The following is a 56,927-nucleotide window of genomic DNA, read 5'->3' on the forward strand; positions in this document are numbered from 1 at the left end:
GTTTTGGCTTCATCACTCCAGATGATGGCGGCGAAGATTTGTTTGCTCATTTCTCCGCAATCAACATGAACGGTTTCAAGACCCTCAAAGAAGGTCAAAAAGTTCAATTCGAAGTCACGCAAGGCCCTAAAGGCAAGCAAGCTTCCAACATCCAAGCAGCCTAAGCATCGCCGGCCCTCAGATGTGAAAAACCCCGTTTTCGAACGGGGTTTTTTTTCGTCCGCAGGGCGCGCAGCGCCCTGCCCCTCCATTACATGTGCTCGATCATCACCTCGCCGAAACCGGAGCACGACACTTGCGTGGCGCCCTCCATCAGGCGGGCGAAATCGTAGGTGACGCGCTTCGAGGCGATCGACTTTTGCATCGAAGAAATGACCAGGTCGGCCGCTTCCAGCCAGCCCATGTGGCGCAGCATCATTTCCGCCGACAAAATCAAGGAACCGGGGTTCACGTAATCCTTGCCCGCGTATTTCGGCGCCGTGCCGTGCGTCGCTTCGAACATCGCGACGGAGTCCGACAGGTTGGCGCCCGGCGCGATGCCGATGCCGCCCACTTGCGCCGCCAGCGCGTCGGAAATATAATCGCCATTCAAATTCAGGGTGGCGATGACGCTGTATTCGGCCGGACGCAGCAAAATCTGTTGCAGGAACGCGTCAGCGATGGAATCCTTGACGATGATGTCACGGCCCGTCTTCGGATTCTTGAACTTGCACCATGGACCGCCATCGATCAACTCGGCGCCGAATTCCTTTTGCGCCAGCGCATACGCCCAGTCGCGGAAGCCGCCTTCCGTGTACTTCATGATGTTACCCTTGTGCACGATCGTCACGGATGGCTTGTCATTGTCGATCGCGTACTGGATGGCCTTGCGCACGAGGCGCTCCGTGCCTTCGATGGAGACAGGCTTGATGCCCAGGCCCGACGTGGCCGGGAAGCGGATCTTGGTCACGCCCATTTCATTGACGAGGAAATCCATCAATTTCTTGGCCTCGGGCGAGCCTTGCTGGTATTCGATGCCGGCGTAGATATCTTCCGAGTTTTCGCGGAAAATCACCATGTCCGTCTTTTCCGGCTCTTTCACGGGCGATGGCACGCCCGTGAAGTAGCGCACGGGGCGCAGGCAGACATACAGATCGAGCTGCTGGCGCAGGGCCACGTTCAGCGAACGGATGCCGCCGCCAACGGGCGTCGTCAACGGGCCCTTGATGGACACCACGTAATCTTTGAGTACTTCCAGTGTTTCTTCCGGCAGCCACACATCGGGGCCGTACACATTCGTCGATTTTTCGCCCGCGTAGATTTCCATCCAGCTGATCTTGCGCGCGCCGCCGTAGGCCTTGGCCACGGCAGCGTCGATCACCTTGATCATGACCGGGCTGATATCGATGCCCGTGCCATCGCCTTCAATAAAGGGAACGATGGGATTATCTGGTACATTCAGCGAAAAATCGGCGTTGACGGTGATTTTTTGGCCGTCAGCAGGTACAGTGATATGTTGATACATCGTGATCTCCGAAGTGGGACACACCGCTGGCGGGCAACACAGGCCGGCGACGCGCTCTGCGGTTGCAGAGTTTACAAAAACAAGTCCGAACAGGGCGGCAACAACGCACTTTAGCAGGGAAAGAACACCCGGGCCATCCGCATCACCAAAGAAGCGCACCGCCATAGTCTTCTATAAGACATAAGACTAACGTTTCACATTATGCACCAGTATCTTACAGGGCGCCACGCTTTTGCGGCGCCGACCAGCAGCCACCATCGTTTGCACCCATTTATCCAGCATGCCACTCATTCTCTTCAATAAACCATTCCAGGTCCTGTGCCAGTTTTCGCCGCAGGACGGCCGCACCACCCTGGCCGACCATCTCACCATCCCCGGCATCTATCCGGCCGGCCGGCTCGACGCCGACAGCGAAGGCTTGCTGCTGCTGACGGATGACGGCCGCCTGCAGCACGAGATCAGCCACCCGGACCGCAAGGAAGCGAAAACCTACCTGGTGCAGGTCGACGGCGTGCCCGATGCGGCCAGCCTCGCGCGCCTTCAGGCGCCGCTGGACCTGGGCGACTTCATTACCAAGCCGTGCAAGGGCGTGCGCATCGCCGAGCCGGACTGGCTGTGGCCCCGCAATCCACCGATCCGCGCGCGCGCCGACAAGCCGACCTCGTGGCTGGCGATCACATTGAAAGAAGGAAAAAACCGGCAAGTGCGGCGCATGACGGCGGCCGTCGGCCTGCCCACCCTGCGCCTGGTGCGCAGCGCCATCGGACCGTTCTCGCTGGCCAGCCATCCACTGATGCCGGGAGAATGGTGCGAAGTGCCGGCCGAGAACATTGGCAAAGCGTAAAAAGGCCAGGAAAAGACTGCTGCGGCGCTAAATTTTGCCAATAAGCATTATTTATTTTTAGATAATGCATTAAAATCATCTGACCTTAACATGACGGAAAAGGAAAGATGATGAAAAAAGTAATGTTAACCCTGACCACATCCCTGCTTGCCGGGGCCGCACTGGCCCAGTCGGGCGCCCAGGTGCACGCTTCCGCCGCGACCGATGCCACCAAGCCGCCACCGGCATCGGCAGCCAGCCACGCCTCGGCCGCCACCGACGCCAGCAAACCCGTGCCACCGGCATCGGCCTCCGTCAACGCATCGGCTGCAACCGATGCGCCGCGCCTGATTCCCCAGGCGCGCAAGACGAAGCAGCCAGCCGCTGAAGCGGGCAAGCCCGTGAAGTAAGCGCGGTTCCCGGGGTTACGACGGCGAGCATGTTGCTGTAACCCCACGCTTTCGGCGCGGCCAGGCAGCATGCTTGACCAGGCAGCCGCCAGCATGGCTTAATCGCCGCTTCGCAGCCACCGTCCCGCCCCATGAAAAATTCCCTTTGCCGTCTCAGCCTGTCCATCGCCCTGTTGTCTTGCACCAGCATGGCCCAGGCGCAAACCAGGAGCTTGCAACTGTCGGCCGGCATGCATTTGATCCAGGCGGAAGTGGCCGCCACGGAAGAGCAGCGCGAACAGGGCTTGATGTACCGCGAAAAGATGGCGGCCAATGCAGGCATGCTGTTTGTCTTTGGCAATCCGTCCACGCAATGCATGTGGATGAAAAACACGCCGCTGCCCCTGTCCGTGGCCTTTATCGACTCCAGCGGCAAGATAGTCAACATCGAAGACATGCAGCCGCACACGCTCGACAGCCATTGTTCCACGAAGACCGTGCCCGTGCGCTATGCGCTGGAAATGAATCTGGGCTGGTTCAAGCAAAAGAACATCAAGCCGGGCATGAGCATCGGCAACTTGCCGGCGGCGCGCTAGGGCGTGACGGCGGGCCGCTAGCGGACGCGGCCTTAAAAATCAGAATGAAGACGCGAAAAAACCCGCCAGAATGAATCTGCGGGTTTTTGCTTTTCAACCAGTGCCAGCGTACCGGCACAGGCAAGGCCACCGTGGTGGCTTGCCTGCTGGCGAATATTAAGCGGACAGTGCTTTCAAAGCAGCTGCCAGACGGCTCTTATGGCGAGCTGCCTTGTTTTTGTGGATGATCTTCTTGTCAGCGATACGGTCGATGGTCGACACGGATGCTTGGAAGATTGCAGCAGCTGCTGCCTTGTCGCCGCCCTGGATCGCTTTGCGAGCAGCTTTGATAGCCGTGCGCAAGGTCGAACGTTGGGACGAATTGTGTGCGTTTTGCTTAACTGCTTGACGAGCGCGTTTGCGCGCTTGTGCGGTATTTGCCATGGAATTTCCTAAAACAGGGTCAAAGTGCGTTTGCAAACATTAGTGTTTGCCAACCGGTGCGTTCTGTGCGTCTGCCGAACCATGTGTGCCAAACCAGTGCCTGTCAAACATTAGTGTCTGCGTAACAGAATTCTGTACAGCCTTCGATTATAGCGATATTTTCAAGCGGGGGCAAATCAAAAAACCGTGTGTCACGCCAAAAACACGTGAAAATGAGGCGGGCAAGGGCGAATCGGTGGCAATTGTTACCATATTTTAACCGTTTGCCAGTACCGCTCCCGGCTATAATCTGCCCCCATGAACTTGCTTAAAACCCTCGCCGCCATCTCCAGCATGACCATGCTGTCCCGTGTAACCGGATTATTGCGCGAAAGCCTGTTCGCGCGCGCCTTTGGCGCCGGCGCCTACACGGACGCCTTCATTGTTGCCTTCCGCATCCCCAACCTGTTGCGCCGATTGTTTGCCGAGGGAGCGTTCTCGCAAGCCTTCGTGCCGATCTTGTCTGAATACAAGAATCAGCACGGCCAGGAAGCGAGCAAGCAGCTGGCCGACCATGTGGCCACCACCCTCGTCTGGGCCACCCTGCTCGTGTCCGCCATCGGCATCGTCGGCGCGCCCTGGTTCGTGTATGTGATCGCCACGGGTCTCTCCAAGGACCCGGGCGCTTTTGACGCGGCCGTGTGGATGACGCGGTTGATGTTCCCCTATATTACTTGCATGTCGTTCGTGGCCCTGGCCGGCGGCATCTTGAATACCTGGCGCGAATTCAAGATTCCCGCGTTCACGCCGGTGCTGCTGAACCTGTCGTTCATCGCCGCCTCGCTGTTCCTCGCGCCCTATTTGAAACAGCCGATCTACGCCATGGCCATTGCCGTGTTCGCAGGCGGCCTGCTGCAAGTGGCGATCCAGATTCCCGCGCTGATCAAGATCGGCATGCTGCCGCGCCTGTCGATCAATCCCGCCATCGGCCTGTCCGACGGCGGCGTGCGCCGCGTGCTGAAGAAGATGGGGCCGGCCGTGTTCGCCGTCTCGGCAGCGCAGATCAGCCTGATGATCAACACCAGCATCGCGTCGCGCCTGGCAGAAGGCAGCATTTCCTGGCTGTCGTATGCGGACCGCCTGATGGAGTTTCCCACCGCCATGCTGGGCGTGGCCCTGGGCACCATCTTGCTGCCCAGCCTGTCGAAGGCGAACGTGGATGGCGACAAGACGGAATACTCGGCCCTGCTGGACTGGGGCTTGCGTTTGACCTTCCTGCTGGCCCTACCCGCCGCCGTGGGCATGGCGACCCTGGCCACGCCGCTGATCGCCACGCTCTTCCATTACGGGAAGTTCACGGCCGAATCCGTGACCATGTCGACGCAACCGCTCGTGGCCTACAGCCTGGGCTTGATCGGCATCATCCTCGTCAAGACTCTCGCGCCCGCGTTCTATGCGCGCCAGGACATCCGTACGCCCGTGAAAATCGCCATCGGCGTCTTGATCGCCACGCAGCTGATGAATCTGCTGTTCGTGCCCTACATCGCCGTGGCCGGCCTGGCCCTGTCGATCGGCCTGGGCGCCTGCCTGAACGCCACTTTTCTCTACTGGGGCTTGCGCAAGCGCGGCATCTACCAGCCGAAACCGGGCTGGGCCAAGTTCTTCCTGCGCCTGCTGCCGGCACTCATCGTGATGGGCGGCGTGGCGTATGCGGGCGCCGTGCGCATCGACTGGATCGCCATGCAAGCCCATCCGTTGCTGCGGGCCGGCGCGCTGGCCCTGGTGGTGGCCCTGTGCGGCGTGGCGTACTTTGCCACGCTATTACTGGTCGGCTTCCGCTTCCGCGACTTCAAGCGCCATGCTTGACCAGCTGCGCAGGACGTTGTTGCCGGCGTCTTGCCTTAGCAGATTATCCAGTCGAAAAAAAACCCGCCGAAGCGGGTTTTTTTTCATTGCAGCGAAAGCTTAGTCAGCTTTCTTGGCGCGGCGGCGTGCGACGGCGCCAACCAGCGCCAGGCCGCCCAGCAGCATGCCATAGGTTTCTGGTTCTGGTACTGGCAGGGCCGAAACCGTGCCTACGTACTGAACATTTTTCACCAGGGTCAGGCCCGTGACTTGCACCGTGTAGGTGCCTGCGGCCAATTGACCTGCCCAGCTCAGATTCTGGATGCCGCTAGCCGTGCTCTTGGTCAGATCGCCATAGCCGACCAGGGTCGCTGCGAAATCCTTGATCGCGCCATTAGCAACGGAGAACGTTTGCAGAGCACCGAACGAGGTCGACGATGGAGCCAGCAACTGGAAGGTCCACGAATCATTGATCTCCGAATTGATGGCGAACTTGGTCGTGAAAGCCGACAAGGTATCGGAACCGGTTGGATCCAGGATACCCAGGTCGTAGGTTGCTGCCGATGCGCTGAACGATGCTGCTGCCATGATGCCTGCAGCGATAAATTTCAATTTCATAGTTTATCCCTTAAAAAGTAATTTATGGCTGCAATGCGCAGGCCACCAATAGTTTTAGTACCGGAAGTACTGAACAGAATGGTAGCATAATTACATCGAATTACTTATAAATATTTTATCGAAGTTTCACCTGAGATAACTATTTTCTAAATGAACTATTTGCCAGTATCTATGAATTTCTATGAAAAAATAGTTGCCGGCGCACACATTTATTTTTCCCATGTTTTAAGGTAAAAACGCCTATTCGGCAGCGTTTTCAGCGGGATTTTGCGGTTCTGGCTGCTCAACTGGCTCTGGCAGCGTTTGTTCTTGCGCTGGAGTAACAGGGCGAGAAAACAACGGTGGCTCCGGCAAGACGGGCGCGGTGCCGGTCTCATCACTCGCCGGCACAGTTGCCGCTCCCGTAGGCGGGACGGATGACACCCGGGCATCGGCCATGAAGCGCCATTCCGAGAAATGCGTCTTGCCTTCAAAGCCGGTGAACCGGGCCTCGAAATTGCCGATCTTTAATGGCGCCGTCTGCGACAGGCTGTGCACGCCAATGATGCCATTGCTGCCGGGCTGGTACAGCAAGCCCCACTCGGCGCGCCCCGTGATGGGATCGACAAACAGCTTGCGCAAATGCCGGCGCAACTGGGGCGTACGGGGATCGCGCAGCAAGGCGGCAAGGCTGGGCGGCTGTTGCGGCTGGCCCGGCGGCGTGGCGGCCGCATAGCTGTAGAGGGCATCTGAAAACTGCGCGCCGATATCGAGCAATTCCTGCTCTGCCGCCTGGCGCTGCAGCAAGGAACCCATCTTCAGGCCGGCCGCCCCTACCAAGCCCAGGATGGCCACCAGAATGATCAAGCCCAGGTACGTAAAACCGCGCTGGCGGCGCGCAGGACGGTGCATGGCCGCTACCAGTCGGCAAACGGCGTGCCGCTGCGGTCCTTGCCGGGCGCGCCGCTTTTCACGTCATACACCTGGCCCGGCGTATCGTCGGGCGGCGGCACGATGAGCCAGCTACTGTCGCTATCCGTGATGGGATCGATGGGCATGGCGCGCAGGTATTTCTTTTCCACCAATTGCTCCAAGGTATCCGGATAGCGCCCCGTATCGCCGTGGAACTGGTCGATGGTCGTGCGCAGGTTGCGCAAGTTATCCGCCAGCACGGTTTCCTTCGCCTTGTCGAGACTGGGAAAGTAGCGGGGCACGGCCAGGGTCAGCAGCAGCGCCACGATGCCGAGCACCACCAGCAATTCGATCAGGGTAAAACCGCGCGTGCGGTGTGGGGAGTTTTCAGCAGCCATGGTTCACCATAGACGGTAGGGCACGTTGTTCAAGCCGGTCTTGCCGGACGTGCTATATACATCGTACACGTCGTCGCCTTCGCGCGGTTCGGCCGCCTCGCTGGCGTAGCTGCGCTTGCCCCACGTTTGCGCATCGCTCAGGCCCGAATCCCCGTTGAACGGGTCGCGCGGCACGCGGCGCAAAAAGAACATCTTGCTGCGCTTCGGGCTGCGCTGATCCGGCACGCCCTCGACCAGCAATTCCAGGCTTTTCGGATAACCGCTGGCGTCTGTCGCGCGCACGATGCGGCCCTCGTCGCCGGCCCGTTTATAAGCATCGATCCCCTGGCGAATCTCGCGCAGCGCGCGCCGCAATTCCTGCTCCTGGCGCCGCTGCACCGTCACCTGCGTGACGGGAATGACCAGGGTGGCCAGCACGCCCAGGATGGCCAGGGTCACCAGCAGCTCGATCAGGGTGAAGCCGCCCTGCCCACCCTGCGCATGCGCCAGTCTCATTTGGCAGGCGGTGGCGGCGCCACGGGCACCGGCTGGCTCGACGACAGCGGCAAGGGCGCCGCCTGCAGCGGTACGGGCTGGCCCGACGATATCGGCAAGGGCGACGCGGCCGGCTCGGGCGACGGCGCCACCTCCGGCGCGGGCACCGTCTGCGGCAGCGGCGCCGGCAAAGCGCCCGGCGTCATCAGCGGCTGCGCCGGCGCCGGCTGCATGCCGACGGCCGACGGGCCGGAACGCACGATCACCGTGCCCGGCATCTGCGTGGGCGCCTTGGCTGCCATGTCGGGACGGCGGCGGAAGCTGCCTTCCGTGCCGGCCGAGAATTCCGATTCCTTCGCCTCCGGACGCTGCACCGTGCGCACCAGGTGCGGCGTGATCGACAGCACGATTTCCGTCTTCTGGCTGTCATCCTTGCTGCTGCCGAACAGCCGCCCCAGCACGGGGATGTCGCCCAGGCCAGGCACCTTGTTGCCCGAGCTGCGCTCCTCATTGTTGATCAAGCCCGCCAGCACCTGGTTTTCGCCATCCTTCAGCTGCAGCATGGTCGACGCCTGGCGCGTGCCGATCTGGTACAGGGTCGAGCCGCTGCGGGTGGTGGTGGCCGCGCCCAGGTTGCTCACTTCGAGCGAGATGCGGATGCCCACCTCGTTGTTCAAATAAATGGTCGGCTCGGCATTCACCGTCAGGCCCACGTCCAGGTAGCTGATCGATTCGGAAGCGAAGCCGCCCGTGCCCGGCGAAATGGTGGTGGTCACCACAGGCACCCTGTCACCGATGACGAACTTCGCCTTTTCCCGGTTGCGCACGCGGATGCGCGGGTTGGCCAGGATGTTCGCGTCGCCGTCCGTCTTGTTGGCGTTTGCCGTCACGGCCAGGTTGTTCACGCCGATGGTGCGCTGGTTCAGATTATTCAGGTCATTGATGGTCAGCCCCACGCCGCCCGACGTGCTCAATGGCGTCAGGGTCAGGCTCGAAGGCCAGGCCACGCCCAGTTCCATCAGGCGGCTGCGCTTGACTTCGAGGATTTCCAGTTCCAGCACCACTTCCGCCTCGGGCACGTCCTGCAGCGCGATCAGGCGTTCGGCCAGGCGGATCGCCTCTGGCGTGTCGCGCACGATGACGAGGTTGAGCTTTTCATCGGCCACCACGTCGCGCGTCTTCAGAATCGTCTTGAGCGTGTTGGCCACCTGCTTGGCGTCCGCGTTCGCCAGGAAGAAGGTTTTCACCAGCACTTCCTGGTACTCCTTCAATTTCGCCGCCACGTTCGGATAGATCAGGATCGTATTCGCATCCATCACCTGCTGCTCCAGCTGATTCGTCACCAGCAGGAAGTAGACGGCCGATTCCACCGTGCTGTTTTTCAGGAAGATCGAGGTTTTCGCGTCCGCCTTGACGTCCTTGTCGAAGACGAAATTGAGGCCGGAACGGCGCGCGATCAACTCGAACACCTGCTTTAACGGCGCGTCGCGAAACTCGATCGTGATCGGCTGCTTGTACGATTTGGCCAAGCCCGATTCGACCACGGGCGGCGCCGTTTTTTCATCGACGTCGCGCAGCAGCGTGCGCGCGCCCGCATGGTTCGGCTGCTCCGTGAGGATGGCGTTCAGGCGCTGGCGCGCGGGATCGTAGCGCTTGGCTTCGATATCCTTTTGCGCTTCGGCCAGCAGCTTGCCCTGGCGCTGTTCGCGCTCGAGCGCGCGCAAGCCGCTGTTGGCCCGCTCGTTTTGCGCATCGATTTCCAGCACGCTCATGAAGGAGGCGCGCGCCAGGTCGGCCTGCCCCGCCTGCGCCTGGCGCTCGGCCTGCTGCAAGCGGCTGCCGGTCGCCCGTTCGCGCGCCTGCAGATAGGCGCTGCGGTATTGCGCGTTGCCGGGGTCCTGCTGCAGCGCTTCCTGCAGCTTTTGCAGGCCGGCCGTCACCTGGTCTTGCGCGATCAGCTCGCGCCCATCGCGGTAAGCCTGCTGCCCTGCGCAGCCCGACAGCAGCAAGAGCAGCAGCGCCGATGAAAAGGAACGAGACATCACTCGGAAACTCCAATGTTGAGCTGCTGAACCTGGTTCAACGGCAGATAAGTGAGCGTCATGACGGGCGGCGCGATCGTCACGACCTTGTAGGCGCCATCGATGACGGTATTGGCGCGCACGATATACGTCTTGTCGGCGCGCGACAAAAACACTTCCCAAGCGCCGTCGGCGGCCGCCTTGCCCAGGTAGACGAAAGGCAGCGGCGGCACCATCGGCGGCGGTGGCGGTGCGGCCGTCACCGCTATTTTCGGCGGCGGCGGATTCCAGTTCTGGCTCTGGAAGACACCGCCGGCGCCGCCAAAGGTGTCGCCATCCTCGCCCGCCACTTCGCTGCGCGGCAGCAAGGCCAGGATGGCCGGCTGCGCGGCAGGTGCTTTGGCAGCCGCATGGCGCGCGGGCGCCACGGCCCGCTCCACGGCTTCGGCCACGTCGGCCACGGGCTGACGCTCGCCGAACAGCAGCAAGGCGCCCGCGCCCAGCACGCCGGCCAGCATCAGATAATGGCGCGGGGTCATGGCGTTTCTCCCGCAGCGCCAGGCGTATCGGTCAGATAAAAGGTCAGGCGCAAGCGCGCTTCGAGTTGCGTATCGGCGATCTGCTCGCGGCGAAAACTCAGTTCGTCCAGCGAGGCGAAAGGGACGGCGCGCAACGCTTGCAGCGCGAACTGCCACACGGCCGCATAACTGCCCTTCAGCGGCAAGGTCACCTGGTAGGTGGCGACACGGCTGGCCTTGTCGTAGCCGCTCTTGTATTCACCCTGCGCCAGCAGCAAGCCGTTTTTCGCAGCCAGGTCGAACAGCTGCTTGACTTGCTGCTCCGCGTGGCGCTGCTGTCCCAGGGCGGCATAAAAGCGCGCCAGGTTTTCGCTGGCCGTCGCCGGCGCCGCCGCAGCCACCACGGCCAGTGCTGGCTGCGGCAAGGGCCGCGCTTCCAGCTGCGCCGCCACGGCGCGCTGCTGCCAGGCCCAGACCCATGCAGCCGTACCCAGCGCGAGCAGGGCGACGGCCAGGCAGGCGGGCGCGCCCAGGCGGCGCAACAGCAGTTGCGAACGCAGGCGCAAGCTATTGAGATCGATGGCCATCATGGCGTGCCCCAGCGCGCTTCAAGCTGGAAGCGCAAGGGTTTGTTCGGATCGAGCGCGTTGATTTCATGGCGCAGCAGCTGCACGCGCATGCCGAACAGCTCCTGCTGCTTCAGTTGCGCCACATACGCCACCATGGCGTCGCTGCTGGTCGTTTCCGCCGTGATCTTCAGCACGCGCTTGCGCGCATCCGGTTCCAGCGCCAGCAGCGCGACCCCTGGAGGCGTGGCGCTGGCCAGCGCATCCTGCAAGTCGCGCCACGGCAGGTTCAATTGCAGGATGGCCGCATTCACGGCCGCCGCCTGCGCCGGCGCGATCGGCGTGGACACCACCGGCGCCGGCCCCTGCGTGGCGGCCAGCACGCGCTGCTGGGCGCGCTGCAACTGTCCCTCGCGCAGCTGCTGGCGCTGCAGCGCGGCGCTGCCGCTGTACGCCGCCGTGACGGCCAGCGCCACGCCCAGCGCGCCGATGCACCACGCCCAGGCGGGCACGCGGTGCAGGCTGCGGCGCCAGTTTGGCGGCGCGAAATCGATATCGAGGCGCGTCATGCCACGCCTCCGCTGTGCGCCAGCCGGGCGGCCGGCGACAAAGCGCCTTCGCCATCCGGCGCGGGAAAAACCTGGCATTGGAATTCTTTGACCGGCGTCAGCCATGCCGCTGGTACCGCGCCGCACAGCTGCAGCAGCGCCGGTGCGGACACGCCTTGCAGCAGCGCCTCGCGCGCCAAGGTCTGCGCCAGCCACTCCCTGCCAGCGCCAGGCGGCACGGGCAGCGCGCGCACGGCGCGCAGGCGGCCATCGTGGCGCACGCCCAGGGTCAGGGTATTTTCCTGCAACTGGCCAAACCAGGCGCCCGGCTTCAACGCGCCATGCCAGCGGTTCCAGTGGCGCGCGAATTGCGGCGTAATGAAAATCAGGACCAGCTTGCGTGCGTCGGCCACGCGCGTCAGCTGCGCCAGCAGCGCACGGGGCACGGCACAGAAAAACGGCGCGCGCGCATCCCAGGCGCTGCTGCTGCGCCACAAGCCGGGGGCATCGCCATACAGCGACTGGAAGCGCAGCGCGGCGGCCGCCTCGATGTCGGCCAGGCGCGCGGCGCCGTGCGGCATGTCCACTTGCCACAGGCGCGTCAGTCCATCGTCGAGCACCACGGACAAGGGCCAGCCCGCGTATTCGCCAGCCGGCAGTATCTGTTCCAACGCCTGGCCCAGGGCGGCAAAGTCGCCGTACGCCGCGTCGTCCGGCGCATACGCGGCTTCGCCCAGCGGCGTCCAGGCGGGCGCGCGCCAGCGGCTGCCGCGCCACAGGCTTACCTTGCCCGCCGCCACGCCCAGGCGTAATCCTTGTCCAAGACCTCTACGCATGCAGGGTGACCCTCTTGATTTCCGTGATGGTGGTGGCGCCCCGCTTGACAAGTTCCAGCGCCGCCAGGCGCAGGCTGCGCGTGCCGTTCGCATACGCGGCCGCCTTGATCTGGCGGATCGGCTTTTTATCGACGATCAATTCGCGGATTTCATCGGTCAGCACGAGGATTTCGGCAATCGAGCGGCGCCCCTTGTAGCCCGTGCCGCGGCAGTCGCCGCAGCCCTTGCCCTGCTTGAATTGATACTCCGCCACGTCGGCGCGCGCCAGGCCCACGCTGGCCAGCTCGGCATCGTCGGGTGTGTATTCCGTGGCGCAATGGGGGCAGTTGGTGCGGATCAGGCGCTGCGCCCAGATGCCGTTCAGGGCCGAGACAAACGCATACGGGTCGATGCCCATGTGGGTAAAACGGCCGAACACGTCGAACACATTATTTGCATGCACGGTGGTGAGCACCAGGTGGCCCGTGAGGGCCGACTGCACGGCGATTTCCGCCGTTTCGCGGTCGCGGATCTCGCCCACCATGATCTTGTCGGGGTCGTGCCGCAAAATCGAGCGCAAGCCCTTGGCAAAGGTCAGCCCCTTCTTTTCATTGACGGGAATTTGCAGAATGCCGGGCAACTGGTATTCGACGGGGTCTTCGATGGTGATGATCTTTTCTCGCCCGTTGTGGATTTCCGTCAGCGCCGCGTACAGGGTCGTCGTCTTGCCCGAGCCGGTCGGTCCCGTGACGAGCAGCATGCCGTAGGCTTCCTGCGCCAGCGCGCGCAAGGCGACCAGCGATGGCGAGTCAAAGCCCAGCGCTTCAAGGGTCAGCGCGCCGTACGCCTCGATCATGGCGCGCTTGTCGAGGATGCGGATGACGGCGTCCTCGCCATGGATGCTGGGCATGATGGAGACGCGCAAGTCGATTTCGCGCCCGCCCGATTCGACGCGGAAGCTGCCGTCCTGCGGCACGCGGCGCTCGGCGATATCGAGTTCGGCCAGCACTTTCAGGCGCGAGATGATGTGCTCGGCCACTTCGATGCCGTTGACGGACGTGGCGTGATCGAGCACGCCGTCGACCCTGTACTTGACGGCCAGGCCGCCCGCCGTGCTTTCCAGGTGGATGTCCGAGGCGCCCGCCTTCAGCGCGTCATACAGGGTCGAGTTGACCAGCTTGACGGCGGGGCTGGCCGCTTCCGAGACGCTGGCGAACGACAGCACGGCGGCCGTCTTGCCGTCGCGCCGCGCGTCGGTGGCGGCGCCCGGCAGCAGGCTGTCGACGGCGCGCGCCGATTCTTCCTGCTTCGACAGATAGGCGCCGATGTCGGCCTGCAATGCCAGGCGGATACTCAAGGCGCCCTGCCCCGCGCGCGCATTCAGCCAGGTTTGCAGGTCGAGATCGAACGGGTCGGCGATCACGCCCACCAGCTGGCCGTCGGCGGCGCGCAGCAGCACGCTGTGGCGCGCCAGCGCCTGCGACAATGGCAGCACGTCGAAAGCGGGAGACAAGGCCAGCATGTCGGCCGTTTCCAGCACGTCCAGGCCGAACGGGCGCGCCAGTTCGCGCACCACGGCGCGCGCCTCGATGCCGCTCAGTTCCTGCAATTCCTCGACCAGGCTGCGCTTCGATTGCCGGCTCAGGACGCGCGCGCGCTGCAGCAGCGCGGGGTCGATGGCCACGATGGGCGCAACAGGCGCGGATTCGGTTTGCATCATGAAATATCGCCGGCAAGGTCAAAGATGGGCATGTACAGCAGGATCACGATGGCCCCCACGACGAGGCCGATGGCAGCCATGAGCAGCGGCTCGAAGGTGCGCGTAAAACGGTCGATCCAGCGGCTGATTTCACCGTCGTAAAAAGCGGCCGACTGCGTCAGCATGGGGCCCATGTCGCCCGTGCGCTCGCCCACGCGCAGCATGCGCAGGGAAATGGGCGTCGTCAATTGATGCTGCTCGAACGCGGACGACAGCGGCTGGCCCGCCTCGATGGCGCCGCGCGCCTGTTGCAAGGACGCCTGCATGCCCGGCGAGACCATCGCCTGCACGGTGGCGATCGCCTGCACGATGGTGATGCCGCCCTCGGCCAGCATGCCCAGGGTCAGGTACAGGCGCGACAGTTCATAGATGCGCACGCGCTCGCCGATGCCGGGCAACTTCGCCAGCAGGCGCGCCACGCCGCCGTTGCGCAGCACGCGCCGCACGGCGGTGAACACGATGCTGCCGACGAGTGCCAACCCGAGCAACAGCAACACGCCATGCTGCGTGACGAACTGGCCCCAGCTGAGCATCACTTGCGACATCCAAGGCAGATTGCGCCCGGCGCCCTGGTAGACCTCGGCGAAACGGGGCACCACATAGCTGATCAGGAAGGCACTGACGCCGCCGCCCACGGCCAGCAGGATGGCGGGATAGATGGCGGCGCTGACGATCTTGCCGCGCACCGCATCGATGCGCTGCTGGTAGTCGATGTAGCGCGACAGGGCGCGCGGCAAGTCGCTTGTGCCCTCGGCCGCCTTGACGATGCCGATATACAAGGGAGGAAACAGTTCAGATTGCTCGCCCAGCACGGTGGAAAAGCGCTTGCCTTCGCGCAAGCCTTCCAGCAGGCGCGTGAGCACGCTGCGCGTGGCCGGCGACGCTTCTTTTTCCAGCAAGGCTTCCAGCGCTTCGACGATGCCCAGGCCCGCTTGCAGCAGCGCCAGCAATTCCTGGCTGAACAGCAGCAGGGGCAAGGCCCGCGCGCGCTGGCGCCCGGCCGCGCTGAACGGCGTGGCCCGCACGGGGCGGATGGCGCTGACAAACAGGCCGCGCGCTTCGGCCTGGCGGCGCGCGTCGGCTTCGTCGCGCCCGTCGATCACGCACGTCTGCAAGGTAGCTACGGCCTGGTCCGTGGAAAGCGCGCGTACTTCGAACTGCATGATGGCTTGTCCGTAGGAAAAAGATTGGCGCTGGCGCTATTGCGAGCTGATGTCGGCGTTCTCGCCGCTGCCGCCCGGCTGGCCATCCTTGCCCATCGAGACGATATCGTACTCGCCCTTGCTGCCTGGCGCACGGTATTGATAGGCATGCCCCCACGGGTCGAGTGGCACAGCCTTTTTCAGGTAAGGACCATTCCAGCGCGTGCCGGCGGCGGGCGGCGCCACCAGCAGCGCGGCCAAACCCTCTTCCGTGGTGGGATAGCGCCCCACATCGAGGCGGTAGGTGTCGAGCGATTTTTCAAACGCCTCGATCTGCGCCTTGGCCACCGTCACTTCCGATTTGCCCAGCTGGGCGAAATACTTGGGGCCGACATACGCCGCCAGCAAGCCGATGATGACGATGACGACCAGCAATTCGAGCAAGGTAAAGCCGCGCGCATGGCGCGTTGCCGCAAAGTTCTGCCTGTGTGCTGCATGCATCCGCTAACTCCTTATTGCCGACCTTCAATACATTGTGTCGCCATGCGCGGCGGATGGCCACGCACGGGCGACACGCGCTTGCCTGATGCTTATCAGCCTACCATGCCGCTTATGGTTAATACAATCTTTTCTTTGTACTGTGAACAACAAATTCCGGCGGAAACCATCCAGTGTGCGCGAAACCGCCACGGCGCCGCGCGCGCTTGACTGGCTGGTCAATTACTCAACTATTTTCAATGCGGAAACTATCTACTCCTGGTTACCAAATCATAGTGAGTGATGAATTTTATTCATTCATTATTTGTAACTTTCAAATTAAATTTGCAAGAATATCAAACAATGGAATTGCCTCTTTTGCTATAGTAAAAATCAATTTTCTACGCATTGGTCTTATCCGGCCGCGCAGGAGAGAGCATCCAAGACAGCATCCCAGACGCAAAACATATTGCATCCTACATAATCAGCAAGGGAAAATTCATGACTCGTATTGTGCATTCGAAGGCAACTGCCGCAGCAAGTCCTTTCTCGGCCAAGCAATGGACCGGCGCCGCCATCCTGGCCCTGTCCGCCGCCTGGGCCCCCGCCGCCATCGCGGACGTGATCAACTTTGATAAAATCGACAGCCAGTTCGTCGGCCACGGCGATTCCCTGGAATTCGGCAAATTCCTGCTGACGGGCGCTTCGAATACCGTCGGCGCCAGTTATGGCGACCTGGTCGGCGCCGTGTTCGACGGCACGGACCCGGCCGCATGCGGCATGGCGTGTCCGACCAACAATACGAGCAATTACTATGCATCCCTCAACGACGGCATCGTCTACCTCGATCCGCTGAATACGGGCGGCAGCGTCAGCCTGCAGGGTTTCGACGCCAGCTTCATCGGCTACGCCCAGGGCGTCACCTATCCAGCCGTAGCGGGACTGCTGCGCGTGCAAGGCTTCTATGCCAACGGTTCGTCCATCTATGAAACCTATCAGCTGGGCGGCCCCATCGGCGGCAACTTCCAGTTCCAGCATTACAACACCAGCGCCAGCTTCGGCAGCCAGCAATTCGCCTCGCTGGCCTTCTTCGGCTTCACTTGCAACACGGCCGGCAGTTGCAACGCCTTCACGACCAACAAGGGCCAGTTTGCGCTCGACAATATCGTCGCCTCGGTACCGGAGCCATCGACCTACGCGATGATGCTGCTGGGCCTGGCAGGCATCGGTTTCGCGGCGCGCCGCCGCCAGCAAGCCTGATCTTCCCTTTCGATTCCCGCTACCGTCACCAGGAAACCCTACATGACATTCCGCCCCACCTTGCGTCCCATTTCGCTCGCCGTGCTGAGCCTGTTTGCCAGCCTCAGCTTCCAGGCCCACGCCGACGACCTGCGCCGCCCCTACATCGTGCAGCTGACCGACAAACCGATCGCTTCCTACACCGGCTCGGTGGATGGCCTGGATGCCACCCAGCCTGCCGCCGGCAGCCGCCTCGACCTGGCCAGCACGCAAGTGCAGCTGTACGGCGACTACCTTGAACAGAAACAGGCGCGGGTACAAGCCCTTGTCGCCGCCGCACCCGTGCAATACCAGTACAAGATCGTCCTCAACGGTTTTTCCGCCCTGCTGACGGACGCCGAAGTGCGCCAGCTGCAAGCGAGCGGCGAAGTGGCCAGCATCGCCCCCGACGAACCGCGCGCCCTGCAAACGAACTACACGCCGACCTTCCTGGGCCTGGACCAGCCGGGTGGCCTGTGGAGCCAGCTGGGAGGCAAGCAGCATGCGGGCGAAAACATCATCATCGGCATCGTCGATGGCGGCGTGTGGCCGGAAAACCTGTCGTACGCGGACAGGGTCGACGCCAACGGCGCCCCGACCTTCGACCCGAACGCCACCCTGGCCTACGGCGCCGCGCCGGCCGCCTGGAAAGGCAGCTGCCAGACGGGTGAAGGCTTTACGCAAGACCACTGCAACAACAAGCTGCTCGGCGCGCAGTATTTCAACGCCGTGCGCCTGACCGAGACGGACAAGATCCAGCACTGGAGCGAATTCACCTCGCCGCGCGATTCCATCGGCGACCCGAATGGCGAAGGCGGCCACGGCACGCACACCTCGTCCACCGCGGGCGGCAATGCGGGCGTGCCGGTGACCGTGAACGGCTCGCCGCTGGGCGCCATTTCCGGCGTGGCGCCGCGCGCCCGTCTGTCCGTCTACAAGGTGTGCTGGTCGTACAACCTGGCTACCCAGCCGACCGGTGCGAAGAACGGCTGCTACGGCGGCGACAGCGTGGCGGCGATTGAAAAAGCCGTGCAGGATGGCGTGCACGTGATCAACTACTCGATCAGCGGCGGCGGCACCGTCAACGACCCCGTCGAGCAAGCCTTTTTGCACGCATCGAATGCGGGTGTGTTCGTTGCCGCGTCGGCCGGCAATGCGGGCCCGGCCAATACCGTGGCGCACGTCAGCCCATGGATCACCACCGTGGCCGCCTCGACGCACAACCGCGCCAACCAGGCCAAGGTGACCTTGAGCAACGGCGCCAGCTACACGGGCGCCTCGCTCAACTACAACCCGCTGCCGGCCACCACGCTGATCCGCGCGCAAGACGCGGGCCTGCCCGGCGCCGATGCGCAAAAACTGGCCCTGTGCTACCGCGCCGGAGACAACGGCGGCGTGGCCCTGCTGGATCCGGCCAAGGTCGCCGGCAAGGTCGTCAGCTGCTTGCGCGGCACCACGGCGCGCACCGATAAAGGCATCGCCGTGCTCGAAGCGGGCGGCGCCGGCATGGTGCTGGTCGACACGGGCGTGGGCCTCGTGTCCGACCCGCACGTGCTGCCGGCCGTGCACGTGAGCGCCGCCGATGGCGCGCTGATCAACGCCCAGGCGCAAACGGGCACGGCCACGGCCGCCATCTCGCGCTTCGTCACCAACGGCAACGGCCCTGCCGCCCCCGTGGTGGCCGACTTCTCGTCGCGCGGCCCGAACCTGTACGACGCCAACCTGCTCAAGCCTGACGTCACCGCGCCTGGCGTGGACATCCTGGCCGGCGGCACGCCTGCCCTGACGCGCGCCCAGCGCGACGCCGTGCAGGATGGCAGCCTGGTGCCGGCGCAAGCCTACATCTTCCTGCAAGGCACTTCGATGGCCAGCCCGCACGTGGCCGGCCTGGCCGCCCTGCTGCGCCAGCAGCATCCGGACTGGAGCCCGGCCGCCATCAAGTCGGCCCTGATGACGACCGGCAGCGCCACCCTGCCCGACATCCAGGCGGGCGACGCGCGCGGCATCCTGCCATGGGGCCAGGGCGCCGGCCACGTGACGCCAAACAAGGCGACCGATCCCGGCCTCGTGTATGACGCCAACCTGGCCGACTACAAGAAATACATGTGCGGCGTCGGCATGACGGCCGAATGCGCGGGCGGCACCCTGGCCGGCTACAACCTGAACATGCCGTCCATCACCATCGGCAACGTGCTGGGCACGCAAACGGTGACGCGCCGCGTCACCAACGTGGGCAGCAGCAGCGCCACCTACACGGCCAGCGCCTCGCTCAGCGGCTACAGCGTGACGGTAACGCCTGCCACCTTGGCGCTGGCACCCGGCGAAACCAAGTCCTTCACCGTGACCCTGGCGCGCACGACGGCGCCGGATAATGCCTGGCAGTATGGCGCCCTCGTGTGGAGCGACGGCGTGCACACGGTGCGCAGCCCCGTCACGGCCCGCTCGGGCCGCGCGGTGCAGTCGCCGGCATTGCTGCAGGCCGACAAGGTCAGCGGCCTGCGTTCGCTGACCCTGTCCACCGGCTTTGCCGGCAAGGTCGGCGCGGCGACGGGCGGCCTGAAGGAAGTGGCGCGCAGCGCACAAACTATCAGCCAGGCAGCGCCGGGCAGCGTGGAAACGCTGGCGCAGATGGCCGACGCGTGCAAGGCGGGTGGCAGCGGCGTGCGCGCAGTCAATGTCAGCATTCCCGCCAGCACCGTCGTGGCGCGCTTCGAAATCTTCGACCGCGACACCACGGAAGGCGCCGGCAATGACCTCGACATGCTGCTGCTCAACAGCGCCGGCGCGACCGTCGCCACCTCGGCCACGGCCGGCTCGAACGAGGCCATCACCCTCACCACCCCGGCCGCAGGCAACTACAAGGTGTGCGTGATCGGCTACGAACTGGCAAATGGCGTCTCGACCGGCTTCGGCCTGTCGTCGGCCGTCGTCACGACAGCCGACAAGGGCGGCAACCTGAAAGCCACCCTGCCAACCAAGGTGTACGTGGGCGGCAGCGCCACGGCCGGCGTCAGCTGGTCGGGGCTGGAAACGGGCAAGCGCTACCTGGGCGGCGTAGTCTTCCTTGATGGTAACAACGCGGCAGCGTCCACCACGGTACTGTCGGTGGAGACCAACAGCCCCTTGCCGCTGGCCGTCCCCAGCCAGCGCAACGTGAGGGCGGACGCCAAGCTGTAACGCTATCGCTCCAGCGGTAACACAACGCGCCCTGCGGGGCGCGTTTTTTATGCGCGACGCGCGTACAATCGACGCATGTCCACACTACGCCTCGGTATTGCCATCCTGGCCGGCATGGCCGGCATCCATGCCCTGCCTGTCGCGGCGCAGGCCGCCGCGGCGCGGCTGTCGTATCTGGTGCAATTGCGCGCCCCGCCGCTGGCCTCGCAAGCGGACGGGGTGCATGGGCTCGATACCAACAGCGATGCCGCGCGGCGCTACACGGCACGGCTGGAAGCGCAGCAGCGCGCCGTGCTGGCGCTGGTGCCCGATGCCCCCGTGCAATATCGCTACACGGCGGCCTTCAACGGCTTTGCCGCCATGCTGACACCGGCCGAAGTGGCCCGCCTGCAAGCGAGCCCGGACGTGGCGCGGGTATCGCCCGGCAGCATCGAACACACGCAAGATGGTAATGAAAAGATGCAGGCCCGGCCGCGGGACCAGCGCTAATGGCTGAGCAGGCGCAGCGCAATGCCGCGCGACACGGCTTGCGTGCGGTTACTGACGCCCAATAATTTATAGATGCGCTGCAAGTGGCTTTTCACGGTCCAGCCGCTGATGCCGAGGATTTGTCCCACCTCGTCATTGCTTTTCCCCTCGCGTACCCAATGCAGCACTTCCAGCTCGCGCGCACTGGCCGCGCGCGTGGCAGCCGGGCCGGTCACGGGCGCACGCTGCCTGCCTGGCAGCGCCAGCCAGTGCACGTGCAGGTAGGGCAGCAGCAATTCCAGCGCATACGCCTGACGCGCCGCGTCCGCCGGCGTCACGGCGAAGAGGGCAAAAAAGCTGCCGCCGGCGTCGCCCACGCTGCCATGCACCAGCACGCCGTCGATGATGCCGGCCCGCCGGTCGCCCGCGCGCCAGGCCAGCGCAAGGTGCGCCAGCTGGCCTTGCCGCTGGCGCAGTTGCGCGTGATCGGGCGCGGCGCTGTGCCAGGCTTCGCTGCGCAGCACGGCCCCGTCCGCGTCCAGCTGCGCGCACATCAATATGTCGTGCGGCAACAGCGTTTGCAGCGGCCCCTGGCTCCACAGGAAGAAATCCCCGGGCGCGGCGATGCCATGCGCGCCGAGGATGGCGTGCAGCAAGTATTCCTGTTCCCGCCCCGTCAGCAGCATCATGCGCACACGGCCGCATCGGCCGCGTCAATCGCCAGGTAGCGGTAGCCGCTGCCGCGCACGGTTTCGATGCGGTGGCCGCAGCCGCCCGGCTGCAAGGCGTGGCGCAAGCGGCCCACGTGGGCGTCGACCGTGCGTTCGTCGAGGTAGGCGGCATGGCCCCACACCTGGTCCAGCAGTTGCGCGCGGCTATGCACCCTGCCCGGATGGTCCATCAAAAAATGCAGCAGCTTGAATTCCACGCGGCCAAGGTGGATGGGCACGCTACCCGCCGTTACGCGCAGGGTATGCGGGTCGAGCCGCAAGGCGGCAGCCCCGGCCGTGCCTGCGCCTGTGCGCAAGGCCGAAGGCGCGCGCCGGCGCAGCAGCGCGTGCACGCGGGCCAGCATTTCACGGGGGCCAAAAGGCTTGCACAGATAATCGTCGGCGCCGCTTTCCAGCGCCAGCACCTTGTCCTGTTCGCTGTCGCGCGCGCTGATCATGATGATGGGCAAGTCGCACAGCACGCCGTCCTGGCGCACCTGGCGCAGCAGCGCGATGCCGGACGCATCCGGCAGTTCCCATTCCAGCAGCAGCACGTCGGGCGGGTCGGCCGCCAGCAGCGCCAGCGCGCCGCGCGCATTCAGGGCACAACTGACCCGGTAGCCGGCGCCCGCGAGGTTATGCGCCAGCAGCGCCTGCATGGCAGGCGCAGGGTCCAGCACCAGGATATGGCCAGGCATCGATGCATCTCCCGAAAAAAGTTGGCAGCAGTCATGAAAATACTAGACTGCCCGACAAGTTTTTTACTATGCATCAAGCGTAAAACGGTGACTAATACAATTTAGTTTCCTGATTTATAGCTATTACGAATAAATAGATGAAAAAAAACACAGCGGCCCGCAGGCGCGCTGTGTTTAAGCTGGAAAGTCTAGGCGCGTGCGACAGCTTGGCGGCGGCGCAGGGCGAAACCGATCAGCGCCAGGCCGCCCGTCAGCATCATCCATTCCGACGCTTCCGGCACGGCCGAGATCGACGCGATGCTCGCATACGTGCTGCCGGCGATGCTGGCCGGCAAGCCGCCGTTGAGCGGGGTCAGTTCGAACTGCACCAGGTTGCCATTCGCATTGCCCAGGTAAGCCATGCCGGTGTAGTCGAGCAAGCCCACGCCAAACGTCGTGCCCGCATTGCCGGCCGTGTTCAGGAAGTCGCCGCCAAAGACGATATTGAAACCGAACTTGCCGCCCAGGGTCACGTTGTGGAACCAGTCGTTGTAGGCGCCGCTATTGCCGAAGGTCAAGGTGCCAGGCAAGCTGCCGCTGACGTTGCCTTCCATCGATTCCAGCGCACCGAACGCGCCCGAGAAATTGCTGAGCACGGCGCTGGCGCCCGGCGCCGGGCTGTTGCCGGCGATAAAAGCAAAGTCGAGGAAACCGGCGCCGGAAAAGGCGCTCGTGTCGATTTCCACGCGGTAGCCGAGCGGATCCGCCAGCGCCAGGCTGGAGCTAGCGGCCAGGAGGGCGGCCAGCACGGCGCGGCGCAGAGTGAGGTTGAATGTCGTTGTCAACATGATGGTGTCCTTAGAAGTTGCCGGCGAAGATGCTGGCGGAATAATTGATCGTCACTTTCGACGGATTGGTGAAACTGACGGCGAACGAAGCCGTCGCGCCCGGCGCCAGGCTGGCCGCGTTGACGGTGACGTAGGCGGCGCCCGCATGGCTGCCCGTGGCATTGGCCAGGCTGACGCCGGCAGGCAAGCCGCCGAACACCACCTGGAACGGGCCGTTCAAGGCGCTCGTGCCTGTGTTGGTGAACGAGAACGTGCCCGTGTATTTTTGCGTCACGCGGTTGTACGTGAGGCCCGAGCTCGCTTGCGCCACGCCGGCCGTGATGTCGCGGTAGGCGGGCTGCAAGTCCAGGCTGATGACGACGGGATCGTGGTCTGAGGCGCGGTAAGGCAAGGCGTTGTACAAGTCTTGCGGCTTGGCCGAGTCGATGTTGTAGTCGATCACTTCCGGCTCGTCCGCATTCACGTGCCATTCGGCCACGCCGGCTACTTGCGGGCTCAGCGAAGCGCTGGCCAGCGCATGGTCGAGGTAGCCGCTCTGGCCGCCAAACACGTACGAATACGGCATGCCGGACGGCCGCACGAAACGCTCGAGTTCATTGACGAAGCCGGCGCCCGTGATGACCTGGATCGGGTCTTCCGCGCCATAGGAATTGAGGTCGCCGATGACCAGCACGTCCGCGTCGCCGGCAGCGGCCGCCACCTGCGGCACGAAGCTGCCGATCAGGCGCTGGGCTTGCTGCACGCGGGTGGCGTTCCAGCAGCTCTGGCTATCGTTCTGGTCCGCGTCCAGGCCGCTCGACGGGCAGCTGCCCTTCGACTTCAGGTGATTGACGATCAGCGAGAACTTCTCGCCATTGTCGGCGCGGAAGGTTTGCGCCATCGGTGGACGGTTGTTGATGGCATTGGCGTCCGACAAGGCGCCGCCCACGAGGCCCAGCTTGGCTGGCTTGTAGATCATGGCCACGCGGATGGCGTCCGTGCCCGTGGCGGCCGGTTTCGGCACCACGGCGTACGTGACGCCGCCGATGGCCGCGTTCAGTTGTTCGACCAGGTAAGTGACGGCCGTTTCGCCATTGTTCTGGATTTCCATCAAGCCCACCACGTCCGCATCGATGGTCTTGAGTTCGGCGACGATCTTGTCGCGCTGGCGCACGAACTCGGCCAGGTTGTCGGCGCCGCGGCAATTGCTCTTGGTGGTCGAGGTTCCCACGGTACAGCCCTGCCCCGTCTGGCCAAAGATATTGTTGCCATTGGTAAAGGTGGTAAAGAAATTCAGCACATTGGCGCTGGCCACCTTGACGTTGCCAGATGGCAGTTCCGGGCTGCCCGTGCGCGGGTTGTCACGCGAGAATTGCGGCGTCTGTGTCGGCTGCAATTTGTAGGCGGCACCGCCACCGCCGATGGCGCCAAAGTCCACCACGCCCGTCAGGTCGGCTACCGTGTCGCCGCTGCGCACGGTGTTGTCCTGGCCGATATACGGTATCGTTGGCGATGCAACAAAAATGCCGTCATCGAGCACGATCAGGTTGTTCGCATTGGCGGCGATCAAGGCTTGCGCCTCGGCGGAGCCGGCCGGGTAGCGGTTGGTCGGCACTTCGCGACGCCCCGCCGACAGACTCAGTTCGCCGCGCGCGCCCAGATAGGCATTTTGCGACACGGTCAACGGTTGCGTGAAGCGCACGAGCATGCCTTCCACGGCGGCCAGGTTCTCGTTCGGCAAGGTCACGTTCGCCGGCACGATGCTGTGGCCCGCGCTTTGCGTGAGGATGGCCGTCACGTCCTTGAATTCCGTGTAGGAATTTTTCGCGCCCGATGGCGTGTATTCGACCACCGTGCCCGTCACGCGCACCAGTTCGCCAGGCTGCACGGTGGTAACCGTCGCGCCCGTGTACACGAAGATGCCGTCCGACGTCGATGGATCACCATCGCCGGCCGCATCCTGGATAAAGAAGCCCGTCCCCACTTTCAGAGTCACCACGCCTTCCGTCGTCTGCACGGAATTGGCGTAGGGGCTGCTTGCGCCGCTGCCCTGGATTTGCGGGATCGTGTGGCTGACAGCGGCCAGGCCTTGCACGGCGACATCGATCTTGCAGCTGGCGCTTTGCTGCTGGTCGTTGCTGAAATTGACGATGACAGGATAATTGCCCACCGGCACGCCGGCGGCCACCAGCAGGTTCACGCTGGCGCTCTCGCCCGCCACGCCGGCCGCGCTGAAATTGGCCAGGCTGATGCCTGCCACGGCGGGCGAGCTCAAAATAGCGGCATTCACGACGCCATCGACGTCGGACGCGCGCAGCACGGCGCTGCCGCCATTGCCAACGGCCAAGGCCAGGCTGGCAGGGCAAGTGGTGACGATCTGGTGCACGACAGGACCGCCGCACACATTCAAGGGAGAAGCCGTATTGCGCGGCGCCACGCTGCCGGTGGCAAAGTCCGCGCTATTGTCGTCCGTGTCGCCACAGCCGCCATTCGCGCGCGCAATCGACAAGGTATTCGATGGCGCGGGCGCCACGGCGCCCTCAAAGCCGTTGGCCGTACCAAAACCGACGAGATCGACGATGGCCGCGCCCGTAGGGCTGGCGCCCGTCTGGGCCGTCTTGCTATTGCTCAGCAACACCTTGCCCGCCGTGCCGGACATGGCCAGGCTGCCCGTGGCGTCCGGCGTGGGCAAGTCCTGCGTGCCGCCCGCCCCCTTGGCTTGCTGGACCAGCAGATACTGGCCCGGTTGCAAATCGATCGCCGGCAAGGCCGTCACGGACCAGCTCGTGCCAGCGGCGGACGCGTATTGCACGCTCCAGTTGCCCAGGTTCACGGGGCTGGCGCCACGGTTGAAGACTTCGATGAAATCGTTGCGGTACAGCGCACCCGTATTGCCGCCACCGCCATACACCTGGCTGATGACGATATCGGAAGCAGCCAGGGCTGGGACGGACAGGCTGGCCAGCACGGCGGCCATGACGGTCAGGCGCAGCGGCGTGCGCAAGGGGGAAAACGAGGTGTGCATGAGGATCCCGGTCGGTAAATAAATGACGCCGGCCCCACATGATCGGCCGGCGCGCCACAATTAACAAAAGTATTTCAGACTTGTTATTTGCATATTAAACGCCCGGGATGACGACTTGATGACATTTGATTAAGCCGAATGGAGTAAAAGCTTCGCCCGTGGCCCGCGGGACGACACATTTATTAGTACTCAATAAGCAACAAAAAATTCACGATGGAACGATAAACAGGCGCTTCCTGGAAAAATATGATATATTTCAGGCAAATAAGTTTTGTTCTTGATAAGCCATTGGCAACTTTAAGAACCTTGCAATACAAATGGATCGAGCGGGCCCCATCCATGCCCGGCTCTTCATCTGCCATCCTGCCGTGCACAAACAATGTCGCACAGCTAGCGTACGCATCAATTACATCCTCAGCGCCTGGCGATATTGCGCCGCGTTCAGAATGCATGTCCAAGAGGTAAGTAATGTTAAAACCAACCACCCCATTCAAGTTCGTTTCCTTGTTCGCCTGCAGCCTGCTATTGCTGGCGACTGGCACGGCGCAAGCTCAAAATGGAGCACAGCGCGCCAGCGGCGACGAGAAACGCTGCCAGGCCACGGGAGCCGCCAGCAACGCAGTCGGCAAGGCGAAGGACGCCGACCTCGATAGCACGTACAGCGCTTGCAGCCTTGTCGATGGCTTCATCGGCTTCGGCGCACGCATCAATGACGGCACCAGCACGTCGCCGGAATTCGGCAGCGGCGCTTCGGACCAGGAATTGCGACGCCCACAATTTGGCAGCGACGGCCACCGTCTGGGCAATCAATTTGCCGATGCAGGCGATGCGGCGGGCGGCACGCGGGCTCGTCCGGCGCGCGATACGGGAAGCTATCAATTTGGTACCCGCGATTTCGTGACCAGTCAGGAATTCCCGCCGATCGATGGTGGGGCTGGCTACCGTGGACCGGGGCGCGCCTACCATGGTGACAACGGCACTTACGCACCGCTGATCACGTCCGCCTCGCGTGACACCGGCTCGCGGGCTGGCGGCTCCAGCGTGGGTGGTGGCGGCGCGACAGGCGGGATCGATAGCGGCAATCGCGGCATCAGCGTTCCCACGCCACCTATCGCCGTCGTGCCCGAGCCTGAAACCTATGCCATGCTGATCGCCGGCCTCGGCCTGGTGGCATTCGCTGCGCGCAGAAGGCGCAGCGTCAAGGCCGGCTAATCCCCCCTCTCCCCGGCGCACCGCCAGGTCAGCGCTCAGCGCCGGTACGCCATGTACGGCGCGGCCAGCGGGTCGCCGATAAACAGGCCCTGCGCCGGCCACAGCACACTCCCCCAATACGCCTCCAACGCCGTCATGCCATTCAGGTAGCGGCGCAGGAGCACGGTAGGATTGGGAAATTTCTGCCAATAGTTGCACGGTTCGCTCACCGTACCGTAACTGGCCGTCGCGCCAGCTTCCAGCCAACGCTGACTGCTCATCTGTCCTGTACCCTGCAAATCACCGCCGAATGACGTCAGGTGATCGGCCAGCGCCCCGGGCAAAAATCGCAGGGTGTCCAGCTTGGCCACATTGGCCACGCCGGTCTGGTACACCATGATGTTCTGCACATGTTCAATGCTGTTGGCACGCACATTCGTGATAGTCAGCTTGCGCTGACGCACCATGCCGCTTGGCGGAAAGAATGCCGCGCGGCTATTGCGCGCCGGGTCGCTGGTAGTCAAATAGTAGGCGCCGGCGGCCGGCACGGCAAACCCGCTGGCCGTGCCCCGCTTGACGACGGCCTTGGCATCATCCACGGAATCGACCGGCAACAGCATGGACAGGCGCATGCCCATCTCGGTCATGGGCCGCTCCACGCCGCTGTTGAAATAGGGGCTGGGCTTGCCCGGATCGCACGTCTTGACGCACTGCGCCATGTCATATCCCAGGGTAAATGCGGAGGTGATTGAATTGCACTCGACCGCATAGGGGGCGCTCCAGACCATCAGCACCGCCTGAATCTCGGGTTTGAGCTGCGTCTCGATGCGCTCCTTGAGCTGGGAAAACTGTTCGGCGCTGAGCTTGCGCGGCCGGTTTGGAATATTCACATGCACAACGTTTGCCAGCGGAATGTCGTGCGACTGACGGTAGTACTCGCCCACCTCCACGCTATTCGGTTCCGCATCATTGATGACGATCGCCAGATGCGCAGGCTGCAATCCTGGCGCCGCGCCAGCCAGCGGCACCGAGGAAAAAGCCGCCAGCAACACGGGCAAAAAACGCAGTGGAGTATGCAATGGATAGCTGCCAGAAAGATAAATGGGAATGACCGAGGGCTTGACGGCCAATTATAGCGCCGGAAATGACACCGCAACGCAGCAAAAAAAACGGAAGCCTAGGCTTCCGTTTTTGTCCTTGCCAATGCTGCCAGGACGCTCAGGCTTGCAATTTACGGCGGCGTGCCACAAAACCCATCAGTCCCAGGCCTGCAAGCAGCATGGCGTAGGTTTGCGCTTCCGGCACGGCACTGGCCGAGATATTGCCACTGTAGCTGCCGCCAGTTGCGGAAGCGACATAGCCATCGACCTGCAAGAAGTAAGTACCCTCAAGCAAAGGCGCCTTGCCGCTGTTGAGCACCCAGGCCTGGTCCTGCGCCGTGAAATTGAGCAGATCGAGCGCGCCATGCAGCACCACGCCGCTGGCATTGCTCAAGCTAAATCCCGTCAGGGTCAGGCCGGAATTGGCGCTCGGCTTGAGCGAGGTGGCCAGGCCGCTGAAATCATGGATGCCCGTCAGAGTGAACAGGAATTTATCGCTGAAAAAATTATTCCCGGCGCCAGCAAGCTGGCCGGCGCCCAGGCGAAAGGAACCAGACAGTTCGCTGCTGGAATAGTCGATCAGGTCCTGCGTCAGGTCGATCGGCGCATGGCTCAGGTCAACAGGCGCGGCATGGGCGCCCACGCTGGCGGCGGACAACACGGCGGTCAGGAACAGGGATTTCAATATTTTATGCATACTTTTCACCAAAATAACGGCGGTCAACGCGAGCGAGCCGCGGGAAAGGGACTATAGCGTCACGACAGCGAGTCGTGTTCAGGCAGATTTCTGACGGCGGCGGGCGATAAATCCCAGCAAGCCCAGGCCGGCAAGCAGCATCGCATAGGTTCCAGGCTCGGGCACGGCCGATACCAGGTTGCCATTGGCGCTGAACGTGGCGCCGGTGCTGAACACGATATCGCCACTGACCTTCATGTAATACGCGCCAGCCGCCAGGTTGGCGAAAGACAGGCTCCATTTGTCGGTCGCGCCGCTCAGCTCCTGGGTACCGCCCTGAAGCAGGGTGTCGCCAACGCTGCTGTACAAACCAAAGCCAGTCAAATTCAAGCCGGTCAGGGCGCTGGTGCTTTGCGAAGTCAGCACCACGTTGAGCGCGCTGGGCTGTGTCACGTTAAACGTAAACACATCATTGAAAAAGCTGCCCTGGTGATTGTTCTTGAACTTGTCGCCAAAGGTCAGCGAACCGCCGCTCTCGAGCTTGACGGCCTTCGGCAGGGAGCTGATGTCAACAGCAGCAGTGGCCGCCTGGGACAGCAGGGCCGAACCGGCAAAAGCCAGGACAGCCAGAATAGAGCGGGTATTGTTCTTCATGCGACTCCAGCAAGCAAAGTTGTGGCCGCAATACGGCCACATGAATTTATATAATCAAACCAGCAAGGATAATAGCATAAAGTAATTTTTTAAGTTATTTAATTTTTAATTAAAAGTTTCTTTATAGCATCAAAAAAAGGAGCGGCAAACTATCTCGCGCCGCCGCCTGGAACCGGCGCATGCAGCAGTTATAATTGGCAAAGTTTTATCATATTGACGATTCATCTGAAGAAAGGGAAGTCATATGTCCACTTGGACGGCATTGCACGCCGATACATACCGGCTATACGGGCGCAGCGGTTGGCGCCTGACGCTGAAAGGGGCTGTCGGCAGCCGTCCCTTCCGCGCAATCGTCACCATGCGCCTGTGCCAGGCGTCGCGCGACGCCCGCGTCCCCTGGAAGTATCTGCTACCGTTGTGCAAGCTGCTGCATCGCAGCGCCACCCGCCGCGCGGGTATCGACTTTTCCTGGCAAACCCGGGTTGGTCCCGGTTTCGCCCTGACGCATGGCTGGGGCACCGTCATTTCGCCTGGCGCCGTCATCGGCAGCAATGTCACCCTGCTGCACGGCGCGACCTTGGGCCGGCGCGACCGCATCACCGCCCCGGACCAGCGCAGCAGCGCCTATCCGACATTGGAGGACGGCGTCTGGGTCGGCCCCCATGCCATCATTACCGGCGCGATCATCATCGGCCAGGGCAGCCGCGTCGCCGGCGGCACCGTGGTCGTGGCAGACGTGCCGCCCGCCTCCATCGTCGCGGGCAATCCCGGCAAGATCATCGCCAGCGACTGCGTTCCCGACGTCATGAATGCCGCGCCGCTCGATACGCCGGCATCTCAGGCGCGCTGATACGCATCCGCATGGCGCACGATATCGTCCTCTCCCAAGTAAGCGCCCGTCTGCACCTCGATCAGGTGCAGCGGCAGCTTGCCAGGATTTTCCAGCCTGTGGATCATGCCGAGCGGAATATAGGTCGATTCGTTTTCTGTCAGCAGGCGCACCGTCTCGCCGCATGTCACGCGCGCCGTGCCGCGCACGACCACCCAATGCTCGGAACGGTGATGGTGCATCTGCAGCGATAGTTTCCCACCTGGATTGACGACGATGCGCTTGACCTGGAAACGCTCGCCAACGTCGATGCCTTCATAACTGCCCCAGGGACGGTACACGAGCCGATGCTGCACGTGTTCGGTGCGCCCATGGCGCTCCAGGTGCTCGACCACTTGCCGCACGCGCTGCACCTGGTCGCGCCGCGCCACCAGGACGGCATCGTCCGTTTCCACGATCACCAGGTCCTGCGCGCCCAGCACGGCCACGATGCGGCTTTCGGCCCGTATCATGCAGTTGCGGGCGCCGTCGAGATAGACATCGCCGCGCACGACATTGCCCTGCTCATCCCCTGGCAGCACGTCCCACAAGCCGGACCAGGAGCCGATATCGCTCCAGCCCATGGCGGCAGGAAGCACCGCGGCGCGGCGCGTGTGCTCCATCACGGCGTGGTCGATCGAGACGCTGCGGCAGGATGAAAAAGCGTCCGCGGCCAGGCGAAAAAAATCGAGGTCGCGGCAGCCGCCCGCCACTGCGGCGGCGCACGCCGCGTGCATGGCCGGTTCGAATTGCAGCAACTCGCGCAGGTAGCTTGCGGCGCGGAACATGAACATGCCGCTATTCCACAGATAACGTCCATCGGCAAGAAAACCCCGCGCCGTCGCCTGGTCCGGTTTTTCCACGAAACGCTCGACTTCGCGGCCCTGCGGCGAACCGGCCAGCAATGCGCCGGAAAGGATATAGCCGTAAGCGGTTTCCGCAGCGGTAGGGACGATGCCAAAGGTGGCAAGCTCGCCGGCTTCGGCCAGCGCAGCCGCTTGCCCGACCACCCGATGAAACGCCGGCACGTCGGCGATGCAGTGGTCGGCAGGCAAGACCAGCATGACCGCCTCGGCATCGAGCGCCAGCAGATATTGCGCGGCCACCGCCACTGCCGGCGCCGTATTGCGTCCCAGCGGCTCCAGGACGATGGCCAGCGGCGGTACTTCGATCTGGCGCAGTTGCTCCGCCACCATGAAACGGTGTTCATTGCCGCACACCAGCAGCGGCGGCATGGCCTCGAGCGCGGGCTGGCCCAGTTCGCGCACGCGCAGTACGGCTTCCTGCAGCAGGGTCTGCTGCGAAAGGAGCGGCAACAATTGCTTGGGCAAGGCCTGGCGCGACAAGGGCCACAGGCGGCTACCGGCGCCTCCCGACAGGATCACAGGGTAGATTTTCATGTCGGGCTCCCGTCGGCTGAATGGCGCACGCTTCCATGGGCGTGCTGACACACGGGCCGCGGCGCCGCAGCCTGTCTGAAGGACGGCTTGATAAGGCGCCGTCGGGCCCCAGGAAGATGGCCATGCCCAGTGTACGCAAGAACGGGAGGGAGGAAATTGATACAGTGCAAAAGAGATGCACGTAGAGGGAGCAAGCGGGGCCGCATGCCCCGCCGTCCTGCCCAGCGCCTCTTACAGGCGCCAGACCTTGACGCCCACGGCGCGCAAAGCCGCTTCGTCAAAACACGCCTTCACATCGATGAAGCAGCCGCCCTTGATCAGTTTTTGCTGGAAGTCTTCCACTGGCAGCGACGTCAGCGCGCGGTGCGAGACAGCGGCAACGATGGCATCGGCGCGCGGCAACTCATCCCATGCAAACAGGCGCACGCCATACTCGTGCATGGCTTCTTCCGCATCCGCATACGGATCGTGCACGAACACTTCCACGCCATACGTCTTGAGTTCGTTAATGACGTCGCCCACCTTGGAATTGCGCAGGTCGGCGCAATCTTCCTTGAACGTCAGTCCCAGCACATTCACGCGCGCGCCCTTGATATAGCTGCCGGCGGCAATCATGTTCTTGATGGTCTGCTCGGCGATGTACTTGCCCATGCCGTCATTGATGCGCCGGCCGGCCAGGATCACCTGGGGATGGTAGCCCAGCGTCTCGGCCTTGTGCGTGAGGTAATACGGATCGACGCCGATGCAATGCCCGCCCACCAGGCCGGGGCTGAACTTCAGGAAGTTCCACTTGGTGCCTGCCGCCGTCAGGACTTCGGACGTATCGATGCCGATCTTGTCGAAGATGATGGCCAGTTCGTTCATCAGTGCAATATTCAAGTCGCGCTGGGTATTTTCAATCACCTTGCACGCTTCGGCCGCCTTGATGCTGGAGCAACGGTGCACACCCGGCTCGACGATGGACTCGTACATGGCCGCCACCGTTTCCAGCGTTTGCGGCGTGTCGCCCGAGACCACTTTCACCACGTTCGTCAGCATGTGCTTGCGGTCGCCCGGGTTGATGCGCTCCGGAGAATAGCCGACGAAGAAGTCGCGCTTCCACTGCTTGCCCGACGCCTGTTCCAGTACGGGAATGCAGATTTCCTCGGTCGCGCCCGGGTACACGGTCGACTCGTAGACGACGATGGCCCCCTTCTTCATGTGCTGGCCGACGCTCTTGCTGGCGCCGATCAGGGGGCCGAAGTCGGGGCTGTGGGCCACGTCGACGGGCGTCGGCACGGCGACGATGATGATGTCGGCCTGCGCCAGAATGGCGGGGTCGGACGAGTATTCGGCATGCACGGCGGCCGCCATCTGCTCGTCGCTGAGCTCGCGCGACGGATCAACGCCCCGCAGGCAGCTGTCGACCTTGCTTTGCACAATATCGAAACCGATGGTGCGCCCCTGCTTGCCGAATTCGGCGACGAGAGGCAAACCGACATAACCGAGGCCAATCACGGCAATAGTAGTCATAACAATACTTTCAATCTAAAAGGTGGAAACCGGTATTCGGCGATGACGCCTAGCGGCGCAGCGCTTCCTTGAAGAACAGGCGGATAAAGCCCATGTCCTCGATAAAGTAGCGCCGGAACATGCGGCGCGGTTCCTGTAAAAAACGATAAAACCATTCCAGTCCCGATTTCTGCATCCACACGGGCGCACGCTTCACGCGGCCGACGGCGACGTCGAAGGTGCCGCCCACGCCCATGGCGAACGGGATTTTCATCTGTCCCTGGTACTGCCCCAGGAAATGTTCCTTCTTGGGGGAACTGATGGCGACAAACAGCAGGTCGGCGCGCGCTTCCGTGATCTGTGCAACGACGCCAGGCTCCTCTTCCGCACTCCAGTAGCCATTGCGGTAGCCGGCCACGGTCAATCCCGGGTACTTCAGCTCGTACAAACGCTTGACCTCGCTGACGACCTCCTCGCGCGCGCCCAGCAGATACACGCGCCATTGCTTGTCGGCGCTGCGGCGCATCAGCGCCTCGAACAAATCGACGCCCGCGACGCGCTCCTTGAGCGGCTTGCCCAGCAGGCGCGACGCCCACACCACCGGCATGCCATCGGCATTGATCAGTGCACAGTCATTGATGATGCGCCGCAATTCGGCATCGCGCTCCGCCTTGACCAGCTTGTCCACATTGACCACCACATGCTGATGGGGATGGCCGGACTGGATGAACCCCTCGACTTTTTGCAGGGTTTCTTCCATCGTCAGATTATCAATCTGACAGCCCATCATCGTGATACGGGCGCTCATGACAGCTGTGCGGCCAGCACGGCCACGATGCGTTCGGCAGCCTTGCCATCCCACAGGTGCGGACGCTGCCCGCGCTTGCCTTCGCCACGCAGTATTTTGCCGGCCTCGGAGACGATACGCTGCGGATCTGTTCCCACCAGTACATTGCTGCCCTCGTCGACGGTGACGGGACGCTCGGTGTTTTCGCGGATCGTCAGGCAAGGCACGCCCAGCGCCGTGGTTTCCTCCTGCAAGCCGCCGCTGTCGGTCAGCACCATGCAGGCATCCTTCCACAGGTTCAGGAAGGCCATGTATCCCTGCGGCCCCACCAGGGTCACGTTCGGTCCCAGGTCGATGCCGAACTTGTCCAGGTTGGCGCGCGTGCGCGGATGCACGGGGAAAATCAGCGGTAAATCCTGTGCGATCGTGCGCAACGCGCCGCCGATCGATTGCATCATGTCAGCGTTATCCACGTTGCTGGGCCGGTGCAGGGTGACCACGCCGTAGCGCTGTCCGGCGCCCGCATGGGCCGCCTTGAAAAGTGCCGCCTCGCCTTCGGTGACGACGCCGGCGCCGAGCTTGTCTGCCTGATACAGCACGTTGTCCACCATCACATGTCCCACGTAGTGCACGGCCGCTTCAGGCTTGCCTTCGCGCCGCAGGTGTTCCAGCGCGCTGGGCTCCGTGACGAAAAACCAGTCGCTGATGCTGTCGGTGACGAGGCGGTTGATCTCTTCCGGCATGGTCATGTCGCCGCTGCGCAAGCCGGCCTCGACATGGGCAACGGGAATATTGAGTTTCTTGGCGACGATGGAACAGGCCAGCGTGGAATTCACGTCGCCGACCACCAGCACGGCGTCGGGACGCTCGGCCTGGCACAGCTCTTCGAAGGCCAGCATGATCTTGGCCGTCTGCTGCGCATGGCTGCCGCCGCCGGCGCCCATGAAGACGTCGGGCTGGGGGATGCCCAGCTCTTCGAAAAAGACGTCGTTCATTTCGCGGTCATAGTGCTGGCCGGTGTGAATGATCTTGAATCCAAGCCCGCCATGGGCTTGCAAGGCACGCACGATCGGCGCGATTTTCATGAAGTTGGGACGCGCTCCGGCAACCAGGTAGAGGGTGGGCATCGAATGTTCTTTCAACGTTAAAAGGTCTAAAATAATGCCATCGTAAATTCTGCCGCGATGTCACCGCCATCGGCAGTGACGCACAAGGTCGTACAGGCAACTTTGACTTCGTAGTGGCGCGAATACCAGCCCAGCGGCGGTTGCTCGCTGGCGCTGGACAGGTGCAAACGCAGCTGGGTGCCGGCAAACCGGCCTTCCAGACGGAAACGTGCGCCGCACACCACCAGCACCTCTCCCTCCACTGCCACCGACAGGCCGGGCGCAAAATGCCAGAACTGTTCCAGGCGGTGCGCCTCGCGTGCCTCGGCGCGGTCTTGCACGGCCAGTCGCCGCGTTGCCGCATCAAATTGCACGCTGCGCACGTGGCGCACGGGGTCGGCCAGGCGCAGATAGCCGTCGTGCGCACCGCGAAAGACGAACTGCGCGGGATCTTGCGGCATCTGCAGCACGCTGCTCGCCGCCTTGCGCAGCCACATGAAGCGTCCGCCGCTGACCGACTGGTCCACGCCGTCGACGCGCAAGGTATTGTGCGCAGACGTGCCGCGGAAATAATCACGCCATTTCAGTTCCTGCCAATACGAGTAGGTGCCGGGATCGACCAGGCACTCCTCGCCGGCAACCGACAGGGTCAGCGCCAGCGCATCGGCGTGCCCATGCGCCGCGATGCCAAGGTAGCCGAGCGGGCCGCAGTCGAGCATGCCCTTGATTTCCGTGGGCTGGCCGAAATCGTTACCGAACAGCAGGTAGCCTCCATCGGCGAAATTCCAGTCGCTGGCCTGTCCATCGGCTGCAGGTATGGCTGGCAGCTCCATGCCGCCAAGCAACCATTGCGTCGTCGCCCCGTACTGCGACGGCGCCAGCCCGCCCCACAGCGCATCGGCCAGGTCCAGCAGCATCGCCGGCCGGTCGCCCGCCATGCCGGGTTCCAGCCGAAAGACGATGCCGTCATCGGCGTCGCCCACCATCGGCACATGGCCGCCGACATCGCGCACGGCACGCAGGAAATGCATGGCGCGCTGCAGTATGCGCCAGTAGCCGTCGCTGAACGGCATTTTCGCATGCGCAGCGCTCAACCCCGCCAACAGCAGGAATTCGGCGGCGAATACCTGATAGGCAAATGCCTGCTCGCGGTTGACGCCATCGGCTGAATGCTGCAACCGGGCTTGCTGCTCCAGTTCGCGCGCAGCCTGATCGCGCCAGGCCGCACTGTGTCGCCAGCATGGCCAGGTCCGCGCCGCGACATACAGGCCGGCCAATTCACCGATCAGGTGATTGTTTGCCGACGAATGGCGCGACAGGTGGCGCTGGATAAACTGGCAATGGGAAAAAATGCTGTCCAACCAGCGCGATCGACGCCGTGCCCCGGCATCCCCGGCGAACAGCGGGCCGTTGGCGCCCCCCATGATGTGCCAGATCAGGCTCCAGTTAATCAGGCGGATACCCAGTTCCAGCGAGCTGGTCCAGTTCGGCCCCGTCAATGGCGGGCACTGTTCCAGCCACGAGTCCAGCTGCCCGGCCAGCGCATCGCGGTAGCGCGCGTCGCCGCTCAGGGCCCAGGCCTGCGCCAGCCGCACCAGATGCAGATGGCGGTTCAGCTCCCACACGTGCTTGATGTCGCCCACGCTGGTACGGTCGGTAATGTCGAGAGCAAGACTGAAACTGGCTGGACCCGCCACGCCCGTCAGGGGATCGGTATTCCAGCGCGGCGATGCGCCCACCTGGAAATGCGCCGTGGCAAAGAGCAAGACTTCGCCCGCCATGATCGCATCGGCTTCTCGCAGATACGGTGCCGCATCCGCCAGCCGCGGTGCCGCATACGGCAAGGCGGCGCCGGCTTGCGCCAGTTGTGTCGGGACGGCAGTGCTCAGCAAGCCGTGGCGCAACAGCCGGGACTGCCCCACTTGACGCAGGCGATACCATGGCTCGCCAGGCGGCATGCAGCGCAGCCGGTTCCATAACCAGCCCAGGCGGCTGGTGCGCGCGCGCGCGACGCTCGGCGCCACACTCATCGTGCCGCTCCATCGAGGCTTGCGTACAGGGTCGCCAGCTTGTCGAGCATCAGTTCGGTATCGAAACGCTGCTCGATCGTGACACGCCCCGCCGCCGCCAGACGCACGCGCAGCGAGCTGTCGGCCAGTAATCGCTGCAATGCGCCAGCCAGGCTCGCGACATTCTCCGGCTCGACCAGCAAACCATTGACGCCATCCTGCACCGCCTCGGGAATGCCCCCAACGGCCGTCACCACCACCGCCTTGCGGGCCGCCATGGCCTCCAGCATGGCCATGGGCAAGCCTTCATGATAAGAAGGCAGCACGAAGATACTGGCGCGCTCCATTTCCGCGGCTTTCTGGTCTGGATCTATCCATCCGAGCAATTCAAGCCGGTCGGCAATGCCCAGTTCGGCGGCACGCGCACGCGCCTCGGCCAGTGCGCCCTCTCCGCCCAGGACCAGGCGCAGGCGGGGGAATTGCCCACTCAGGCTGGCCACTGCTTCGATCAGTTCAAAGACCCCTTTTTTCTTTTCCACGCGGCCGAGGAACAACAGGCGCCCATCCTCTTCCGGCAGAACGGGTGGCAAGCTGGCCAACTTGACCGAATTGGCCACGACCAGCACGGCTGCGCGCGGCGCGAACGTCTGCAGAAACTCGGCCCAGGAGGGCGACAGGCCGATCACGGCCGAGCTTTTTTCCAGGGTGTGGCGGATCCACCAGCGGCCCACAGCGCTCACTTCATCCATGGTGAACTGGCGAAACTCGCCGCCATGCAGGTGAAAGATGGTTTTGCACCCCATGCCGCGGGCCAGCGCCAGCAGAACGGACTTGCGGTAGAAACTGGCGCGCGAGGAACAATGTGCATGCACGAGCGGCTTCACCCCGGTCAGGCGCACCGCGAGCAACTGGCGCAACGCGCTGAAGGCAAGGGCAAGCTTGCCCATTGCAGGCACTTCGGCATGTGTCACGACATAGCGCACCGCATGCTCATCCAGGAAACCCTCGCGCTGCAGGACGCAAACGACTGCCGCCACGCCCCCCTTGCCTTCCGGCGCGGTGCCCAGCATCAATGCCTGCGGCCTTTCGTCAATCACGCCGCCGCCCCACGCCTACCCACCATGGCCAGTAACTCGCTCATCTACGATCTCCCAGATCAGATTCATTAAGACATTGCAAAAAACACTTTGTGCGCACGCAATACGACTAACAAAAAAATAATGTTAAAACAACACAATCATTGCATTCATTACCACAATTGTCAACCACAGCACGGTCTTTTTCTTGTCTGCACGTATCTAAAATACGTGTCCTCAGGATAAATCATGACGCATGGAAATTTGTCGTTTTCTCTCAACATCGGCTTGCCAGCATGCATCGACTGCCGCAGCAAAAAAAAACCTCTCCGCCAGCGATGTGCGGAGAGGTCGGGTCATCTCATGAGAGTGTCAGGGGATCGGCAAAAAAACGCGCCCATAACTTGCTCAACCATTGCCTGCAACGTCTAAACCAATCGCGCACCGAGCTTTCTGATACGAACTGATCCGGCTGCCGGGCAGGCAGTCATTTCGGTATCGTCACCGTCTGCGTGCCTACCTTGAGCGTGCGCGCGACGGGATCGAACACGGGTGCCGGATTGCTGCAGCCGACATCGAGCACGACCACAAACTCTGCCTTGGGTTGCAGCACCGTATTTACAAACGCGCCATGGTCTTCCACCGTGCCAGCTTTTGGCGGAGGACCGGTGCGTTTCTCGAAAGCAATCGGCATACCCGTCGACACGGGAATCAGGCACACCATTTGCCCACCTTTGGCGACAATCACCTTGCCATTCTCTCCCGTCTGCATCGGCGCATAGGAATGGAAATTCCATTCAAACTTGCGCGGTGTGGCCGACGCCAGGGCGTCGACGATCACCGCCGCATTCACACCGCGCAAATACCAGACCTTGCGCACGGCCTGCGTCAGCGCGCCGCTGTACGCTGGCGTGGCATCGCCTTCCACATAGTCGAGCTGAGGCGTGGTAGAGAAGGCCGTGATCTTGCCGCCATAGGCCTTGGTCCTCGTGTAGCCTTGCGGCGTATAGCCATCAATGGCCTGGCCCAGGCCGCCATCGATGGTGATGGCATTGTGCGCCCGCGTCTGGCGATACCATGAGCTGGCCAGCGGTGAACCATAGTAGTCGGAATAACCGGACTGCCCCAGCAGCGCGACGCCGTTGCGGACCAGAACAATGCTGTTCTGCTCGCCATGGCTGTGGTTATACGAGCCGTACGGACTCGATTTGAAATACAGCGAGGTCCGCCCGCTATCGGCCATGCTGCTGTGCATGGCCGCCCAGCCTATGCTGGGGTACAGGCGGGCATTTTCCGGAGGCAGCGGCGTGCTGACCGACGAGACGGGCAGCGGATACGGCGCCTGCAGCAAGGTCAGCGCATCCATGTCCACGGGCAGCGCCCGGAAATACCAGGCAGCTTCGGGAGTCGCATAATGCGATACGAAGGCCTTCAGTACCGCGAAGGTGGGAACGACTTCCGACTCATCGCCAAACAGGTGGCGCGGCGTACCGGGCGGTACGAAATGCATGAAGTAGCGCACGAAACCGTTCGACCATGGCTTGCTGAACATATCGATGCCGGAAGCGCTGGCCAGCGGCTGCCATACCTGCAAGGCCAGGTCCGCCGTGTATTGCGCATACGCCGTGCCATTCGCAAAGCCGCCTTCCGGACCGCTCCAGGCGCTGAATGCCGCCGCGTAGGCGCGGAAGGAAAAGTCAAACCACGTATCGGCTTCCTTGATTTCGCCGAGCGACAAGGTGGCGATGAGAGCAAGGAAACCCAGATTGGTACCGCCATGGGAGTCAAACGGATATTGATCCATGCGGCCATTGCTGCCTGACAGATCGGCGTAGATATCGTTGGTCCGCAAACGCACGACATTGAGCCATGCGGCGCGGCGCGTACCGTCGATGGCACTGCCCAGAGTATCGATGGCCTTGATCAGCGTCAGCGCGATGACGCGCGTGCCCTGGTCCTGATTGACATAGCTCGTCGGGCCATATGGATCGAGCGCGGCCAGCATGTCGCCCCGGTACAGCGCTTCGGTCAGGTACTTCTGCTCGCCGGTCAGGCGGTACAGCAGCGAGGCGCCTTCCAGTTGGCGTCCATTCGCCGACACCAGGGCACGGATATCGGCCGTCTGCGCAACGTTGGCGGCCGTCAGCACGGAACCCGTCTGCAGCTTCCAGTTTGAGTCCAGCACTCCAGCACCAGGCTTGACTGTCACCCAGTCGACCTCGGAGCGCATCTTGAGCATGGCAGCATTGCGCTCCGCCTTCAGTGGCGCGCTCCAGGCACTATACAAAGGCAATCCCTGCAAACTGCGCGGCCTTGGCATTTTTACGATGCGCGCCCGCAAGTCCGCATTTTCCGGCACCAGGAACGGCGCCGAGGCGGCCGTGATCGTGAAGTTGCGGTAATCGGACCACTCCACGGTCGACGTGGGGCGCACGCGCCAGGAATAACTACCGACTGGCAATAGCTGGCTAGGCAGCAACCAGTTACGGGACGTTGTATAAGTACTCACCGCGCCGCTGGCGGATTTGATTTCCACCGTATACGATGCCGGCGCCGAAATATGGCGCGACCAGGTAAACGTGGGGGGATTTTGCGCCTGAATCTGCAGGTTTGTTGGTGCCGGCGCAACCGCGACAGGGTCGACGGACTGCACCCAGTCGGCACGCGCCGGCCCGGCGACCGACAACACACCAGCTGCCAGCAATATTGGCAGCATCACGGGAAAGAGTTTCATAATTTAGCCTCCGAGGCAACGGCAATAAGATCGGAACCGATCTTGAAAAATAGGTGTGATAAGGCTGGCAAGATAAACCTTTTTGCAGCGCAAAATTATTTGTGATTCAAAGCGAGATTTAGAGACCTGGACAGGCCTCAATTGGAGTTGACGCCCGGAATTTTATTATACGCATTTTCATTTATTTTTTTCATGCTCATTCACGACCCAGCGGAACTTAACAGAAGATGTGTTGGGGATATCCGACGTTAATACAATTTCGACCATGATATCCTTATCTACCAACTGGCGAATATTCTCGACGAGCGCTAGTTCCTGCACTTTGGAGAACGCGGGCGCGGGCACGATGCGGATTTGCCAGCGGTCCTGCGCCACCTGTGCCACTTGCGACTTGAGGATATGTTCGACCCCCTTGAAAGCGAATGTCAGCACGGACGGGCTGACGGGCTGGCCATCCCCGCCAAAAATCGCATCTTCGTACTTGCCGCTGATTTCCTCAAGCACGGGGAACGGCCGGCCGCACGGGCAGCTTCCCGCCTTCCAGCGCGCCCGGTCCGACAAACGGTAGCGTACCAATGGCATGACGTGGTTATGCAGCGTCGTACCGACAACAAAGCCGAAATCCGTCGTCGGCTGGCCATCGTCGTTGACAATCTCCACGTACGCATAATCGGCATTCACATGCATCGCGCCAAACTGGCAGGCGCTGGCAAAGGCCACCCGTTCGGCCATGCCATACATATCGCTGACGCGCGCGCGGAAACGCTCCTCGATCAGCGCACGCTGATGTGGATACAGGGGTTCGGAACTGGTAAAGACCAGGGGAATGGAAAGGTAGCGCCGCTGGCGCTGCAGGTAGCTGGCCAGGGTATAGGCCGTCGATGGATACGCTTGCAACATGGCCGGCGCATAAGCGTCGAGCTGATCGCAAATCGCGGCCATATAGCCTTCCTTCAGGTGGCGCGAGGAGATCAGCAGCTGTTTGTCATAGCGGTTATAAAACCAGAATGGCGGCGCCTCGCGCGACTGTGGCACGACGACGTCGCCGCGCAGCACGGCGCTTCGCGCGCCGCGGCGAAAACCATTCCATTCCCAGTGCCGCCGCACAAAAGCCATCTCGTACAGCACGGATAGGGGGCTGCGGAAGATCGTCAGCGGCGTGCCCGTGGTGCCGCTGGTTTTGCCGACGCTGTACCAGGGCCTGGCCTTGCCGCCGTTCGGATACAAATTCTGGCGGTTGGCGAGCAAGGTGCTCTTGTCGATGATGGGAAAGTCGCGGCGCAAGACCTGCAGCGTGTCGTCGACAGAAAAATGTTTATCGATATGCGCATAGTACGGCAGCTTGCCGATTGCGCATTGCAGGCTCGCATGCAGCAACGTCAGCTGCACGCGCTCCATGCCCGCCGGGTCCAGTTGCGCATTGCGGCGCAGCCGCGCCAGCAGATGCCGGCTCAAAAAATTATCGCGCAGCAGCGAACGAAGGCCATAAAACAGCTCTTTTTTTACATTTTTCTTCATTCGATGTCTTTAATGCGTGTAGCACCTTTACCATTGTGTCAAATTGCACCGGCCTCTGCCGCCGTATTCTCTGACAGGACCCGGCTGGGAATCACCTCGCACGGCGGCCGCAACCTGGCCGTGACGAAACCCCGTATCAGGCCTGCGGCAGAAAGATGCCACAGTAAAATAGAAAAAACGGCATCATTGACACTGCGCTTCTTGACGCACAGGGCCAATGCCGCCAGCCCCCCCAGCCCCAAGCATGCTGCAGGCACACGCCAGTCGGGAGCCAGCAGCACGGCGCCAAGGACCAGCGCCCAGAAGCCCAGCACCGCAAGCGGATGCAAACACATGCGCAGCACGCGACCACACCAGGGTCGTCCCAGGGCTGACTTGAGCAACACACCGCCCGCATCCATGCGTCGGCTACGCCATTGGCGCCAGATCAGTGCGCCAGTCGATTCCGCATGCCCCGTATGATACACCGCCACCGTGTCGAGCCGCAGCATGCGCCAGCCATGACTGCCCAGGCGCAAGCCCAGTTCCGCCTCCTCATATGCCTTCAGGTTGCGGTTGCCCGCATAGCCGCCCGCCTCGTCCAGCGCCGCGCGGCGATACAGCCCACCACCCGCCAGCCACTCGACGTCGCCGGCGCGCGCGGCAGGCTTGTTTTTCAGCCGGTGCCGGTCAAACCTGTTATTGATGTGCCGGTCGCGCAATACGCCGGAAATGCCGCCCAAAGTCGCATCGTTTTCGATGAGCGCCAGCGCCTGCTTCAAAAAGTCGCCCTGCAGTTCCATGTCGCCGTCGAGCAGATACACGAATTGGGCCCGCGTATGCTGATAACCAAGCTGCACCCCGGCGCCGCAGCCGCGGTCGGCTGGCAGCGTCAACTGGACGATCTTCACGGGATAAGCGCGTGCAATCGCGACGGTGGCATCGGTCGACAACGAATCGGCGACCAGCACCTCGACTCCCCCGGCAATCCCGGCTATGGCCTCAAACACGGCGTCGAGGCAACGGTTTATATTATGCGCTTCGTTATATGTCTTAATTAAGATCGCTAACTTCATTATCCACCTGTGTAGAGCTGTCTAATCCATCTGTCGATGGCACCCTGCCCGCTTGGCCGCCACGGACACGGGCAGGAATACCAACGGCCGTGGCGCCGGCCGGCACATCTTGCAGCACGACGGCGTTGGCGCCTATGCGCGCGCCATTCCCGATACGCACGGGGCCGAGAATCTTGGCACCGCTACCAATGAGCACATCGTCGCCGATTTCCGGCACGCCGCTCAATCCTGCCCGTCCACCGAGGGTGACATGCGGGCCGATATTGACGCGGTCGCCGATCTTGCAGCGCGCATGCACCACGATGCCCAATCCGCTATAACCGAACAGCACATCGCGGCCGACGATGCTGGTAGGTGGCAACACAATAGAGAACACGATGCGGTTGAACATATAGAGAAGACGCGGCAACAGGGGAATGCGGGCGCGTGCGAGCAAGTGCGCAAGCCGGTAAATGGTCAGCATCGCGCCTCCCTGGCCCATCCGCGCGCCAGCCGTTGGCGGGGTGCGGCGGCACGGCACCTCATGCCTGCCCCCTGAAGCGCCCATTGGCAAAATATGCTGCCGGTCTTTTCTCGATGGTATTGCGCTTGGTCAACGGCCTCGCCCCACGGTCAATGATGTAAAAAATATAGGCCATGGTGCCGAAAAACTCGGCCCCAAGGATGCCGTTCGGCGCAATGGGCACCTCCGTCATGGAGCGTACCAGCAGCACGGCAAGCATCACCAGGCTGGCGCCATTGGTCGCCTTCGAGGCGCGCATGGCATAACGGATCAGGAAAAACAGGAAGGCCAGCAAGGATGCCAGGCCGATCAGGCCCGAGCGGCTGAACACCTGCAGGTACAAATTATGTGCGGAAACCGCGCCGCTCAATCCCAGGCGCAGGCGGTTTTCCAGGTTCCAGAACGATGCCCCCTGGCCAAACAGGGGATTTTCCATGCCGCCCTTGATGGCTGCGGACCAGATCCACAGCCGTCCCGTGCCTGTGCTGAGGTCGCCCACGGCACGCGAGTCGAGCTTGCTTTCGATCACCGTTAACAAATTCACATCCGAAAACATGACCCAGATCCCCACCATGGCGACCATGAAGCAAAAGCCCATCAGCAGCACGGCCAGGAAGGTCGAACTGTTGCGATTGTAGCCACGAGTTTGCGCCCCCAGGTAATTCCATATCTGCATGCCCGTGATCATCATGCCGCCCATGAAGGCGGTGAGGATCGACGTCTTGGACTGCGACATGATCATCGTCAGTCCTGCCGCACAAAGAATGCCGAAATGTAGCCAGCGTTTCTTTTCAGGTTCAGCCATCTCCATCAGGAAAAACGCGCAGGCGACGGCGCCGAGCGCATTGGCATGCGCTGTCACGCCCCACAAACGCAGGTTGAAGCCAGGGATCAGGCCATTGTAGCCAGGCTGGAAAGCGGCGCTGGGCGTGACGACGGCCGCGGCCAGGCTGCCGAACACCAGGGCTCCCAGGCAATACTTTGAAACCCGCACAGGATCGATGTCCGATACCTGCAAATACAGGAACATGGCCAGATAAACAAAGAAAGGGTAGATCAGCGACACATGGAAATAATAGCGCTGGCCCATAAAGATGGGCACGATGCTGAACGCCACATAAAACACCATGAAGGCGATCACGATATCGTTGGGCGCGCACAAGTCGCGACGCGTAAAGCGCGAGTGCTGGCGCAGTTTCTTGTTGAAATCGAACAACCATGCCAGGCACAGGGCGAAAGAGCTGCCGATCACCGCCATCAGGATCAGTTTCGATACGAGGCCCGAGGCGCCATCGCCATCACTCATGTTCATCAGCCCCTGCTCGCTCAAGGTCAGCTTGCGGAACGACAGGACAATGCTGCTGATGCTGGCAGCAACTGTCAGCAGAAAAACTGTCGCGAATGCCCAGCCACGCCAGCGTGCGGCAATGCCAGCCACGAAAACGGCGCCGCCGATTGCCAGCAGGGCAAACAGCAAGGCGCCCAAAGGCAACAGAAAATAGACGATTAACTCTTCCATGGATGGCCTTTGCTCGCTTTCATACTATTTTTTTTCATCAATTTCTCACAGGCCAAGTGCGTTCGCCAGACGGCGTCCAGGACCAAATCGTTGCAAAATATAAATCAGTGCATGGCAAAAGAAAAACCGCGGGAACAGCTTGCATACGCACAATGTCAAGACCAGCTTGCCTCCAAGTTCCAGCAGTTCGGCGAGCAAGCCTGGATGCTCCGGCGCCAGCCATGCCGCCAGAGGCACGGACCAGAGCATGCCCAGCACGAGCGGGCCGCCCAGCACATTGCCAAAGTCTGCCCAGGTGAGCCGGACGATGGCAGCGATGGTTCGCATCTGCAGCAGCAGCCGCAGCGTGTAAGCAATACTGATCACGATGCCCACATACACCAGCTCCACATGTACGGCGAGGTACAGCCCTGCCAGCATCAGCGCCAGGCACCAGGCCTGTGATCGCAGCACCGTGCCTTGCCCGCCTGTCGCCGTCAAGACTGCGCCGGACAGGGTGCTCATGGCAAGCGACACCATGCCAACCGTCATGGCGGCGAACAGGGAGCCGGCTTGCAGCCACTTTTCGCCAAACACCAGATGCATCAGGAAATCGGCATGCGTGAGCGCATACGCATACGATGGCACGACCAGGATGGCGATCGACGCCAGCGCGCTCAAATACAGCTGGCGTATGCGTGCCACGTCACCGGCCAACGCCGACGCGGTGGAAAACAACACGGTTTGCATGGTCTGCGCCAGTTGCATGGCCGGCGTACGCGACAGCATCGACGCGGCATTGAAATTGCCTAGGGCCTGCGGTCCCAGCGCACCGGCAAAAACCCCGCTGGCGTTGTCCACGGCCCAATTCAACACATTGATGCCAGCCACCTGGCGGCCCAGTGCTGCTGCCTTGCAGGAGTGAAACGGATTGCCGAATACCAAAGGATGCGGACTAAAGTAATAGCTGAGGGCAAACTGCAATATCGCCTGCGCATACCATGCGGCCAGCAGCGCCCAGACACCGGCGCCGGCCAGGGCCAGGCCGACGCCAACGACGGGATAGGCGATCAGGTAAGCGCCGGTGGTGGCATATTGGATTTCACGAAAACGCAGTTCTGCGCGCAGCCGGGCCTGGGAAATGCCATACACGGCGATGACCAGATACGAGGGTGCCGAATAGCGAAACAGGGTACCCGCCAGTGGATTGTCCAGCCAGATGGCAAGCGGATAGGACATACCGAAAACGAACAGCATGCCGAATACCGAACCCAGCATTAACCGGGACAATACCACGCGCAGTTCCTCTTCCGAAAAATCGCCTTGCATCAATGCCCAGCCAAAACCCTGGTCGATCGCCAGCGCCAGCACGCCGAACACCAGCAGTGCATAGCCGAACGTGCCCACCAATTCCGGTCCCAGTTCGCGCATGATGACGACTTGTGCGCCAAATTGGGCCAGCACGCGGATCAGCGTGCCTGCGTAGTTACTTTTCACCGCGCCGAGTGTCTTTGCTGCGAGAGTCATGTTTATCTAGGTAAGTGAAACAGCACATGGTGCGGCGCGCACCATGCGTCTATCCGTGTATGCCCATCAGGCGCAGCTTGCTGGCGGGGTCGAGCGCCGCCTGCATTGCCTTGACAAAGCCATCTTGCAGACGGAACGCGGCAGCCGTGTCGCGGTCGATCGACGACACGCGGAACAACAGACCGTCGGGAATCTGTCCCTTGAGGCTGTAACGCATTTCCACCAGCTTCTTGTTCGTGCGGTTAGTTACCACCACGTCGCCCACCGTCGTCCAGTACGTCACTGGCTCGTAGCGCTGGTTTTCCATGCTCGTCTCCAGACGCTTCAGGGGAATATCTCCCTGGGCCGTCGACAGGGTTTCTTCCCGCGTGGACGCGATCTGAAAGCCTTGCGCCGGATAGCAGATTTCCGGATAGTGCACCTGCGTCGTATCGCTCTGGTCCTTGCCGTAGGCAATCGACAGCATGATGCGCTCACCCCGGTCATTGATGTAGGTGCGCGACAGTATCTGCGTGTAGATGCGCTTGAGCTCAGACTGGATTTGCGGGTCGATCACGGCGCCGACAGACGTCTTTTCCTCTTGCCATACGCCAAATTGGCTGGGGATGATCTTCTCGAGCTCGGGCATCGGCATGGTTTCCGCCAAGCGGATGGTCGGCTTGGCATAGGCCGCTGCCAGCGAAGCGAGCACCATCATGCCGCTCAGTACAAACATGGAAAGGCGCGATGGTTTCATACTGTCCCCTTGTGATGGCGCTGGCGCATATTCACGAACCATTGCAACAGCGAGTCAATGGAAATGATCAGGATCAGGGCGCTGATGAACAGCACCATGCCGGCAAAACCATGCAGGAAGCCCTGGCCGGCGGCATCGCCAAAATAATAGGTAATCAACGTCAGCACGATGACGCGCACCACGTTGGCGGTAAACGAAATCGGCACGATCAGGATGGCCAGCATGATATTGCGGAAGGCCGACGTATGGCGTACCACATTCATGTAGAACAGGCCCAGCGACTCCAGGGTCAGCAGTGTCTGCAAGCCGGCGCAGGCATCGGCCACAAGCAGCTGGTACTGGCCTATCTGCAAGATGACGCCGCTGCGCGCGATCGGATAGCCGGCCCAGAAAAGCAGGTGCTCAGTGACATACGATACGGCCATTTTCATCGGCATCGTCAGCGCGCTGACGATAGCGCCTGGCAAGGGAATCATGAACAACATGAAAAAGAAGGGAAACCACTGCACTTTCAAGGCACGCACGCCAAAGAACAGCAGCAACAGGGCCGCCAGCATCATGATGAAGGAGGCCAGCTCCATGCTCTGGATACTCTGCGACCGGCCCAATATATAGCACAGCAATGCCAGCACGGCCAGCGGCCAGCCGGCAGCCGAGCCTCCCGTGCCGCCCGAAGCGGCAAGCATGGCCGGCCATTGCCGCACCAGCAGCCACAAGGCTAGCAGGAGGATGATGGGACCGTGCGCGTAGCTCTCCGTGGACCACAGGCCGAAAGCCAGGTCGTGAAAGGTAGGCACATACATGGCCAGCAAGCCCAGCAGCACAGGCCACCAGTGCAGCAGGAACTGCTTCCAGTCCAGCGAGGCGGCTGGTCGCGACTGTGCGAGAGAAGTCATGTCAGTAATCGACCAGCACGGAGCCGACCACTTCCGAACCGCTACGCTGCAACTGCTCGCGCATGGCGTCGATATCGGCCAGGCGCGTCTTGTTCTTGCGCACAACCAGCAACACGCCACCGACGCGGGCGCCCATCACGAACGCATCGGATCCCGACGACACGGATGCCACGTCATACAACACGACATCGTAGCGCTCTTCCAGCTGCGTATTGAGCGCGCCAAAGGCAGGACGACTCAGCAACTCCTGCGGATTCGGCGGCAAGGTGCCCGCTCCCAGCACGGACAGGTCGACAAAGGAATCGATGACGGAAATGGCGTCCTGCTGGGCGCGCCCGGCCAGGACATCGGACAGCCCCTGGCGCTCTTCCAGCGCGAAAATCTCGTGCTGGCGCGGCTTGCGCAAATTCGCATCGACCAGCAAGGTGCTTTCGCCAAGCTGCGAAAACACCACAGCCAGATTGGCGGCGAACAGGCTGGCGCCATCGCCGCTATCGACGCTGGCCACGACGAGGGCCTTGCGGCCCAGCGAAAACCAGCGCAGCATCAACTGGCTGCGCACGGCGCGCAAGGTTTCCATTTGCGGGCTGAAAGGCTGATACGCCGCCACCAGCTCGCTGGCAAACTTGCCCTCGCCTTCCTGCAGATACGGATAGTCGAATTGCCGCGCCAGCACTTGCTGGATGTCAGCTTCGCTGATCAAGCCGAGACGCAAGGCCGCTTCGCCAAAACGGATGCCGAGTTCTTTCTGCATGCGCAGCACGCGTTCGGCATTTTCCGGGGTGATTTTGCCCGAGGCCAGCAACAGGGCGCCGATGCTGGAGTCGCCGCCCCGCAGGGGTGACGGTTTCGAAACAGGATGCGCGGGAAAGTTCATATTCAATTCCATCAATTAATTTGCACTCAGGCGGCGAGCCGGCAGAAGACGATGCAAGCCCTTGCGACGGCGCGGTGCGGCTTTCCAGTCGACCATGCCCAGTACCGGCACTTGCAGCAAGTCAGCCAGATCATGGTCGGAACGCACGCGGCGGTCCAGCATTTCAATCAGCAGGCCCAGGCCGATACCCAGGAACGTTCCCAGGACGATGGACAACAGGGTATTCATCAGCACGCGGGGGCTGGACGGTTCAATCGGTGGAACTGCCGGATTCAGCACGGCAATGTCGGACTGGTCGGACTGGCCTTCGATCTTGGTTTGCGAGAAGCGTTGCGACGTCACGTCGAAGGCGCGCTGGGCGCTTTCCACATCCTTCTGCAACACGCCCATCTCATCGCGGGTACGATTCAGTTCCAGCACCTTCGCCTTTTGCGCCGCCAGCGCCGCGCGTACCGAGGCTTCGCGCTGCTGCTGGATCTGCGCCGCATTGCCTACGCTGTTCGAGGTAATGCGCAGTTGTTCGCGCAGATCGGCACGCAGCTTGTCAGCCTCTGCCTTGGCGCTCTGGTACTGCGGATGATTCTTGTCGAGACGTTGGCCCAGTTCGGCCAGTTTGGCTTCGGCATTGCCAAGCCCCATCTTCAAGCTTTGAATCAAGGGATTCGAGGCCACATCCGGCGATTCGCCGCCATTGCCGCCAGCGGCCATGCGCTGGCGCGAATTTGCTTCCATCAACTGGCCCTGCGCCATCACCAGCTGCGCGGACAGATCGTTCAGGCGATTCGATTCGACGTCCAGACGGTTGTCGACGCTGACGATACCGTTTTCCTGTTGATACTTGGAGAGGCGGTTTTGCGCCTTTTCCACGTTATCGCGCAGCATCTTGGTTTGCTCATCGAAATAACTGGCCGCCTTCTTCATCGGCTCCACTTTCAGCTGGATGCTGACTTTCTGGTATTCGTCGGAAAAAGCATTGGCGACGGCCGCCACAAATTGTGGGTCGGAACCCTTGAAGCTGATGTCGACCACGCTACTTTCGCGCGATGGCACGATTTCCAGCTTTTTCAGCAAGAGATTGGCCAACCAGTCGCGGACCGTTCCCTTGCCTTCCGTCGCCGCATTGAATTGCTCGATGACGGCAGGACTGTTGGCCAGGCCCAGGTGATCGACCACGCGCAAGGCCACATTCTTGCTGCTGATGATATCGATCTGCGTGGCCATGTATCCAGGCAACAATTGTCCAGGCATGGCCAGCCCCGTGACAGGATCAACGCCCTTGTAGTTCATGACCAGAGAACTGGTGGCTTTGTAGCTCTTCGGTAATAGCAGGCTGACAGACAGCGTGGCAAGCACGGTGACGATCAAGGTCAAGAAAATAATCTTCTTGCGCGCTTGCAAAATCAGCAAAAATTGAGAGAAATTCATGTTGGAACCTTCAATACTGAATGATAAGAACGGGGCGCTGGCCCCGCTCAAGACTAGAACAAGCTCTCTTTGACATACACGACATCATCGACCTGCAGCATATCGTCATGCTTGGCCTCAAGAACCTGCAGCTTGCCTTGCGCATCGCGGCGCTTGATGCGGATGCCGCGTTCCGTGCCGCGCTGCGTCAGGCCGCCACCTGCGGACAAGCCCTGCAACACGGTCATCGAACGCTCCAAACGGAATGGGCCAGGACGCTGGACTTCGCCGTAAATATAAAAGCGTGGCGCGCGTTCGACAAAGATCACGTCGTTGCCAGCCACATCGAGGTCGCGGTTCAAATCGGCGCTGCGCACCATTTCTACGATATCGATCACTTCCCGGCTCGTCTTGCCATCGCGTTTGCGGATCAGGTTGATCGAGTCGCCGCCATCGACGCTGACACCGCCTGCCATGGCCAGCATATCCATCACGCTGCGGCGGCCTTCGATCGGATAGCGGCCCGGACGGTTCACCTGGCCCAGCACCGACACCTGCTGGCTTTGCAGCGAAGTCACGATGATGTTGACCTGTGCCTTGCGCAGGAAGCCGCCACTTTCAAGCAAGCCGCCCAGTTTCTTTTCCGCCGCGGAGACCGACAAGCCGCCGAGCGCCACGTTGCCAACCAGCGGGAAGGTGATCTGACCAGCTTCGCTGATGCGCGTCTCCAGCCCAAGGTCAGGACTGCCATACACGGAAATTTTCAATACATCGCCCGCGCCCAGTTGTACATCGGCGGCACTGGCAACACCCGTACCAATGGCCAGCAACAGGGTCAGGCACCACATGACAAGTCGTTTCATGATTCGTTCAATCCATAATGAGTTGCTTAACTTAAAATGCTGCGGCTTATTTCAAGCCAGCAACGCCACGATCATTCGATTCCGACGAACTCGGCGCCGGTGCCGCCGGCGCCACCGGTACGACGGGTGCTGGCGCGACAGGCGCCGCAACGGCCGGCGCCGCAGCCGGGGCACTGGCCACCGCCGATGCCGGGGCGCCCTCCTTGTTCAGGTACTCGATCTTGGCAGCGGCACGCAAACGTTTCAATTCGGTATCGGCCGCATCCTTGTTTTTCTTGTTGAACAGAAATTGTTCAATCTGAGGCGCGGCTTGTGCCAGGTTCACGGGATTGTCGCGGATGTCGGCAAGGGAAATGAGCAAGGTACGGTCCCCCTCGCGGATGATGAACAGCTGGCCCTTCGGCATCGACAGCAATTTCGTGCTCAACTCCGGCGCCAGGTCGGCGCTGGTGCGCGACAACTGGGTACGGGCATACTTGACTTTGTTCGTATCGAGCCAGGCGGCGACGTCGTCCAGTGTCTTTGCCGCGTCCATGGCTGCCTTCAGCTTGTCGTTCATGTCGGTGGTGGCGATGACCAGTTCGCGCATGTCGAACTGCTTGCGTTCGGTGAAAAATTGCGGGTTCTTCTGGAAGTACTCTTCCACTTCCTGCTTGCTGGGGCGGGCGATCGCACCAATGCGCTTTTGCATGTAGGCTTGTGCCACGATCAATGCCTTGGCCCGTTCGACCGCCTGCACTACCTTGGGATCGCGGTCTGTCTTGTCCTTGGCCGCTTCGTTCTGCAGTAGCTGGCGGTCGATCAGCGATTCCAGCAACTGCTTGCTGGCCACCTCCTGTTGCGCAACCGGCACATTGGCGCGCTGCATTTCTTCATTGAGCTGCAGGACGGTGATTTCCTCCCCATTCACACTCGCCAACGCCTGGCCGGCCTTTTTTTCCTTATTGCCGCAAGCAGACAATCCTGCGACGGCCAGGACTACCAGGCCTGCGCACAGCAGGCGGGAATGCGTGGCGGGCTTGCTCGATGACACACGGGCGATTTGCGCTTGGTTCAAAATGACTCCTTCAGTTCGGGTAAGGAAATCCACTGATAGTTTTGTGAACGTGATGATAACTCACTTAATAACAAAACATTATCAAAAAAGCAGATTTCGATTGAAATTATGGGCTTGCGACCACATGATTGTCAATATTATAAATATGATACACAGTGTACTAGCTTGCTAGGAAACTATTTGCTTAAAAAACTATTAAAAGGTCTTAAAAACAACTGTTTCATCAGAAACACAAGCCTTGCAATAAGCAGGCCTCAAAAAATAATTCTTACAGGGCAATATTTCTCGCAGCGGTGATACTTGCATTACGCCGTACCATAATGCGAGGCGGGCCAGCGCGGGAAAGCGGCAGGGATGTGGCCAGTGCCTGGGAGACAATATCAATTGAACAGTCGCCATGCGCCACACCGGCCAGGCGAAGCGCCAGCGGGCATGACGCACATGCCACGGGCTACAGCCCGGGCAGCCGCCACGCAGCAGGAGCATGTCACCGTGCACATCATGTCGCCGTGCTTGCCTCATAGGGTCGTATGGCTCGTCGAATCACTGTTCGGCCGGCTTCAGAAGCCGGATTTGACATCTTGCATGATTGCGTCATTTTAACGCGGATTAAATCTCTGCAAAAAATATTCAAGTCCCCGTGTGGCGCTCCGCCATCGGTCCGCGTTCAATGCGCGTTGTCGCGCTTCAGCACCACCTTGACCGTACGTAAAATGATCCACAAGTCCAGCCACAGCGACCAGTTGCGCAGGTAGTCAAGGTCGAAATGGATGCGCGCTTCCATCTTGTCGAGCGTTTCCGTCTCGCCGCGCAAGCCATTCACCTGGGCCCAGCCCGTGATGCCCGGCTTGACCTTGTGGCGCAGCATGTAACCCTTGATCAGCTTGCGGTATTGCTCGTTATGCGCCACCGCGTGCGGGCGGGGACCGACAATGCTCATCCGTCCCTGCAAGACGTTGATAAACTGCGGCAACTCATCGAGCGAGCTACGGCGCAAAAAGGCGCCAATGCGCGTCACGCGCTGATCATTCTTGGTTGCCTGTACCACCTTGTCGCCATCCTCGCTGACCGTCATCGAGCGGAATTTATAGACGATGATTTCCTCGCCATACAGGCCGTAGCGTCGCTGGCGGAAGATCACGGGCCCCTTCGACGTCGCCTTGACGGCAATGGCAATGACCAGCATCACCGGCAACAGCATGATCTGGATCAACAAGCCCAGCACGATGTCGCTGCCGCGCTTGAGCATGCTGTTAAAACCGGTAAACGGCGACTCCCGGATGGCGATCACCGGCATGCCGCCTACATTGTCGAAGCGCGCCTGCATCAGATCGAAGATATAAATATCCGGCAAGAAGTACACCGATGCCGTCGTATCCTGCAGTTCATCGAGCATCTTGCGGATGCGCGGTTGGGCCGAAATGGGCTGACTGATGAATATCATCTTGATATTGTGCTCGCGCACATAGGCAGCGATATCGGCCATCTTGCCCAGCATGGGCTCGCGCATCGTCTCGGGCCAGCGGTCATCGGTGCGGTCGTCAAAAAAGCCGCGCACGCTCATGAACAGGTTCGGGTTACGCTCGACGGTGGCGGCAAATTTCAGGCTGGCATCGTTGGCGCCGATAATGACGACAGAGCGCACTTCACTGTCGCGTCCGGGATCGGCCACCATGCGCCGCGCGGCCAGATGGCTGAGCAGCAATACAAACGGCGTCAACAGGAACCAGGCCAGCACCAGATCGCGATCATAATGAAACGCCAGTCCTGTCGCCGACCCCAGGAATACCAGGATCAGGGCCGTGATGCCCCAGCTGACAAAAATGTCGCGGGCATAGGCCAGCATGCGACCGCTGCGCCAGGTACGATAGGGATCGACATACTGGAATACGGAGGATGAAATAAAGAACGCAAGGATCATCAATACCAGCGAGTAACCGGTAAATGGCGAACCTGACATGGCGGAAAGCAGGTACAGCGTACCCATGATGATCAATGGGTCGAGTATGCGCTGAAAAAACGAAATCAGGGGTATATCATTAACCGTCATATTGCTCTCAGAACTGAACGCTGGCGTTGAAGGAAACGCCCTTGGCGCGGTAGCTGCCGGTATTAATAATCGGTGCCCCCTTGCGGGTATCGTGGAAGGCATTCAGGCTCAGCTGGATATTCGGCTGCGGCGCATAGGTCAGTCCCAGCGACTCCGTATGCGTGGAATCCGTGACATCGACGGGAAAGAGCAGGCCGCTGGCAGCGGAAAAGTCGCGTTTCTGGCGCCGCACTTCGGCATCCATGCGCACCTTCGACGTAATATCCCACGCTGCGGCCACGCTGGCGCCGTTATTCAGGCTGCTCGATACCAGCGAGCTTTCCACCGCCCCGAACTCGTGCCATAAATTGCCCGTAAAGCGCACTTTCCCCAGCGGCGCCCAAGTGACGATCAGGCGGCCGTTCGCGCCTTTCGAATCGCGTCCCGAGAACGATGCATAGCCGCGCCGGACCCAGCCAGCGAGCAGTTGCACCTGCGTCACCTGACTGTAGCGCCAGTAGATATTCGCCTTCACCTCGTCCTGGGTATAGCCATCCACCAGACTGAATTGCGAGCCCACCGGGCGATTCGGATAATTACCCTTCAAGTGCCGCAGTTGCACCCCGATCTTGCTGCCGCTCGAAGCGAGGTAATCGAGTCCCAGCTCGCTCGCATCCTCGACGCGGTTCGCATAGCTGAGACTTGAAAGGTCATAGTAATAGCGCTCACGACTGAGGCCGCCGCGCAGGCGCCAGCTCGGATGAAACAGCCAGCCGCCATCGAGGTAATTCCGGTGCCGTGTTCGCATATTCCGGTTCGTACCCGTAGATTGAAAATCGCTGAACGGCGTCAGGGTTTCCGAATATGTCACTCCGGCATGGCCGTCAAGATGATTGCCAATATGCCATTCCAGGTCGGCCTGCAAATCCTTGCCGTTATAGTCCAAGTTATCGAAATGCTGAAACGATACCCGCGACCACTTGGCTTGCCCGCTCAACACCTGGCGTCCGATCGGCCGGTTGAACAGAAAACCCGCCTGTATCTGGCGCGAGGTATCGGAACGGGGGCCCGTGTAACCAGGCGTATTGTCGTCAAGGCGCAAAAGGTTGTCATCGTAGGAATATGACGTGGCCAGGAAGGGGAAAATTGTGTCGCTCAATGAAGCAAGGGCAGCCGGACTGGCCAAGCTGCCCAGCAGGAATAAACAACCAGCACGCAATGCCGATGCCGCCGGGAGACGACGTGATGCAGCGGCAGAGTGGCTGCCATCGACATCTTTTTTTTGCGGGGAATTCAACATAGGTATTCTCTTTGATAGAGCAAACAGTTGATTGGCAATATTACCAGTAAGTCCAGTGTCCACCGGAAACAATCCAGAGGCCCAGCACGCCATTCGTCACACCATGGGCAAGGATCGGCGACCACAGCGACTGGCTGCGCATGTACAGCAAGCTATACGCGGCGCCGGCAACGATACCGGCCAGCCACAGATTGTGTTCAAAGCCAAACAGTACCACGCTGACAACAAAAGCCTTGGCACTTGCCAGACGCGGATTGAATTTCAGGAAATCAGGGGCATCGATCCAGCGCAGCAGGAAGGAGCGCCAGAACAGCTCTTCCATCACGGGCACCACGAGGGCGGCGCCAGCAATGCGCAGCACCACCAGACTCCATTCGATCTGGCCGCCACTGCGCGGGTCGAAGCCGTCGGCGCTGCCGATGCTCATCCAGTCCGCATTCAAATTAATCCACAGCAAAAAAACAACAAGCCCGGTGGCCAGCGCCACGGCCAGCGCGCGCGCGCCCAGCGGTGTCCAGCGCAATTCCGTGTAACTGCGGCGCCAATACAACAACATACCCAGCACGACGCCGATCTTGACAGCATACAGCCAGCGCAGGTCCTGCGCGGCGAAGCCAGCCCGGCC

At 61.7% G+C, this 56,927-nt stretch carries 53 protein-coding genes (1 of these 53 running past the window's edge); 10 read left to right on the forward strand and 43 right to left on the reverse strand.

Annotation, left to right across the window (positions count from 1 at the left end; genetic code table 11):
- Positions 1 to 164: cold-shock protein (locus ASN89_RS04100; protein ID WP_152988435.1), on the forward strand; the 164-nt coding region annotated here is incomplete at its 5' end.
- Positions 165 to 250: 86 nt separating this feature from the next.
- Here the strand turns inward: ASN89_RS04100 and icd are convergent.
- Positions 251 to 1,504 (reverse strand): NADP-dependent isocitrate dehydrogenase, encoded by a 1,254-nt coding sequence (gene icd, locus ASN89_RS04105; protein WP_046682579.1) that lies wholly within the window; start codon positions 1,502 to 1,504, stop codon positions 251 to 253.
- Positions 1,505 to 1,784: 280 nt separating this feature from the next.
- On the opposite strand from icd, the gene ASN89_RS04110 reads away from it, so the two are divergent.
- The 3 genes from ASN89_RS04110 to ASN89_RS04120 all read left to right on the forward strand — a co-directional run bounded on the left by ASN89_RS04110 (position 1,785) and on the right by ASN89_RS04120 (position 3,312).
- Positions 1,785 to 2,348 (forward strand): pseudouridine synthase, encoded by a 564-nt coding sequence (locus ASN89_RS04110; RefSeq protein ID WP_058048374.1) that lies wholly within the window; start codon positions 1,785 to 1,787, stop codon positions 2,346 to 2,348.
- Positions 2,349 to 2,470: 122 nt separating this feature from the next.
- A complete protein-coding gene (locus ASN89_RS04115) occupies positions 2,471 to 2,737 on the forward strand; it encodes a hypothetical protein (RefSeq protein ID WP_058048375.1) in 267 nt (88 codons plus the stop codon).
- Positions 2,738 to 2,868: 131 nt separating this feature from the next.
- Positions 2,869 to 3,312, forward strand: a complete 444-nt coding sequence (locus ASN89_RS04120; RefSeq protein WP_058048376.1) for a DUF192 domain-containing protein — start codon at positions 2,869 to 2,871, stop codon at positions 3,310 to 3,312.
- A gap of 156 nt (positions 3,313 to 3,468) precedes the next feature.
- Here the strand turns inward: ASN89_RS04120 and rpsT are convergent, their stop codons facing one another.
- Positions 3,469 to 3,735, reverse strand: coding sequence for a 30S ribosomal protein S20 (gene rpsT / locus ASN89_RS04125; RefSeq protein ID WP_010395935.1), 267 nt, complete (start codon positions 3,733 to 3,735; stop codon positions 3,469 to 3,471).
- A 297-nt stretch (positions 3,736 to 4,032) separates the two neighbouring features.
- On the opposite strand from rpsT, the gene murJ reads away from it, so the two are divergent.
- The gene (gene murJ / locus ASN89_RS04130; RefSeq protein WP_058048377.1) at positions 4,033 to 5,580 is read left to right on the forward strand and encodes a murein biosynthesis integral membrane protein MurJ; all 1,548 of its coding nucleotides are present in this window, start codon (positions 4,033 to 4,035) and stop codon (positions 5,578 to 5,580) included.
- Positions 5,581 to 5,679: 99 nt separating this feature from the next.
- Here the strand turns inward: murJ and ASN89_RS04135 are convergent, their stop codons facing one another.
- The 12 genes from ASN89_RS04135 to gspG form a co-directional block, all read right to left on the reverse strand.
- The gene (locus ASN89_RS04135; protein ID WP_058048378.1) at positions 5,680 to 6,177 is read right to left on the reverse strand and encodes an FxDxF family PEP-CTERM protein; all 498 of its coding nucleotides are present in this window, start codon (positions 6,175 to 6,177) and stop codon (positions 5,680 to 5,682) included.
- A gap of 240 nt (positions 6,178 to 6,417) precedes the next feature.
- Positions 6,418 to 7,068, reverse strand: a complete 651-nt coding sequence (locus ASN89_RS04140; RefSeq protein WP_058048379.1) for a type II secretion system protein — start codon at positions 7,066 to 7,068, stop codon at positions 6,418 to 6,420.
- A 5-nt stretch (positions 7,069 to 7,073) separates the two neighbouring features.
- Positions 7,074 to 7,466, reverse strand: a complete 393-nt coding sequence (locus ASN89_RS04145; RefSeq protein ID WP_046682586.1) for a type II secretion system protein — start codon at positions 7,464 to 7,466, stop codon at positions 7,074 to 7,076.
- Between the two features lie 3 nt (positions 7,467 to 7,469).
- Positions 7,470 to 7,961: a type II secretion system protein gene (locus tag ASN89_RS04150; RefSeq protein WP_058048380.1), complete on the reverse strand. Its 492-nt coding sequence runs from the start codon at positions 7,959 to 7,961 to the stop codon at positions 7,470 to 7,472.
- Complete coding sequence (locus tag ASN89_RS04155; RefSeq protein WP_058048381.1) at positions 7,958 to 9,982, reverse strand: secretin N-terminal domain-containing protein; 2,025 nt, start codon at positions 9,980 to 9,982, stop codon at positions 7,958 to 7,960. Before ASN89_RS04155 ends, ASN89_RS04150 begins: the two co-directional genes overlap by 4 nt.
- Entirely contained in the window at positions 9,982 to 10,500 is a 519-nt protein-coding gene (locus ASN89_RS04160; protein WP_058048382.1) for a hypothetical protein, read from the reverse strand. Before ASN89_RS04160 ends, ASN89_RS04155 begins: the two co-directional genes overlap by 1 nt.
- On the reverse strand, positions 10,497 to 11,069 hold the full coding sequence (locus ASN89_RS04165) for a hypothetical protein (protein WP_058048383.1): 573 nt from the start codon (positions 11,067 to 11,069) through the stop codon (positions 10,497 to 10,499). Before ASN89_RS04165 ends, ASN89_RS04160 begins: the two co-directional genes overlap by 4 nt.
- Positions 11,066 to 11,614, reverse strand: coding sequence for a PilN domain-containing protein (locus tag ASN89_RS04170; protein ID WP_046682591.1), 549 nt, complete (start codon positions 11,612 to 11,614; stop codon positions 11,066 to 11,068). The genes ASN89_RS04165 and ASN89_RS04170 overlap by 4 nt, the downstream gene beginning before the upstream one ends.
- A complete protein-coding gene (locus ASN89_RS04175; protein ID WP_152988436.1) occupies positions 11,611 to 12,429 on the reverse strand; it encodes a hypothetical protein in 819 nt (272 codons plus the stop codon). The genes ASN89_RS04170 and ASN89_RS04175 overlap by 4 nt, the downstream gene beginning before the upstream one ends.
- Positions 12,422 to 14,125: a GspE/PulE family protein gene (locus tag ASN89_RS04180; protein WP_058048401.1), complete on the reverse strand. Its 1,704-nt coding sequence runs from the start codon at positions 14,123 to 14,125 to the stop codon at positions 12,422 to 12,424. The genes ASN89_RS04175 and ASN89_RS04180 overlap by 8 nt, the downstream gene beginning before the upstream one ends.
- Entirely contained in the window at positions 14,125 to 15,330 is a 1,206-nt protein-coding gene (locus ASN89_RS04185) for a type II secretion system F family protein (protein WP_058048385.1), read from the reverse strand. The genes ASN89_RS04180 and ASN89_RS04185 overlap by 1 nt, the downstream gene beginning before the upstream one ends.
- Before the next feature lie 36 nt (positions 15,331 to 15,366).
- On the reverse strand, positions 15,367 to 15,810 hold the full coding sequence (gspG, locus tag ASN89_RS04190; RefSeq protein ID WP_046682594.1) for a type II secretion system major pseudopilin GspG: 444 nt from the start codon (positions 15,808 to 15,810) through the stop codon (positions 15,367 to 15,369).
- 477 nt (positions 15,811 to 16,287) lie between these two features.
- Between gspG and ASN89_RS04195 the strand changes: the two genes are divergently transcribed.
- From ASN89_RS04195 to ASN89_RS04205, 3 genes are all read left to right on the forward strand, one after another.
- On the forward strand, positions 16,288 to 17,046 hold the full coding sequence (locus ASN89_RS04195; protein WP_046682595.1) for an NF038120 family PEP-CTERM protein: 759 nt from the start codon (positions 16,288 to 16,290) through the stop codon (positions 17,044 to 17,046).
- A gap of 42 nt (positions 17,047 to 17,088) precedes the next feature.
- A complete protein-coding gene (locus tag ASN89_RS04200; protein WP_058048386.1) occupies positions 17,089 to 20,241 on the forward strand; it encodes a S8 family serine peptidase in 3,153 nt (1,050 codons plus the stop codon).
- A 75-nt stretch (positions 20,242 to 20,316) separates the two neighbouring features.
- Complete coding sequence (locus ASN89_RS04205) at positions 20,317 to 20,730, forward strand: protease inhibitor I9 family protein (RefSeq protein WP_058048387.1); 414 nt, start codon at positions 20,317 to 20,319, stop codon at positions 20,728 to 20,730.
- On the opposite strand, the gene ASN89_RS04210 is transcribed toward ASN89_RS04205, so the two are convergent.
- The 5 genes from ASN89_RS04210 to ASN89_RS04230 form a co-directional block, all read right to left on the reverse strand.
- Positions 20,727 to 21,398 (reverse strand): LuxR C-terminal-related transcriptional regulator, encoded by a 672-nt coding sequence (locus ASN89_RS04210; RefSeq protein WP_058048388.1) that lies wholly within the window; start codon positions 21,396 to 21,398, stop codon positions 20,727 to 20,729. The two genes, ASN89_RS04205 and ASN89_RS04210, sit on opposite strands and share 4 nt — an antisense overlap.
- Complete coding sequence (locus tag ASN89_RS04215) at positions 21,395 to 22,117, reverse strand: winged helix-turn-helix domain-containing protein (RefSeq protein ID WP_046682599.1); 723 nt, start codon at positions 22,115 to 22,117, stop codon at positions 21,395 to 21,397. Before ASN89_RS04215 ends, ASN89_RS04210 begins: the two co-directional genes overlap by 4 nt.
- A gap of 188 nt (positions 22,118 to 22,305) precedes the next feature.
- Positions 22,306 to 22,944: an NF038129 family PEP-CTERM protein gene (locus ASN89_RS04220; protein ID WP_058048389.1), complete on the reverse strand. Its 639-nt coding sequence runs from the start codon at positions 22,942 to 22,944 to the stop codon at positions 22,306 to 22,308.
- 10 nt (positions 22,945 to 22,954) lie between these two features.
- Complete coding sequence (locus tag ASN89_RS04225; protein ID WP_058048390.1) at positions 22,955 to 25,948, reverse strand: ExeM/NucH family extracellular endonuclease; 2,994 nt, start codon at positions 25,946 to 25,948, stop codon at positions 22,955 to 22,957.
- Between the two features lie 182 nt (positions 25,949 to 26,130).
- Positions 26,131 to 26,442 carry a hypothetical protein gene (locus ASN89_RS04230; RefSeq protein ID WP_046682601.1) on the reverse strand — a complete coding sequence of 104 codons (312 nt, stop codon included), beginning with the start codon at positions 26,440 to 26,442 and terminating at the stop codon, positions 26,131 to 26,133.
- Between ASN89_RS04230 and ASN89_RS29255 the strand changes: the two genes are divergently transcribed.
- Positions 26,417 to 27,160, forward strand: coding sequence for a PEP-CTERM sorting domain-containing protein (locus tag ASN89_RS29255; RefSeq protein ID WP_082127579.1), 744 nt, complete (start codon positions 26,417 to 26,419; stop codon positions 27,158 to 27,160). The two genes, ASN89_RS04230 and ASN89_RS29255, sit on opposite strands and share 26 nt — an antisense overlap.
- A gap of 35 nt (positions 27,161 to 27,195) precedes the next feature.
- Here ASN89_RS29255 and ASN89_RS04240 read toward each other — a convergent pair whose 3' ends face one another.
- The 3 genes from ASN89_RS04240 to ASN89_RS04250 form a co-directional block, all read right to left on the reverse strand.
- Complete coding sequence (locus ASN89_RS04240) at positions 27,196 to 28,269, reverse strand: TIGR03790 family protein (protein ID WP_321166314.1); 1,074 nt, start codon at positions 28,267 to 28,269, stop codon at positions 27,196 to 27,198.
- Between the two features lie 88 nt (positions 28,270 to 28,357).
- Positions 28,358 to 28,936 (reverse strand): FxDxF family PEP-CTERM protein, encoded by a 579-nt coding sequence (locus ASN89_RS04245; RefSeq protein WP_082654388.1) that lies wholly within the window; start codon positions 28,934 to 28,936, stop codon positions 28,358 to 28,360.
- Between the two features lie 78 nt (positions 28,937 to 29,014).
- Entirely contained in the window at positions 29,015 to 29,569 is a 555-nt protein-coding gene (locus ASN89_RS04250) for an FxDxF family PEP-CTERM protein (protein WP_046682604.1), read from the reverse strand.
- Between the two features lie 244 nt (positions 29,570 to 29,813).
- Here ASN89_RS04250 and ASN89_RS04255 point away from each other — a divergent pair, with 244 nt between their 5' ends.
- Entirely contained in the window at positions 29,814 to 30,419 is a 606-nt protein-coding gene (locus ASN89_RS04255; protein WP_046682605.1) for a serine acetyltransferase, read from the forward strand.
- Here ASN89_RS04255 and ASN89_RS04260 read toward each other — a convergent pair.
- From ASN89_RS04260 to ASN89_RS04360, 21 genes are all read right to left on the reverse strand, one after another.
- Positions 30,407 to 31,837, reverse strand: a complete 1,431-nt coding sequence (locus ASN89_RS04260) for a mannose-1-phosphate guanylyltransferase/mannose-6-phosphate isomerase (RefSeq protein WP_046682606.1) — start codon at positions 31,835 to 31,837, stop codon at positions 30,407 to 30,409. The genes ASN89_RS04255 and ASN89_RS04260 overlap by 13 nt on opposite strands.
- Before the next feature lie 231 nt (positions 31,838 to 32,068).
- Entirely contained in the window at positions 32,069 to 33,349 is a 1,281-nt protein-coding gene (locus ASN89_RS04265) for a nucleotide sugar dehydrogenase (RefSeq protein ID WP_046682607.1), read from the reverse strand.
- A gap of 49 nt (positions 33,350 to 33,398) precedes the next feature.
- Complete coding sequence (locus tag ASN89_RS04270; protein WP_046682608.1) at positions 33,399 to 34,136, reverse strand: WecB/TagA/CpsF family glycosyltransferase; 738 nt, start codon at positions 34,134 to 34,136, stop codon at positions 33,399 to 33,401.
- On the reverse strand, positions 34,133 to 35,242 hold the full coding sequence (wecB, locus tag ASN89_RS04275) for a non-hydrolyzing UDP-N-acetylglucosamine 2-epimerase (protein WP_046682696.1): 1,110 nt from the start codon (positions 35,240 to 35,242) through the stop codon (positions 34,133 to 34,135). Before wecB ends, ASN89_RS04270 begins: the two co-directional genes overlap by 4 nt.
- Before the next feature lie 26 nt (positions 35,243 to 35,268).
- A complete protein-coding gene (locus tag ASN89_RS04280) occupies positions 35,269 to 37,251 on the reverse strand; it encodes a heparinase II/III domain-containing protein (protein WP_058048392.1) in 1,983 nt (660 codons plus the stop codon).
- Positions 37,248 to 38,300, reverse strand: coding sequence for a glycosyltransferase family 4 protein (locus tag ASN89_RS04285; RefSeq protein ID WP_046682609.1), 1,053 nt, complete (start codon positions 38,298 to 38,300; stop codon positions 37,248 to 37,250). The genes ASN89_RS04280 and ASN89_RS04285 overlap by 4 nt, the downstream gene beginning before the upstream one ends.
- A gap of 493 nt (positions 38,301 to 38,793) precedes the next feature.
- The gene (locus tag ASN89_RS04290; RefSeq protein WP_138828893.1) at positions 38,794 to 41,040 is read right to left on the reverse strand and encodes a heparinase II/III domain-containing protein; all 2,247 of its coding nucleotides are present in this window, start codon (positions 41,038 to 41,040) and stop codon (positions 38,794 to 38,796) included.
- A gap of 177 nt (positions 41,041 to 41,217) precedes the next feature.
- A complete protein-coding gene (locus ASN89_RS04295) occupies positions 41,218 to 42,558 on the reverse strand; it encodes a phenylacetate--CoA ligase family protein (protein ID WP_046682610.1) in 1,341 nt (446 codons plus the stop codon).
- A gap of 38 nt (positions 42,559 to 42,596) precedes the next feature.
- On the reverse strand, positions 42,597 to 43,613 hold the full coding sequence (locus ASN89_RS04300) for a glycosyltransferase (protein WP_046682611.1): 1,017 nt from the start codon (positions 43,611 to 43,613) through the stop codon (positions 42,597 to 42,599).
- Positions 43,591 to 44,076: a serine O-acetyltransferase gene (locus tag ASN89_RS29755; protein ID WP_082654392.1), complete on the reverse strand. Its 486-nt coding sequence runs from the start codon at positions 44,074 to 44,076 to the stop codon at positions 43,591 to 43,593. The genes ASN89_RS04300 and ASN89_RS29755 overlap by 23 nt, the downstream gene beginning before the upstream one ends.
- Before the next feature lie 58 nt (positions 44,077 to 44,134).
- Complete coding sequence (locus tag ASN89_RS04310; protein WP_058048393.1) at positions 44,135 to 45,634, reverse strand: O-antigen ligase family protein; 1,500 nt, start codon at positions 45,632 to 45,634, stop codon at positions 44,135 to 44,137.
- Between the two features lie 45 nt (positions 45,635 to 45,679).
- Positions 45,680 to 47,140 carry an oligosaccharide flippase family protein gene (locus ASN89_RS04315; RefSeq protein ID WP_082654389.1) on the reverse strand — a complete coding sequence of 487 codons (1,461 nt, stop codon included), beginning with the start codon at positions 47,138 to 47,140 and terminating at the stop codon, positions 45,680 to 45,682.
- Between the two features lie 49 nt (positions 47,141 to 47,189).
- Positions 47,190 to 47,876 (reverse strand): exosortase-associated protein EpsI, B-type, encoded by a 687-nt coding sequence (epsI, locus tag ASN89_RS04320; RefSeq protein ID WP_046682614.1) that lies wholly within the window; start codon positions 47,874 to 47,876, stop codon positions 47,190 to 47,192.
- Positions 47,873 to 48,772, reverse strand: a complete 900-nt coding sequence (gene xrtB, locus ASN89_RS04325) for an exosortase B (RefSeq protein ID WP_046682615.1) — start codon at positions 48,770 to 48,772, stop codon at positions 47,873 to 47,875. The genes epsI and xrtB overlap by 4 nt, the downstream gene beginning before the upstream one ends.
- 1 nt (position 48,773) lies before the next feature.
- Positions 48,774 to 49,649: a chain length determinant protein tyrosine kinase EpsG gene (gene epsG, locus ASN89_RS04330; protein WP_046682616.1), complete on the reverse strand. Its 876-nt coding sequence runs from the start codon at positions 49,647 to 49,649 to the stop codon at positions 48,774 to 48,776.
- Positions 49,650 to 49,664: 15 nt separating this feature from the next.
- The gene (epsF, locus tag ASN89_RS04335) at positions 49,665 to 51,074 is read right to left on the reverse strand and encodes a chain length determinant protein EpsF (RefSeq protein ID WP_046682617.1); all 1,410 of its coding nucleotides are present in this window, start codon (positions 51,072 to 51,074) and stop codon (positions 49,665 to 49,667) included.
- A gap of 53 nt (positions 51,075 to 51,127) precedes the next feature.
- Positions 51,128 to 51,916, reverse strand: coding sequence for a polysaccharide export protein EpsE (gene epsE, locus ASN89_RS04340; protein ID WP_046682618.1), 789 nt, complete (start codon positions 51,914 to 51,916; stop codon positions 51,128 to 51,130).
- 46 nt (positions 51,917 to 51,962) lie between these two features.
- Positions 51,963 to 52,973, reverse strand: a complete 1,011-nt coding sequence (locus ASN89_RS04345; protein WP_058048395.1) for an EpsD family peptidyl-prolyl cis-trans isomerase — start codon at positions 52,971 to 52,973, stop codon at positions 51,963 to 51,965.
- A gap of 667 nt (positions 52,974 to 53,640) precedes the next feature.
- Positions 53,641 to 55,023 carry an undecaprenyl-phosphate glucose phosphotransferase gene (locus ASN89_RS04350; protein WP_046682620.1) on the reverse strand — a complete coding sequence of 461 codons (1,383 nt, stop codon included), beginning with the start codon at positions 55,021 to 55,023 and terminating at the stop codon, positions 53,641 to 53,643.
- Positions 55,024 to 55,030: 7 nt separating this feature from the next.
- Complete coding sequence (epsL, locus tag ASN89_RS04355) at positions 55,031 to 56,302, reverse strand: XrtB/PEP-CTERM-associated polysaccharide biosynthesis outer membrane protein EpsL (RefSeq protein ID WP_046682621.1); 1,272 nt, start codon at positions 56,300 to 56,302, stop codon at positions 55,031 to 55,033.
- A gap of 40 nt (positions 56,303 to 56,342) precedes the next feature.
- On the reverse strand, positions 56,343 to 56,927 hold the 3' portion of the coding sequence (locus ASN89_RS04360) for a CAAX prenyl protease-related protein (RefSeq protein WP_235501846.1). Its footprint extends 105 nt past the window's final position; 585 of the gene's 690 nt are visible here — the last part of the coding sequence; its start codon lies off the right edge, out of view; its stop codon occupies positions 56,343 to 56,345.

The organism is Janthinobacterium sp. Ant5-2-1, assembly GCF_001445815.1.
GTDB lineage: Bacteria > Pseudomonadota > Gammaproteobacteria > Burkholderiales > Burkholderiaceae_D > Janthinobacterium > Janthinobacterium lividum_E.

Bases quoted from the DNA above. Each gene is read 5' to 3' on its own strand.
- ASN89_RS04135 (WP_058048378.1), bottom strand. From the start codon at position 6,177: ATGAAATTGAAATTTATCGCTGCAGGCATCATGGCAGCAGCATCGTTC.
- ASN89_RS04120 (WP_058048376.1), top strand. From the start codon at position 2,869: ATGAAAAATTCCCTTTGCCGTCTCAGCCTGTCCATCGCCCTGTTGTCT.
- ASN89_RS04315 (WP_082654389.1), bottom strand. From the start codon at position 47,140: ATGACTCTCGCAGCAAAGACACTCGGCGCGGTGAAAAGTAACTACGCA.
- ASN89_RS04225 (WP_058048390.1), bottom strand. From the start codon at position 25,948: ATGCACACCTCGTTTTCCCCCTTGCGCACGCCGCTGCGCCTGACCGTC.
- rpsT (WP_010395935.1), bottom strand. From the start codon at position 3,735: ATGGCAAATACCGCACAAGCGCGCAAACGCGCTCGTCAAGCAGTTAAG.
- ASN89_RS04270 (WP_046682608.1), bottom strand. From the start codon at position 34,136: ATGAGCGCCCGTATCACGATGATGGGCTGTCAGATTGATAATCTGACG.
- epsE (WP_046682618.1), bottom strand. From the start codon at position 51,916: ATGAAACGACTTGTCATGTGGTGCCTGACCCTGTTGCTGGCCATTGGT.
- epsL (WP_046682621.1), bottom strand. From the start codon at position 56,302: ATGTTGAATTCCCCGCAAAAAAAAGATGTCGATGGCAGCCACTCTGCC.
- ASN89_RS04185 (WP_058048385.1), bottom strand. From the start codon at position 15,330: ATGCAGTTCGAAGTACGCGCGCTTTCCACGGACCAGGCCGTAGCTACC.
- ASN89_RS04205 (WP_058048387.1), top strand. From the start codon at position 20,317: ATGTCCACACTACGCCTCGGTATTGCCATCCTGGCCGGCATGGCCGGC.
- ASN89_RS04170 (WP_046682591.1), bottom strand. From the start codon at position 11,614: ATGACGCGCCTCGATATCGATTTCGCGCCGCCAAACTGGCGCCGCAGC.
- xrtB (WP_046682615.1), bottom strand. From the start codon at position 48,772: ATGACTTCTCTCGCACAGTCGCGACCAGCCGCCTCGCTGGACTGGAAG.
- ASN89_RS04220 (WP_058048389.1), bottom strand. From the start codon at position 22,944: ATGTTGACAACGACATTCAACCTCACTCTGCGCCGCGCCGTGCTGGCC.
- ASN89_RS04295 (WP_046682610.1), bottom strand. From the start codon at position 42,558: ATGAAGAAAAATGTAAAAAAAGAGCTGTTTTATGGCCTTCGTTCGCTG.
- ASN89_RS04280 (WP_058048392.1), bottom strand. From the start codon at position 37,251: ATGAGTGTGGCGCCGAGCGTCGCGCGCGCGCGCACCAGCCGCCTGGGC.
- ASN89_RS04110 (WP_058048374.1), top strand. From the start codon at position 1,785: ATGCCACTCATTCTCTTCAATAAACCATTCCAGGTCCTGTGCCAGTTT.
- ASN89_RS04245 (WP_082654388.1), bottom strand. From the start codon at position 28,936: ATGCATAAAATATTGAAATCCCTGTTCCTGACCGCCGTGTTGTCCGCC.
- ASN89_RS29755 (WP_082654392.1), bottom strand. From the start codon at position 44,076: ATGCTGACCATTTACCGGCTTGCGCACTTGCTCGCACGCGCCCGCATT.
- ASN89_RS04300 (WP_046682611.1), bottom strand. From the start codon at position 43,613: ATGAAGTTAGCGATCTTAATTAAGACATATAACGAAGCGCATAATATA.
- ASN89_RS04255 (WP_046682605.1), top strand. From the start codon at position 29,814: ATGTCCACTTGGACGGCATTGCACGCCGATACATACCGGCTATACGGG.
- ASN89_RS04145 (WP_046682586.1), bottom strand. From the start codon at position 7,466: ATGGCTGCTGAAAACTCCCCACACCGCACGCGCGGTTTTACCCTGATC.
- ASN89_RS04260 (WP_046682606.1), bottom strand. From the start codon at position 31,837: ATGAAAATCTACCCTGTGATCCTGTCGGGAGGCGCCGGTAGCCGCCTG.
- ASN89_RS04210 (WP_058048388.1), bottom strand. From the start codon at position 21,398: ATGATGCTGCTGACGGGGCGGGAACAGGAATACTTGCTGCACGCCATC.
- ASN89_RS04180 (WP_058048401.1), bottom strand. From the start codon at position 14,125: ATGCAAACCGAATCCGCGCCTGTTGCGCCCATCGTGGCCATCGACCCC.
- ASN89_RS04290 (WP_138828893.1), bottom strand. From the start codon at position 41,040: ATGAAACTCTTTCCCGTGATGCTGCCAATATTGCTGGCAGCTGGTGTG.
- epsF (WP_046682617.1), bottom strand. From the start codon at position 51,074: ATGAATTTCTCTCAATTTTTGCTGATTTTGCAAGCGCGCAAGAAGATT.
- epsG (WP_046682616.1), bottom strand. From the start codon at position 49,649: ATGAACTTTCCCGCGCATCCTGTTTCGAAACCGTCACCCCTGCGGGGC.
- ASN89_RS04285 (WP_046682609.1), bottom strand. From the start codon at position 38,300: ATGCTGGGCACCGCGCCGGAAGGCAAGGGGGGCGTGGCGGCAGTCGTT.
- ASN89_RS04150 (WP_058048380.1), bottom strand. From the start codon at position 7,961: ATGAGACTGGCGCATGCGCAGGGTGGGCAGGGCGGCTTCACCCTGATC.
- ASN89_RS04350 (WP_046682620.1), bottom strand. From the start codon at position 55,023: ATGACGGTTAATGATATACCCCTGATTTCGTTTTTTCAGCGCATACTC.
- ASN89_RS04140 (WP_058048379.1), bottom strand. From the start codon at position 7,068: ATGCACCGTCCTGCGCGCCGCCAGCGCGGTTTTACGTACCTGGGCTTG.
- ASN89_RS04200 (WP_058048386.1), top strand. From the start codon at position 17,089: ATGACATTCCGCCCCACCTTGCGTCCCATTTCGCTCGCCGTGCTGAGC.
- ASN89_RS04165 (WP_058048383.1), bottom strand. From the start codon at position 11,069: ATGATGGCCATCGATCTCAATAGCTTGCGCCTGCGTTCGCAACTGCTG.
- ASN89_RS04310 (WP_058048393.1), bottom strand. From the start codon at position 45,634: ATGGAAGAGTTAATCGTCTATTTTCTGTTGCCTTTGGGCGCCTTGCTG.
- icd (WP_046682579.1), bottom strand. From the start codon at position 1,504: ATGTATCAACATATCACTGTACCTGCTGACGGCCAAAAAATCACCGTC.
- ASN89_RS04175 (WP_152988436.1), bottom strand. From the start codon at position 12,429: ATGCGTAGAGGTCTTGGACAAGGATTACGCCTGGGCGTGGCGGCGGGC.
- ASN89_RS04155 (WP_058048381.1), bottom strand. From the start codon at position 9,982: ATGTCTCGTTCCTTTTCATCGGCGCTGCTGCTCTTGCTGCTGTCGGGC.
- ASN89_RS29255 (WP_082127579.1), top strand. From the start codon at position 26,417: ATGTTAAAACCAACCACCCCATTCAAGTTCGTTTCCTTGTTCGCCTGC.
- ASN89_RS04160 (WP_058048382.1), bottom strand. From the start codon at position 10,500: ATGACCCCGCGCCATTATCTGATGCTGGCCGGCGTGCTGGGCGCGGGC.
- ASN89_RS04215 (WP_046682599.1), bottom strand. From the start codon at position 22,117: ATGCCTGGCCATATCCTGGTGCTGGACCCTGCGCCTGCCATGCAGGCG.
- murJ (WP_058048377.1), top strand. From the start codon at position 4,033: ATGAACTTGCTTAAAACCCTCGCCGCCATCTCCAGCATGACCATGCTG.
- gspG (WP_046682594.1), bottom strand. From the start codon at position 15,810: ATGCATGCAGCACACAGGCAGAACTTTGCGGCAACGCGCCATGCGCGC.
- ASN89_RS04250 (WP_046682604.1), bottom strand. From the start codon at position 29,569: ATGAAGAACAATACCCGCTCTATTCTGGCTGTCCTGGCTTTTGCCGGT.
- ASN89_RS04195 (WP_046682595.1), top strand. From the start codon at position 16,288: ATGACTCGTATTGTGCATTCGAAGGCAACTGCCGCAGCAAGTCCTTTC.
- ASN89_RS04265 (WP_046682607.1), bottom strand. From the start codon at position 33,349: ATGACTACTATTGCCGTGATTGGCCTCGGTTATGTCGGTTTGCCTCTC.
- ASN89_RS04115 (WP_058048375.1), top strand. From the start codon at position 2,471: ATGTTAACCCTGACCACATCCCTGCTTGCCGGGGCCGCACTGGCCCAG.
- wecB (WP_046682696.1), bottom strand. From the start codon at position 35,242: ATGCCCACCCTCTACCTGGTTGCCGGAGCGCGTCCCAACTTCATGAAA.
- epsI (WP_046682614.1), bottom strand. From the start codon at position 47,876: ATGAAACCATCGCGCCTTTCCATGTTTGTACTGAGCGGCATGATGGTG.